This window comes from Acidovorax sp. SUPP3334 (assembly GCF_030159055.1).
Lineage (GTDB): Bacteria > Pseudomonadota > Gammaproteobacteria > Burkholderiales > Burkholderiaceae_C > Paracidovorax.
Genome location: NZ_BQXQ01000023.1, coordinates 1 through 56,691 on the forward strand (window position 1 = coordinate 1; position 56,691 = coordinate 56,691).

Annotated in this window: 54 protein-coding genes and 1 pseudogene (1 of these 55 only partly in view); 23 read left to right on the forward strand and 32 right to left on the reverse strand. The window is 62.1% G+C overall.

Annotated features, from left to right (window positions below; all coding sequences use genetic code 11):
• Positions 1–191 precede the first annotated feature (191 nt).
• Positions 192–2,078, forward strand: coding sequence for an ATP-binding cassette domain-containing protein (locus AVHM3334_RS14095; RefSeq protein ID WP_284413249.1), 1,887 nt, complete (start codon positions 192–194; stop codon positions 2,076–2,078).
• A 21-nt stretch (positions 2,079–2,099) separates the two neighbouring features.
• Here AVHM3334_RS14095 and AVHM3334_RS14100 read toward each other — a convergent pair whose 3' ends face one another.
• The 7 genes from AVHM3334_RS14100 to AVHM3334_RS14130 form a co-directional block, all read right to left on the reverse strand.
• Positions 2,100–3,212 carry a protein-glutamate methylesterase/protein-glutamine glutaminase gene (locus AVHM3334_RS14100; RefSeq protein WP_284413251.1) on the reverse strand — a complete coding sequence of 371 codons (1,113 nt, stop codon included), beginning with the start codon at positions 3,210–3,212 and terminating at the stop codon, positions 2,100–2,102.
• A gap of 23 nt (positions 3,213–3,235) precedes the next feature.
• Complete coding sequence (cheD, locus tag AVHM3334_RS14105) at positions 3,236–3,997, reverse strand: chemoreceptor glutamine deamidase CheD (RefSeq protein ID WP_284413253.1); 762 nt, start codon at positions 3,995–3,997, stop codon at positions 3,236–3,238.
• Positions 3,998–4,024: 27 nt separating this feature from the next.
• Positions 4,025–4,915, reverse strand: coding sequence for a CheR family methyltransferase (locus AVHM3334_RS14110; protein ID WP_284413255.1), 891 nt, complete (start codon positions 4,913–4,915; stop codon positions 4,025–4,027).
• 99 nt (positions 4,916–5,014) lie between these two features.
• Complete coding sequence (locus AVHM3334_RS14115) at positions 5,015–5,506, reverse strand: chemotaxis protein CheW (protein ID WP_284413256.1); 492 nt, start codon at positions 5,504–5,506, stop codon at positions 5,015–5,017.
• Between the two features lie 32 nt (positions 5,507–5,538).
• On the reverse strand, positions 5,539–7,698 hold the full coding sequence (locus AVHM3334_RS14120) for a chemotaxis protein CheW (protein ID WP_284413258.1): 2,160 nt from the start codon (positions 7,696–7,698) through the stop codon (positions 5,539–5,541).
• Between the two features lie 40 nt (positions 7,699–7,738).
• On the reverse strand, positions 7,739–8,101 hold the full coding sequence (locus tag AVHM3334_RS14125) for a response regulator (protein WP_092745705.1): 363 nt from the start codon (positions 8,099–8,101) through the stop codon (positions 7,739–7,741).
• Between the two features lie 52 nt (positions 8,102–8,153).
• On the reverse strand, positions 8,154–8,600 hold the full coding sequence (locus AVHM3334_RS14130; protein WP_272565370.1) for a hypothetical protein: 447 nt from the start codon (positions 8,598–8,600) through the stop codon (positions 8,154–8,156).
• A 159-nt stretch (positions 8,601–8,759) separates the two neighbouring features.
• Between AVHM3334_RS14130 and AVHM3334_RS14135 the strand changes: the two genes are divergently transcribed.
• On the forward strand, positions 8,760–9,881 hold the full coding sequence (locus tag AVHM3334_RS14135; protein ID WP_502869913.1) for a hybrid sensor histidine kinase/response regulator: 1,122 nt from the start codon (positions 8,760–8,762) through the stop codon (positions 9,879–9,881).
• Positions 9,881–10,510, forward strand: a complete 630-nt coding sequence (locus tag AVHM3334_RS14140; protein ID WP_284413371.1) for a response regulator — start codon at positions 9,881–9,883, stop codon at positions 10,508–10,510. The genes AVHM3334_RS14135 and AVHM3334_RS14140 overlap by 1 nt, the downstream gene beginning before the upstream one ends.
• A gap of 17 nt (positions 10,511–10,527) precedes the next feature.
• Here AVHM3334_RS14140 and fliR read toward each other — a convergent pair whose 3' ends face one another.
• From fliR to fliF, 13 genes are all read right to left on the reverse strand, one after another.
• Complete coding sequence (gene fliR / locus AVHM3334_RS14145; RefSeq protein ID WP_284413373.1) at positions 10,528–11,298, reverse strand: flagellar biosynthetic protein FliR; 771 nt, start codon at positions 11,296–11,298, stop codon at positions 10,528–10,530.
• A complete protein-coding gene (gene fliQ, locus AVHM3334_RS14150; RefSeq protein WP_092745701.1) occupies positions 11,295–11,564 on the reverse strand; it encodes a flagellar biosynthesis protein FliQ in 270 nt (89 codons plus the stop codon). Before fliQ ends, fliR begins: the two co-directional genes overlap by 4 nt.
• A 9-nt stretch (positions 11,565–11,573) precedes the next feature.
• Positions 11,574–12,335, reverse strand: a complete 762-nt coding sequence (gene fliP, locus AVHM3334_RS14155) for a flagellar type III secretion system pore protein FliP (protein ID WP_284413259.1) — start codon at positions 12,333–12,335, stop codon at positions 11,574–11,576.
• Complete coding sequence (locus AVHM3334_RS14160; RefSeq protein WP_284413261.1) at positions 12,328–12,687, reverse strand: FliO/MopB family protein; 360 nt, start codon at positions 12,685–12,687, stop codon at positions 12,328–12,330. The genes fliP and AVHM3334_RS14160 overlap by 8 nt, the downstream gene beginning before the upstream one ends.
• Before the next feature lie 13 nt (positions 12,688–12,700).
• The gene (fliN, locus tag AVHM3334_RS14165; protein WP_284413263.1) at positions 12,701–13,141 is read right to left on the reverse strand and encodes a flagellar motor switch protein FliN; all 441 of its coding nucleotides are present in this window, start codon (positions 13,139–13,141) and stop codon (positions 12,701–12,703) included.
• Positions 13,131–14,135 (reverse strand): flagellar motor switch protein FliM, encoded by a 1,005-nt coding sequence (gene fliM / locus AVHM3334_RS14170; protein ID WP_092745698.1) that lies wholly within the window; start codon positions 14,133–14,135, stop codon positions 13,131–13,133. The genes fliN and fliM overlap by 11 nt, the downstream gene beginning before the upstream one ends.
• A gap of 18 nt (positions 14,136–14,153) precedes the next feature.
• A complete protein-coding gene (locus tag AVHM3334_RS14175) occupies positions 14,154–14,735 on the reverse strand; it encodes a flagellar basal body-associated FliL family protein (protein ID WP_284413265.1) in 582 nt (193 codons plus the stop codon).
• Positions 14,736–14,981: 246 nt separating this feature from the next.
• A complete protein-coding gene (locus AVHM3334_RS14180) occupies positions 14,982–16,358 on the reverse strand; it encodes a flagellar hook-length control protein FliK (protein WP_284413375.1) in 1,377 nt (458 codons plus the stop codon).
• 2 nt (positions 16,359–16,360) lie between these two features.
• Positions 16,361–16,834, reverse strand: a complete 474-nt coding sequence (gene fliJ / locus AVHM3334_RS14185) for a flagellar export protein FliJ (RefSeq protein WP_284413266.1) — start codon at positions 16,832–16,834, stop codon at positions 16,361–16,363.
• A gap of 22 nt (positions 16,835–16,856) precedes the next feature.
• Positions 16,857–18,215 (reverse strand): flagellar protein export ATPase FliI, encoded by a 1,359-nt coding sequence (gene fliI / locus AVHM3334_RS14190; RefSeq protein WP_284413377.1) that lies wholly within the window; start codon positions 18,213–18,215, stop codon positions 16,857–16,859.
• A gap of 127 nt (positions 18,216–18,342) precedes the next feature.
• Positions 18,343–19,071 (reverse strand): FliH/SctL family protein, encoded by a 729-nt coding sequence (locus tag AVHM3334_RS14195; protein ID WP_284413267.1) that lies wholly within the window; start codon positions 19,069–19,071, stop codon positions 18,343–18,345.
• A complete protein-coding gene (fliG, locus tag AVHM3334_RS14200; RefSeq protein WP_284413268.1) occupies positions 19,055–20,050 on the reverse strand; it encodes a flagellar motor switch protein FliG in 996 nt (331 codons plus the stop codon). The genes AVHM3334_RS14195 and fliG overlap by 17 nt, the downstream gene beginning before the upstream one ends.
• Before the next feature lie 50 nt (positions 20,051–20,100).
• Complete coding sequence (gene fliF / locus AVHM3334_RS14205; RefSeq protein ID WP_284413269.1) at positions 20,101–21,789, reverse strand: flagellar basal-body MS-ring/collar protein FliF; 1,689 nt, start codon at positions 21,787–21,789, stop codon at positions 20,101–20,103.
• Positions 21,790–21,960: 171 nt separating this feature from the next.
• Here fliF and fliE point away from each other — a divergent pair, with 171 nt between their 5' ends.
• Complete coding sequence (gene fliE, locus AVHM3334_RS14210) at positions 21,961–22,269, forward strand: flagellar hook-basal body complex protein FliE (RefSeq protein ID WP_284413270.1); 309 nt, start codon at positions 21,961–21,963, stop codon at positions 22,267–22,269.
• Positions 22,270–22,606: 337 nt separating this feature from the next.
• Here fliE and AVHM3334_RS14215 read toward each other — a convergent pair whose 3' ends face one another.
• From AVHM3334_RS14215 to AVHM3334_RS14230, 4 genes are all read right to left on the reverse strand, one after another.
• Positions 22,607–22,906: a flagellar protein FliT gene (locus tag AVHM3334_RS14215; RefSeq protein ID WP_092745692.1), complete on the reverse strand. Its 300-nt coding sequence runs from the start codon at positions 22,904–22,906 to the stop codon at positions 22,607–22,609.
• A 2-nt stretch (positions 22,907–22,908) separates the two neighbouring features.
• On the reverse strand, positions 22,909–23,334 hold the full coding sequence (gene fliS / locus AVHM3334_RS14220; RefSeq protein ID WP_284413272.1) for a flagellar export chaperone FliS: 426 nt from the start codon (positions 23,332–23,334) through the stop codon (positions 22,909–22,911).
• Between the two features lie 157 nt (positions 23,335–23,491).
• Positions 23,492–24,916 (reverse strand): flagellar filament capping protein FliD, encoded by a 1,425-nt coding sequence (fliD, locus tag AVHM3334_RS14225; RefSeq protein WP_284413274.1) that lies wholly within the window; start codon positions 24,914–24,916, stop codon positions 23,492–23,494.
• 161 nt (positions 24,917–25,077) lie between these two features.
• On the reverse strand, positions 25,078–26,304 hold the full coding sequence (locus tag AVHM3334_RS14230) for a flagellin (RefSeq protein WP_284413276.1): 1,227 nt from the start codon (positions 26,302–26,304) through the stop codon (positions 25,078–25,080).
• 387 nt (positions 26,305–26,691) lie between these two features.
• On the opposite strand from AVHM3334_RS14230, the gene AVHM3334_RS14235 reads away from it, so the two are divergent.
• The 12 genes from AVHM3334_RS14235 (at position 26,692) to AVHM3334_RS14290 (ending at position 37,456) form a co-directional block, all read left to right on the forward strand.
• Positions 26,692–27,921, forward strand: coding sequence for a flagellin (locus AVHM3334_RS14235; protein WP_284413278.1), 1,230 nt, complete (start codon positions 26,692–26,694; stop codon positions 27,919–27,921).
• A gap of 100 nt (positions 27,922–28,021) precedes the next feature.
• Entirely contained in the window at positions 28,022–28,252 is a 231-nt protein-coding gene (locus tag AVHM3334_RS14240) for an acyl carrier protein (protein ID WP_284413280.1), read from the forward strand.
• A 4-nt stretch (positions 28,253–28,256) separates the two neighbouring features.
• Entirely contained in the window at positions 28,257–29,294 is a 1,038-nt protein-coding gene (locus AVHM3334_RS14245) for a ketoacyl-ACP synthase III (RefSeq protein WP_284413282.1), read from the forward strand.
• Positions 29,291–30,049, forward strand: a complete 759-nt coding sequence (locus AVHM3334_RS14250) for an SDR family NAD(P)-dependent oxidoreductase (RefSeq protein WP_284413284.1) — start codon at positions 29,291–29,293, stop codon at positions 30,047–30,049. The genes AVHM3334_RS14245 and AVHM3334_RS14250 overlap by 4 nt, the downstream gene beginning before the upstream one ends.
• Positions 30,046–30,816: an SDR family NAD(P)-dependent oxidoreductase gene (locus tag AVHM3334_RS14255; protein WP_284413286.1), complete on the forward strand. Its 771-nt coding sequence runs from the start codon at positions 30,046–30,048 to the stop codon at positions 30,814–30,816. The genes AVHM3334_RS14250 and AVHM3334_RS14255 overlap by 4 nt, the downstream gene beginning before the upstream one ends.
• Positions 30,813–31,466, forward strand: coding sequence for a NeuD/PglB/VioB family sugar acetyltransferase (locus AVHM3334_RS14260; RefSeq protein WP_284413288.1), 654 nt, complete (start codon positions 30,813–30,815; stop codon positions 31,464–31,466). The genes AVHM3334_RS14255 and AVHM3334_RS14260 overlap by 4 nt, the downstream gene beginning before the upstream one ends.
• Positions 31,467–31,470: 4 nt before the next feature.
• Positions 31,471–32,604 (forward strand): aromatic ring-hydroxylating oxygenase subunit alpha, encoded by a 1,134-nt coding sequence (locus AVHM3334_RS14265; protein WP_284413289.1) that lies wholly within the window; start codon positions 31,471–31,473, stop codon positions 32,602–32,604.
• Positions 32,601–33,260 (forward strand): LbetaH domain-containing protein, encoded by a 660-nt coding sequence (locus AVHM3334_RS14270; protein ID WP_284413291.1) that lies wholly within the window; start codon positions 32,601–32,603, stop codon positions 33,258–33,260. The genes AVHM3334_RS14265 and AVHM3334_RS14270 overlap by 4 nt, the downstream gene beginning before the upstream one ends.
• Positions 33,261–33,264: 4 nt before the next feature.
• Positions 33,265–34,416 carry an aromatic ring-hydroxylating oxygenase subunit alpha gene (locus AVHM3334_RS14275; RefSeq protein ID WP_284413293.1) on the forward strand — a complete coding sequence of 384 codons (1,152 nt, stop codon included), beginning with the start codon at positions 33,265–33,267 and terminating at the stop codon, positions 34,414–34,416.
• A complete protein-coding gene (locus AVHM3334_RS14280) occupies positions 34,406–35,038 on the forward strand; it encodes a DapH/DapD/GlmU-related protein (RefSeq protein ID WP_284413295.1) in 633 nt (210 codons plus the stop codon). The genes AVHM3334_RS14275 and AVHM3334_RS14280 overlap by 11 nt, the downstream gene beginning before the upstream one ends.
• 22 nt (positions 35,039–35,060) lie before the next feature.
• Entirely contained in the window at positions 35,061–36,236 is a 1,176-nt protein-coding gene (locus AVHM3334_RS14285) for an FkbM family methyltransferase (RefSeq protein WP_284413297.1), read from the forward strand.
• Positions 36,233–37,456, forward strand: a complete 1,224-nt coding sequence (locus AVHM3334_RS14290) for an FkbM family methyltransferase (protein WP_284413299.1) — start codon at positions 36,233–36,235, stop codon at positions 37,454–37,456. Before AVHM3334_RS14285 ends, AVHM3334_RS14290 begins: the two co-directional genes overlap by 4 nt.
• Before the next feature lie 99 nt (positions 37,457–37,555).
• Here the strand turns inward: AVHM3334_RS14290 and AVHM3334_RS14295 are convergent.
• From AVHM3334_RS14295 to AVHM3334_RS14305, 3 genes and pseudogenes are all read right to left on the reverse strand, one after another.
• Positions 37,556–38,136: pseudogene (locus AVHM3334_RS14295) on the reverse strand (helix-turn-helix domain-containing protein).
• Between the two features lie 78 nt (positions 38,137–38,214).
• On the reverse strand, positions 38,215–39,306 hold the full coding sequence (locus tag AVHM3334_RS14300; RefSeq protein ID WP_284413301.1) for a TraB/GumN family protein: 1,092 nt from the start codon (positions 39,304–39,306) through the stop codon (positions 38,215–38,217).
• The gene (locus tag AVHM3334_RS14305) at positions 39,303–40,310 is read right to left on the reverse strand and encodes a fumarylacetoacetate hydrolase family protein (RefSeq protein WP_284413303.1); all 1,008 of its coding nucleotides are present in this window, start codon (positions 40,308–40,310) and stop codon (positions 39,303–39,305) included. Before AVHM3334_RS14305 ends, AVHM3334_RS14300 begins: the two co-directional genes overlap by 4 nt.
• 105 nt (positions 40,311–40,415) lie before the next feature.
• Here AVHM3334_RS14305 and AVHM3334_RS14310 point away from each other — a divergent pair, with 105 nt between their 5' ends.
• The 3 genes from AVHM3334_RS14310 (at position 40,416) to AVHM3334_RS14320 (ending at position 43,091) form a co-directional block, all read left to right on the forward strand.
• Positions 40,416–41,198 carry an IclR family transcriptional regulator gene (locus tag AVHM3334_RS14310; RefSeq protein WP_284413379.1) on the forward strand — a complete coding sequence of 261 codons (783 nt, stop codon included), beginning with the start codon at positions 40,416–40,418 and terminating at the stop codon, positions 41,196–41,198.
• 96 nt (positions 41,199–41,294) lie between these two features.
• Entirely contained in the window at positions 41,295–42,557 is a 1,263-nt protein-coding gene (locus AVHM3334_RS14315; RefSeq protein WP_284413305.1) for a DUF3108 domain-containing protein, read from the forward strand.
• A gap of 246 nt (positions 42,558–42,803) precedes the next feature.
• Positions 42,804–43,091 carry a BTH_I0359 family protein gene (locus AVHM3334_RS14320; protein WP_284413307.1) on the forward strand — a complete coding sequence of 96 codons (288 nt, stop codon included), beginning with the start codon at positions 42,804–42,806 and terminating at the stop codon, positions 43,089–43,091.
• 77 nt (positions 43,092–43,168) lie between these two features.
• On the opposite strand, the gene AVHM3334_RS14325 is transcribed toward AVHM3334_RS14320, so the two are convergent.
• From AVHM3334_RS14325 to AVHM3334_RS14340, 4 genes are all read right to left on the reverse strand, one after another.
• Positions 43,169–44,746, reverse strand: a complete 1,578-nt coding sequence (locus tag AVHM3334_RS14325; RefSeq protein WP_284413309.1) for an RNA/DNA-binding domain-containing protein — start codon at positions 44,744–44,746, stop codon at positions 43,169–43,171.
• 43 nt (positions 44,747–44,789) lie between these two features.
• A complete protein-coding gene (locus tag AVHM3334_RS14330) occupies positions 44,790–45,848 on the reverse strand; it encodes an AbrB family transcriptional regulator (RefSeq protein ID WP_284413311.1) in 1,059 nt (352 codons plus the stop codon).
• Between the two features lie 158 nt (positions 45,849–46,006).
• Positions 46,007–47,494 (reverse strand): TIGR01777 family oxidoreductase, encoded by a 1,488-nt coding sequence (locus AVHM3334_RS14335; protein WP_284413313.1) that lies wholly within the window; start codon positions 47,492–47,494, stop codon positions 46,007–46,009.
• Positions 47,495–47,499: 5 nt separating this feature from the next.
• Positions 47,500–48,165, reverse strand: a complete 666-nt coding sequence (locus tag AVHM3334_RS14340) for a DUF4166 domain-containing protein (RefSeq protein WP_284413315.1) — start codon at positions 48,163–48,165, stop codon at positions 47,500–47,502.
• A 124-nt stretch (positions 48,166–48,289) separates the two neighbouring features.
• Between AVHM3334_RS14340 and AVHM3334_RS14345 the strand changes: the two genes are divergently transcribed.
• Both AVHM3334_RS14345 and AVHM3334_RS14350 read left to right on the forward strand, forming a co-directional pair.
• Positions 48,290–50,089, forward strand: a complete 1,800-nt coding sequence (locus AVHM3334_RS14345; protein WP_284413317.1) for a sensor histidine kinase — start codon at positions 48,290–48,292, stop codon at positions 50,087–50,089.
• A complete protein-coding gene (locus AVHM3334_RS14350) occupies positions 50,086–51,462 on the forward strand; it encodes a sigma-54-dependent transcriptional regulator (RefSeq protein ID WP_284413319.1) in 1,377 nt (458 codons plus the stop codon). The genes AVHM3334_RS14345 and AVHM3334_RS14350 overlap by 4 nt, the downstream gene beginning before the upstream one ends.
• A gap of 39 nt (positions 51,463–51,501) precedes the next feature.
• On the opposite strand, the gene AVHM3334_RS14355 is transcribed toward AVHM3334_RS14350, so the two are convergent.
• Complete coding sequence (locus AVHM3334_RS14355; protein ID WP_284413321.1) at positions 51,502–55,086, reverse strand: ribonucleotide reductase barrel domain-containing protein; 3,585 nt, start codon at positions 55,084–55,086, stop codon at positions 51,502–51,504.
• A gap of 281 nt (positions 55,087–55,367) precedes the next feature.
• On the opposite strand from AVHM3334_RS14355, the gene AVHM3334_RS14360 reads away from it, so the two are divergent.
• Together AVHM3334_RS14360 and AVHM3334_RS14365 are read left to right on the forward strand one after the other, a co-directional pair.
• A complete protein-coding gene (locus AVHM3334_RS14360) occupies positions 55,368–56,060 on the forward strand; it encodes a nitroreductase family protein (protein ID WP_284413323.1) in 693 nt (230 codons plus the stop codon).
• Between the two features lie 491 nt (positions 56,061–56,551).
• Positions 56,552–56,691 carry the beginning of a phospholipase D-like domain-containing protein gene (locus AVHM3334_RS14365; RefSeq protein WP_284413325.1) on the forward strand. The gene runs 1,462 nt beyond the window's last position, so the window shows 140 of its 1,602 coding nt (coding positions 1–140); its start codon is at positions 56,552–56,554; its stop codon lies off the right edge, out of view.

Sequence of the window (56,691 nt, forward strand, 5' to 3'; positions counted from 1 at the left end):
TTTACCCGGCCACAACTCAAAACCAACCTTTCTTGTCAGCCTCTCCAAGCAACTCTCGCCGCCCTTCGACCCTGCCAAGCCCGCTAGTATAGCCCACAAAACTCATCCTCGTAGGAGGATGACCACAAAAATTGTCCATCGTCCCCTTAGGCCCCGCGGAAAGGCATTCGTTGAGGCTGGATAATTGAACTATGGCACTTATCACTTTACTTGACGCCCAACTAGCCTTCGGCCACGTTGCGCTACTAGATCATGCTGCATTCTCGTTAGAGGCCGGCGAACGTGTTGGACTGATAGGACGCAACGGCGCAGGGAAGTCATCGCTACTGAAGATCCTGGGTGGCCTCGCGAGACCAGATGACGGAAACATGCAGCTTCAACAAGGTCTTCGCGTAGCGTTTGTAGCCCAAGAGCCAACTCTTGAAATGAGTGCTTCAGTGTTCGCCGCAGTTTCAGAAGGACTCCAAGAAGCCGCGCGATTGAGAGAGCGGTATCTTTCTGGTGAGCCGGGTATGGATCTGGATGCGCTGCAATCGCAGATTGAGATGTACGACGCATGGAACTGGGAGCAGAGGGTTGAAGAGACCCTTCAGCGTCTTCGACTGGACTCCAATTCTTTAGTAAGTACGCTATCTGGGGGCACTAAGAAAAGGGTCGCGCTGGCTCAGGCTTTAGTTGCCAAGCCAGACGTGCTGCTACTTGACGAGCCGACAAACCATCTTGATCTGGATTCAATTCAGTGGCTCGAAGATCTGTTGCTCGATTTCAAGGGCAGTGTTATCACTATCACACACGATCGCTCATTTCTAGACAAAGTAGCCACTCGCATCGTCGAACTTGATCGAGGACACCTTCGTTCGTACTCAGGAAATTTCGCACGATACGCTATTCAAAAGAGTGAGCAACTTGCTCAAGAGGCATTTATCTCAGCAAAAGCTGACAAGCTACTTGCTCAAGAAGAGGTGTGGATTCGAAAAGGGGTGGAAGCCCGCAGAACCCGTAGTCAGAGTCGTATTGGGCGCCTTGAAGTCTTACGTGCTGATCGTAATGCTCGAAGGGAAATATTGGGCAGCGTCAAAATGGACCTCGCATCAGGCGCACAAAACGGCTACCAAGGAAAGATCGTTGCTGAACTGTCAGGCGTCAAAAAGGCTTTTGGCGATAAAGCTATTGTCAAAGGGTTTTCTGGAACCATTCTGCGCGGTGACAAGGTCGGATTGATCGGCCCTAACGGTGCTGGAAAGACTACTCTCCTTAAACTCATCCTGGGGGACTTAGCGCCTGATGAGGGATCTGTCAGAAGAGGTGGAAATTTACAGGTCGCATACTTCGATCAGATGCGTCACTCCATTGATCTCGACGCCACCCTTGAGGACTTCATCAGCCCAGGTAGCGAATGGATCGAAATCGGTAGTCAGCGCAAACACGTCAAAAGCTATTTGGGTGACTTTCTCTTCTCTCCAGCACGCGCCCATTCTCCAGTACGCTCGCTCTCGGGAGGAGAGCGCAATCGACTGCTGTTAGCACGCCTTTTTGCGCGCCCTGCCAACGTGCTAGTGCTTGACGAGCCCACCAACGACCTCGATATCGATACTTTAGACCTGCTCGAAGAATTGCTTCAGGGGTACGACGGCACAGTTTTTTTGGTAAGCCACGACCGGACGTTCTTAGACAATGTTGTGACTAGCACCATTGCGTACGAGGGAGATGGACATTGGAGAGAATACGAAGGAGGCGTGCAAGATTGGCTCACTCAATCGCGTCGCAGCCGAGCAATCAATGCCGGGGTCCCAGCCGCGATGAAAGCGCCTACTGAACCAAACGGAGCGGAACCATTGAGCAAGCCTGAGCAATCAGCGAAGAAAAAGCTGAGCTACAAGGAACAACGAGAGTTGGAGCAACTTCCATTGCAAATCGCTGCGCTTGAAGCAGAACAACAAACTATCCAAGCGGAACTTGCAGATAGCTCTATATATACAAGCGACAGTTCTCGAGCTGCATCACTGCATGCTCGCGAAAGTGAGATCGAAAACCAGTTGATGGCCTCCCTAGAGCGCTGGACTGTCTTGGGTGCTTGATAGTGCCGGAGGGGAAGATGCTCAGATCCGATGGTGCAATCGGTCTGTCGCTCCCCGCAGCCGTGTGATCAATGCTGGGGCAATTTGCGTTAAAGGCAATACCTCATCCGCTGCGCCATGTGCAATAGCTTCACGGGGCATGCCAAAAACAATGCAACTGGCCTCATCCTGTACATAGTTATAGCTACCAGCGTTCTTCATTTCACGCATGGCTGCAGCTCCATCATTCCCCATGCCCGTCAGCATGATGCCGAAAACATTGCGCCCTGCCACCGCAGCAGCAGACTTGAACAAAACCTCTACAGATGGTTTATGCCGATTGACAGGAGGTCCGTCGTCGACAACGGCGACATAGTTCGCTCCGCTGCGGGCAATGTGAAATTGTTTTCCGCCAGGCGCGATGTAGGCATGACCCGGCAAAATACGTTCGCCGCTGGATGCTTCCTTTACAGTGATCTGGCACAGGCCATTGAGCCTTGCTGCAAAACTCGTAGTAAAGCCAGGGGGCATGTGTTGAGTGATCACAATCGCAGGGGAATCCGCAGGCATTTGCACCAATACCTCTCGGATAGCTTCGGTGCCCCCAGTGGATGCGCCAATACAAATCAACTTCTCTGTGGACAGTCGGCCCAGCAACGTCGTTGCATGAAGAGGAGCATGTGAGCCGTCCTGTGCCGCGATGTGTGGAGAGTGAGCACGGGCCGAATCCTGGACAGGAGCCCGCCTTACCTGCGCAACAGCAGCCACACGAATCTTCTCGACGATCTGCGCGGCCAGTTCATTCAATCCGCTGGATAAACCCACCCTGGGCTTTGCGACAAAGTCCACCGCCCCAAGTTCGAGCGCCTTCATCGTCACTTCGGCGCCCCGCTCCGTCAACGTGGAAATCATGACGACAGGCATTGGGCGCAGCCTCATGAGACGGCCCAGAAAATCAATGCCGTCCATGCGCGGCATCTCAACGTCCAACGTAATGACATCAGGGTTCATTTCCCGAATCATTTCTCGTGCAATCAGGGGGTCATTGGCTGTTCCGATGCACTCCATATCGCGTTGACGATTGATGATCTCAGCCAAGAGGCTACGCACCAGCGCCGAATCATCCACCACGATCACTCGGATCTTCCTGCTCATTCCCTCATGTCCTTGTTCATTTATCAAAAGAGGTCAACTGATCCACCCGCCGTGGCCTTCGCTACCGTCGCGGCATTGCCCCGGACTTCCTGCTCCACCAGCGTCTCAGGATGCGCATGCGCTAGGCGCTTGACCATGGCTTTACCCGTAACGGGAAAGAAGACGACTTTGCGCGGATAAATGTCGAGGACATCCTCCGAGACAATTGGTATGCGTTCTGTTTGCAGATAGTTCAGCACGAAGCTGGTGTTGCGCTCTCCAACATTCATCGTCGTGAAGTTATGCATCACTTGGGCGCCACCAAAAATTTTGGCCTGCATGCTCTCTCGCCGAGCGCCCAACTTCAGCATTTCATTGATCAGCAATTCCATCGCATAGGAGCCGTAGCGACCAGACACATCGGAGGAATCTCCGTCCGGAAGCATGAAATGGTTCATGCCGCCGATTCTGCTACGGCTGTCCCACAGACAAGCTGCGATGCACGAACCAAGAACGGTCATGATGACCAGATTTTCATCCGATACAAAATACTCCCCTGGAAGTACCTTGACTGCGTTGTGCTGAAAATGATGATCAAAAAAGAAAAATGAAGCCTCTCCCGGGCGCCGGGACTGTGACTTGAGTTCTACCAGACTGGACTGTTTTGCTACGGCAGCAGGCGTTCCAGTATAGATATCAGCACTCAGCGGAGCGATCCGAGGTGCACGCCTACGCTCAACAGCCCCCCCAAGGACAGATGGCGGGATGCCGGAGGAAGAAGGAACGCCAGGTCGGGTATTGGTCATGGAAGCTTCTTACAAATGACTGTCCGGTCAGCGGCGCTCGTACACGGTCTTGCCGCGCAGAGTAAAAAGATCACGCGACTCACTGAAGTTTTCGGCATGCCCCACAAATAGCATGCCCCCAGGCTTCAGCACTCGATGGATACGTTCCAGCACTTTGCGCTGAGTGGGCGCGTCGAAGTAAATCATGACATTGCGGCAAAACACGGCATCGAAGGGTTCCCGAAAAGGCCAATCGTCGCGGATCAGATTCACGCTCAAAAAGTCTATGCTGCGGCGCAGTTCTGGCTTGGCGCGCGCAAAGCCAGCATTGGATGCTTTTCCACGCAAGAAAAATCGCTGCAGGCGCTCAGCGCTCAAACCCTTCACACTATCGAGCCGATAGACGCCTTCTGCCGCTGTAGCCAGTACACGTGAGTCGATATCACTGGCCGTCAGCTTGAATGAGCTAGGGCTGCTCAACGACTCCATCGCTGTCATCACGATGGAATACGGTTCTTCTCCTGTTGAAGCAGCATTACACCAAACACTCCATGGGCCAGCCGGCCGAGTACGCAGGAGATTGGCAAAAATCTCGAAGTGGTGCTGTTCTCTGAAAAAAGCGGTGAGATTGGTCGTGAGGGCATTCACGAACTCTTGCCATTCGGGACCGTCGTGGGTTTCCAGCCAACTGAGATATTCATGAAAGCTCGTGTGCCCTGTATCGCGCAAACGACGAGACAAGCGGCTGTAGACCATGGCATGTTTACCGTCGTGCAAGCTGATACCTGCCCTCTGATAGATCAACGCCTGAACACGGGAGAAATCTGCGTTCGTCCAAACAAATTCTCGTCCCTGCGCTAGAGGCCCCGAAGTTGCGGTAGTGCTTGGGGATTCCACCACGCCTCGCGCAGAAGAAGAATGACTGGAGGTCTGGCGCATGTTGCTTTTCACTTCACAAGTTCGGTGGTTCACATGCCAGTTTTTTACGCAACAGGCTATTCAAGCCTTCTCAGGTTGCGGAATTACAGCCTGTCGAATTCAGTCGTGGGGCGACACCAACCCCATATCCATACTGGCCATCAACTTTTCAATATCCAACAGGATCAGCATGCGCTCACCTACCGAGCCAAGACCAAGGATGCAGTTGCTGTCGATCGTGCTTTCAACATCAGGAGCCACACGAATCTGGTCGGACGCCAACTCCATCACATCACTCACAGAGTCCACCACGATTCCAACGACCCGATTACGCAAGTTCAGAATGATGACGACCGTGAAACTGTTGTATTCCGCCTTGGAACAACTGAATTTCAGTCGCATATCGACGATGGGAACAATGGTTCCGCGGAGATTCGTCACGCCCTTGATGAAATCTGGGGCGTTGGCGATTCGCGTCGGAGGTTCATAACCGCGAATCTCCTGCACTTTCAGGATATCGATTCCATATTCCTCCTGATCGAGCCGGAAGGTTAAATACTCCCGCGCGCCAGAGACAGTCGCTTCATTGGTTTTTTCCATCACTCCAGCCATGTGGGCTCTCCTTAAATCAATGGGTCGCGGGCTTAGTGACGAGCGCGTCGCACCAAGGCACCTGTATCCAGGATCAGCGCCACAGTGCCATCGCCAAGAATGGTAGCGCCCGACACATTGGGAACTTTGCGATAGTTGGTCTCCAGATTCTTGACCACTACTTGGTGCTGACCAAGTAATTCATCGACCAACAGAGCGACTCGACTACCGTCCGCTTCGACCACCACCATGATGTTGCTGGACTTGTTCTGATCCAGGCGAGGAACTTGGAAGGTTTTCTCTAGCGCAATGACCGGCATGTATTCATCCCGAACCTTGACGAGCTGGGAACCTTGCGCAACGGTATTGACGTCGTCTGGATTGACTTGGAAGGATTCGACGACTGAAGAAAGAGGAAGAATGTAGACCTCTTCGCCCACACCAACCGACATGCCGTCCATGATGGCAAGCGTCAGAGGCAGTCGCACGGAAACCCGCATTCCATACCCCTCAGCGGAGTCGACCTCTACGGACCCGTTGAGCGCGGCGATATTCCGTTTCACCACATCCATCCCGACACCCCGCCCCGACACGTCGGTGACTTCGTCGGCGGTAGAGAAACCGGGCGCAAAGATCAGCCCCCAAACATCTGCGTCACTCATCTGGTCAGACACATCCAAACCACGTTCCCTGGCCTTGCGCAGGATCTTTTCGCGAGATAAGCCTCGTCCGTCATCGCGCACCTCGATCACGATCGACCCACCTTGGTGGGACGCCGAAAGCGTAATCGTTCCGTGCTCGGACTTGCCCGCAGCAAGGCGATCCGCCGGCATTTCAATGCCATGGTCACAACTGTTGCGAACCAAGTGCGTCAGAGGGTCGGTGATTTTCTCGACCAGACTCTTGTCCAATTCAGTGGCCTCGCCCAGCGTGACCATTTCTACCTTCTTGCCCAACTTGTTAGCCAAATCCCTGAGCATCCGTGGGAAGCGGCTGAACACGATCGACATGGGAATCATGCGGATCGACATCACCGATTCCTGCAGATCACGGGTGTTGCGATCGAGATCGGCCAGCCCTGCTAACAGTTGCTGATACGCCCCTGCATCGAGACCACGGCTGTTTTGTGCAAGCATGGCCTGGGTGATTACCAATTCGCCGACCAGATTGATCAATTGATCCACCTTGTTCACGGCCACGCGAATGGTGGTGGATTCCATCTGAGCCTGACTGACGGCTTTTGGCTCTGCAGCACGAGTCGCATTGGCAGGCTTGGCAGATGGCACATCCACCACATTTCCAACAGGCACTGCGGCTGGCTCGCCAGGCATTCCTGGAGAGCCATTGAAAAATCCGTAAGGCGCTTCAGCGGCAGCCTCTGAGCCTACTTCCTGCAGCAAAGCGGCCTCAGGATCGGACTCTGCCATCGCCTCTGCGCCCTCTCCATCGATCCTGACTTGGTCTTTGGACACGTGAAAGGCAAACAGATCCAACAGATCGTCGTTGGTCGAAGTCGTTTGCACGGCAAACCGCCGAAAGCCCGGTTCAGCGGAGGGAACATCGCGGATCGAACCAAGCCCTGGAATATCGCGGAACAGTTCCTTGATGGCATCGGCCTGCTCCAAGCGTTCCAGCGGACCAATACGGATTTCCAGCGACCGCGCACTTCCCGGTGCGGTTGCGGAAGTAGGAATCGAAGGCGGAGTTGCAACAGGAGCTGGCGCAACCACAGGCGCGGGTGCAGGGGGTGGTGGAGGCGCGGTGACTGCCACGGATTCGGCTGGAACCTTGCCCGCAGCCAATTCGCTGATGCGGTGGACCAGTTCTGAAGTAGATACGGCCTCTCCCTGCCCTCCAGCCTGATGGCGAGCCAGCAAACTGCGCGACGCGTCGGCAGATTCCAAAAGCACATCCACCATCTGTGGAATAGGCTGAAGTTCATGCCGGCGCAAGCGATCCAGCAATGACTCCATCTGATGGGTCAACTCCGCTACATCGGAGAATCCGAACGTTGCAGCGCCCCCCTTGATAGAGTGAGCGCAACGGAATATTCCGTTCAACTCTTCATCATTGGCCGCGCTGAGATCCAGATCCAGAAGCATGTGCTCCATTTGATCCAAATTTTCGCCCGCCTCCTCGAAAAAGATCTGATAGAACTGACTGAGATCGAAGTCCGCGCCGCCGCCCGCGCCTTCTTGGTAGGTATCCGCCATGTAGGGGCTCCAGTACTTGAGTTATCTGCGCGCGATTGCGTCAACGAATCACTTTTTGAATGACTTCAATCAGGCGGTTCGGGTCGAAAGGTTTGACCAGCCAGCCGGTAGCGCCAGCAGAGCGCCCAGCCTGCTTCATCTGATCGCTCGACTCCGTGGTGAGAATCAGGATCGGAATGGTCTTGAACCGGGGGTGTTCACGCAGCTTGCGAGTCAAGCCGATTCCATCGAGCCTCGGCATGTTCTGATCAGCCAGCACCAGATGGATGTCATGGGTCTCGGCTTTCTCGAGCGCATCCTGCCCATCTACCGCCTCCACTACATGATATCCCGCCCCAGTCAGGGTGAAGGACACCATCTTTCGCATGGACGGTGAATCATCAACGGCGAGAATCGATTGCATGTAGGGCTCCACTCACTTGAATATATAAGGTAACCGGTTACGGGGCGCTTGCTCAGAACAGGTCAATAGATCCTGCGTCCATTTCGCTCTGCGTGACAGGATTGGGACGGTCGGGTGCCATCTCGGCAAAGGGCGCAGCTTCTTCGCCCTCTTCAGTGCCCATGGCTTCGGAGGCCAACCGGAAGGCGCAGCCCTGGAGCACCTTGGTGGTGTGCCAGATCAATTGGGAAGCCATGTCCTGAAATTGCAATTCGGTCACCGCGCTGCGCAAAGCGGTTCGCAACGCAGCCAGTTCAGCGGAATCGCCGACGACATCATCGGTCAGTGCGCCATTCGCTTCGCCGAAACGCGCCAGCAGATTGTCGGTCGCGTGGCTGAGCAGCCCTTCCAGGCGGTGCAGATCATGCATGACAACCAACAAGGAATCCTGCAATTCCGCGGCCACCATGACTGGCACCTGAACCCCTGGGCCGCCAGGGCTAGTTAGCGTAGATTGCATCGTTTCTCCAAAGCTGCAAGCGGCTGCAAGGCACACCAAATCCAATCCAAGACCTGGCGACGAAGTCACCAGCAACACGTCCATGCAAACCATTCTCACGGCTTTCGTCGGTGACCGCCGCACGGGACAAACACCCTTGTTTGTTCCAATATGTATCCTATGATAGCGTTCCCTATGACATCAGGAGTAACGGATCGACCCTTGCGCATCCTGCATCTAGAAGATTCTGTAGCGGATCATGAGTTGGCCTGTATTACGTTGCGCCGCGCCAACGTGGTGTATGAAATTCACCACGTAGACACACTGGATACGTTCATACGGCAGCTGGATACCGCGCCTTTCGATTTGATCCTGGCGGACTACCGCTTGCCAGGTTTCACCGCTCTTGACGCCTGGAGCGTTGTTGCGGAACGAGAGCGCCCCCCCCCTTTTGTTCTGCTGTCCGGCGCCATCGGAGAAGCCGCGGCTGTGGATGCCATGCGGCTGGGCATCGCGGACTACCTTCTGAAGGACGACATGGCGAGGTTGCCCCATGTCATTGATCGCGCCATCGAAGTCCATGAAGCCAGGCGAGCCCGTGAGCAGGCAATCACTGAATTGGCCGCGTCCGAGCGACGACTGGCTGAACTCACGGAACATCTGCAGAGCTCGATTGAACAGGAACGCGCTGCGATTGCCCGTGAGATCCATGACGACATCGGCGGCGCATTGAGTGCCGTCCGCTTCGACGTCGGTTGGATCAGCCGGCATGCGAAAGATGACGGTACCCAGGCCCACGCTGCAGCGGCCACCGAGATGCTGCAGCATGCCATCGAAGCCAGCCAAAGAATCATGATGAATCTGCGGCCTCCGATCCTGGACCAAGGCTTGGTGGCCGCAGTGCAGTGGTTGGCGGAAAGTTTCGAGCGACGAACGGGAATTCCTACCCGGGTGCACACCAACAAAGACACCATCCATGTGGACGCAGCCATTCAACTCGTGGCTTACCGCACAGCGCAAGAAGCGCTGACCAATGTCTTCAAATACGCCGATGCACGGCAGGTGGGTGTAGATTTGTCGGATAGCGAGGGCGTGCTGACGCTGGAAGTGACGGACGATGGCCGAGGAATGGAGCCCGCGATGCGGGAAAAACCGAAATCCTTCGGGCTTAAAGGCCTGCAAGAGCGAGCACGCACCGTGGGAGGGTGGCTCGATATCAGCAGCCATTCGGGTCGCGGAACGGCCGTCATACTGTCCGTGCCGCTGACACCCCAGAATATTCCAGAGGAGGAGGCGCCATGATGATCCAGGTCGTACTTTGCGATGACCATGCAGTCCTGCGGCGGGGCATTCGCGACACGCTGTCCGAGGCACCGGACATCCAGGTCACGGGTGAAGCCGGGGGGTATTCTGAACTGAGGGATGTCTTGCGAACCGCCCCTTGCGACGTGCTGCTGCTGGACTTGAACATGCCGGGCCGCAGTGGCCTGGAGGTGCTTGCCAGCCTCCGGGAGACGGACTCCACCGTCAAGGTTCTCGTTGTCTCGATGTATCCCGAGGACCAGTACGCCCTGCGCTGCCTGCGTGCCGGCGCCCAAGGTTACGCCAACAAGGCGGGAGATCCTGTGGAACTGATCGAAGCAGTTCGCACCGTGATGAAAGGGCGCAAATACCTGACTCCCGAGGTGGCGCAGATGCTTGCCGACAGCTTGGCGCAACCCAGCCCCGAGTTACCGCACGAAGCCCTTTCGGAAAGGGAGTTGCAAACGTTGGTGAAAATCGCTTCGGGTAGGCGCCTGTCCGATATTGCGGAAGAACTCATGCTCAGCCCCAAGACAGTCAGTGTGTACCGCTCCCGCGTGCTGGAAAAACTCAAGCTCTCGAACAATGCAGAGTTGACGGTGTATGCCATCCGCAATCAGCTCGTCTGAATTGCACCGCCCCTTCCCTACCGCTGCGAAGCAAAGAGGTCGATGGATTGCTGCATCAATGCCATGACGGGTTGCTCCAGCATGGGCAATGTTGCCGCAATCCCTAACAGGCCGACGGTCAGGGTGACCGGAAAACCCACGGCATAGATATTCATCTGGGGCGCAACGCGCGAAATGATGCCCATCGCCATGTTCACAAACAGTAAAAGGGCGATCATGGGCAAAGCAATCCACAAGGCACTCGAGAAAAGCGACGCCCCCAGATCGTGCAAACGCAACTGGCCCAGCGCCTGCATGAAATGGCCATTCACAGGAAAGCTGTCGAAACTTTTCACCACGGCCATCAACACCATCAGGTGCCCATTGATGACCACGAACAACAGCATGGCCATATGCCCGAAAAAGCGGGCAACGGCACTCACCTGCGTATTGCTGGAAGGATCGAAGAAAGACGCAAAGTTCAGCCCCATCTGAAGACCGATCACTTCGCCGGCAAGCTCGACGGCCGTGAACACCAGCCGCACCGCAAACCCGATGGCCGCACCCACCGCCAGTTGCTGCGCCACCGCCCCCAGCGCCTCGCGGCCATTGACGTTGATGACCGGCTGATCGGGCAACGCTGCCTGCGCGCACACCGAAATCAGGAATGCCAGCCCGATCTTGGCGCGCATCGGTATCACACGCATCGAAAAAACGGGCACCACCATGAACATGGCCAGGATGCGCAAGAAAGGCCACAAGATCGGTGACAGCCATGCCACCAGTTGCGCCTCTGAAAACGTGATCACGACACGACCGAAGGAATGGATTCGATCGTTCTGCGAATGAAATCCACCAGCGAGGTGATCATCCATGGGCCGGCGATGGCAAACACCACCATGGCCGCGATCAACTTGGGCACGAAAGCCAGGGTCGCCTCATTGATCTGGGTGACGGCCTGAAAAATGCTGACCAGCAGCCCCACCACCATCACCGCCCCCAATACCGGCATCGAAATCATGAGCAGCAGGGTCAGGGCATCGCGCCCCATTGTCAGAACCATCTGCGAGGTCATGCGCACTCCTCAGGTTGCAAAACTGGCGGCCAGAGAACCGATCAGCAGATTCCAGCCATCGGCCAGCACGAACAGCATCAGCTTGAAGGGCAGGGCGACCAACACGGGGGACAACATCATCATGCCCAGCGACATCAGAATGCTGGACACCACCATGTCGATGACCAAAAAGGGAATGAAGATCATGAACCCGATCTGGAATGCGGATTTGAGTTCGCTGGTCACGAAGGCAGGCACCAGCACCCGCAGAGGCGCGGTCTCTGCCGTGGCTCCCGGCTGCAGTTTGGCCAAGCGTGCGAACAGGGCGAAGTCGGACTGCCGTGTCTGCTTCAGCATGAACCCGCGCATGGGCGCCTCCGCTTTTTCCAGGGCCTGCTCGAACGTGATGGTGTTGGCGGTATAGGGAACATAGGCGTCCTGGTATACGCGGTCGAAGGTTGGCCCCATGACGAAGAAGGTGAGAAAGAGCGACAGTCCCACGATCACCTGGTTCGGCGGCGCCGACTGGGTTCCAATGGCTTGGCGCAGCAGTGACAGCACGATCACGATGCGAGTGAACCCCGTCATCATGAGCAGCACAGCCGGCAGAAACGACAGCGCCGTAAAAAACAAAAGCGTCTGGATGGGCACCGAGTAGCTGGCGCCCGCGTTGCCCGTGCCGACAAGCACGGGCAAAGAGCCGGCCGCAGCCTGCGCAAATGCCGCCGGAGCAGCCGTCGTCGCGATGGCCGCTGCCGCCCAGGGGCTCCAGGCGCGCAGGCGATCAGACATTATTGGGTGCCTCTTGCTCCCGCAAGCGGACTGCGGCGACCTCCTGCGCGAAGGAAGCGGTGGGCACTGCACCAGGGCTGACCCTCGCGGATGCGGGATCGATCACGTGAAGGCATCGAATCTGCTGGGCCGTGACGCCCAAGACCAGCCAGGTCCGCTGGTGCTCCGGTCCCACTTCCACGGTGATCACGCGCTGCTGAGGACCGATGCCGACCGTCGATACCACCTTGGAAGCCGCTGCAGGCGTCGCTCCGAGACCTACGCCATGGCGCTGTTGCATACGCCGAATCCACCAAGGCAGCGTCGCAATGGCCGCGACGAACAGGACGACGATGACCAGCGTCTGCGTCATGTTGCCGCCCGCGCTATCCACGGCTGACCCTTCGCAAGCGTTCCGATGGCGTGACGACGTCGGTGAGGCGGATACCGAACTTGTCGTTCACCACCACCACCTCGCCCTGAGCGATCAGGTAGCCGTTGACCAGCACGTCCATGGGTTCGCCCGCCAGTGCATCCAGTTCGACCACCGAGCCCTGCGCCAGCTGAAGGATGTATTTGATCGGCACCTTGGTGCGGCCCAACTCCACGGACAGCTGAACCGGAATGTCCAGCACCATGTTGATGTCATTGACCGGAGAGTCCGAACCGGCCGAAAAAGGCCGTATCGGGTCGCCGGCCAAGGGCCCGCCCTGATCCGCAGTGCCTGGCTCATCCGTGCGCTTTTGCTCCTCCAGCGCTTCGGCCCAGCCTGCGAACGGATCGTCAGCGCCTGCATCCTTGTTGTCGTTGTCGCCTTCAGTTGACATTCTTTTCTCCCAACCAGCTCATGTCGGAATTGCGCAGGCATTCCTCGATGCGGATGGCGTATTTCGCGTTGTGTGTGCCGTATTGGCACTCGAAGATCGGTACGCCTCCGATGGAGGCGAGGATGCGTGGCTCCCGGTCGAGTTCGATGAAATCGCCGGGCTTCATGGCCAACAACTGCTCCACCGTGGCATCGGCCTTGGCCAACTCGGCCACCAGCGTCACCTCGGCAGCCTGGATTTCGCGGGTCAGCACGCGGACCCAGCGGCGATCCACCTCGATGGAGTCGCCCTGTGTTGACGAATACAGCACATCGCGAATGGGCTCCAGCGTCGCATAGGGCATGCAGATGTGGATTGCGCCAGACAGATCGCCGATTTCAAGCTGGAACGCCGTGGACACCACGATTTCGCTGGGCGTGGCGATATTGGCGAACTGGGGCTGCATCTCCGAGCGTTGGTATTCCAGGTCGAGGGGATAGATGCCGTGCCAAGCCTTTTTGTATTCGGCACAAATCACATCGACCAAGCGGTTGATGACGCGTTGCTCGGTCGGGGAAAAATCCCGACCTTCAATGCGCGTCTGGAATTTGCCTACGCCACCGTACAACGTGTCGATGATGCCGAACACCAAAGAGGGCTCGCACACGATAAGACCGCTGCCACGAAGGGGCCGAATGGCAACGATATTGAAGTTCGTCGGCACCGCCAGTTCACGCAGAAATGCGCTGTAGCGCTGCACAGACACCGTACCCACCGAGATTTCCGGACTTCTGCGAATGAAATTGAACAGGCCGATGCGGAAGTTGCGTGCAAACCGCTCGTTGACGATTTCCATCGTCGGCATGCGGCCGCGCACGATGCGCTCTTGGCTGGAAATGTCGTAATTGCGAACCGCGCCGGTCTCGGCGACTTCCTCGACCGACTTCTGGCTCTCGCCTGTGACACCCTCCAAAAGGGCATCAACCTCTTCCTGCGACAGAAATGAATCACTCATGGCAGTCTCCCGTCGCCGTCACTGGATGATGAAGCTGGAGAAAAGGACTTGCCGCACGGGATTCGTGTCGGCAGCCGGCTTGGCGCGTGGCGCATCTTCTTCGTCCTCGGCCTCTTGGCTGGCCGGGCGCTTATGAGGCTTTGGCACCGTGAACCCCAGGGGTTTAGAGACTTCACGCCGGATGTCGGCCGCCAGCTTTTCTTTGCCCTCGCGGCCGAGCAACTCCTCGGAGGTGCGCTGTGACACCAGCATCAGCACCGCACTTCGAATGCTGGGCAGATACAGCTTGACCTGCTCCGCCGTTTTCGCGTCGGCCAGTTCCAGCGTGATGCCGATCTGCGCGAACCGCTCGCCACCCGTATCCGCCAGATTGACGACCATGTTGTCGATCGGCAAGAAAGTGGGGGCCACCTTCGGCGCAGCCGGGGCATGGGGCTTGGCTTCAGCCCCTTCTTCGTCGTCGGCAGCGTGCCGGCTGCTCATGACGAACCAGGCAGCCGCCCCGCCAGCAATGACCAGCAAGGCAACGACCACACCGATGATGAGCATCTTCTTGCTCTTGGCCTTGGGCGGCGCTGCGGCGGCAGGATTGGCAGACACGTTGGGGTTCCTTGCGCAACAAATTCAGGAAATGGCGGCACAGCGAAGGCCGCCCAGGCGGCGCACTTCGCTCTATGGCCCCATTATTGGGCGCCCTGGCTTTCGATAATAGCCAGAATAAAAGCCCAAAACCATGGCTTTCAGCCACGTAGGGCAGGCGCTACCTATGAACCGGCGCCAGAACCATTGTCACGATGTTGTAACGCGTGCCGCTCTACCCGCCGAGAACGCCCATAGCCTGCCGATTCAGGCGAAAACGTCCAGCGCTCGGGTGGAGGCTGCCGTACTTTTCAAGGCCACGCTGCTTCCATTGACGCCTGAGGCCGCCTGGACCTGCGCATGGCGGGCAGGACCGTCGCGATCCGGCGCCGATCGGCGGCCGTCGCCCGCTGAACCACTGGCCCCATCGCTACCCGATTGGCCGACCGTCACGCCCGACAACTCAAGCCCTTCGCCACGCAGCAGATCACGCAACTGAGCCGCACTGGAGTCCAGCCATTCACGCGTATGGGCCTGGTCGCTGCGGAATGTGACATGTGCCTCATTGCCGGACAGCGAAACCATGACCTCTACCGGCTGACCATCGCGGTCGATGGTGAGTTCAGCGCTCTGCGTGTTCTGATGCACCCAGTACGCCACCTGTTCTGCGATCTGATCCTCGGCCCCCACTTGCGAAGGATCGGCCAACACGCCGCTGCCGTCGGTAGCGATCGGTGCATCGCCCATCGAAAAGCCCATACCGCCCTCCGCTCCTGATGCACCGCCGTATGACTGCTGATTGCCGGATGCCTGCTCGCCGCCCCGTTCCGAGCGAAACGCCACGGCCTCTGCCAAAGCCCCTGCGACCGGAGGAGGAGACAAGGCATCGCTCGTTCCGCGAGCAAAGGCCGCAGCACCTGCAGCACCGCCTCCATCCCGCCGATCGGATGCGATGGCAGCAACGGCTGACGCCAACACGCCGGGCACTTCCGCAGCCGACGTCTTTTTGTCCTCCTTGCCCAGTGCATTGCGCAAGGCTGACGCCCCAATAGCACCACCGGCGGCATCCGGACCAGCGGCCGAGCCGGCAACGGCTGCCGAGAATTTTGCCTGCAGCCCTTTATAAGGGACTGCTCCGGGCGTGGTGGGGGCAGGCGCATCGGCGAGATCTGAAGCGCGGTCCATCCATGCCGTCTGCCCCACCAGGCTACCGGAATCCATCAAGCTGCTGATCGCCGTGTTCCACGGGGTGCCGGCACTGACTGAAGAAGTCGCAGACAGCGACTGCCCGACACCCACCTGGGAAACCATGCCCTGAGCGGAGAGAGCGGCTTGCCCCTGGACAGGCAACTGCCCGGGCAAGGCACCCTGCAATGCAGCAAGCGTGGCGGCGTCGGCTGGCAGGGCAGCGACATCGGCTGTCATGGACAAGGGAGGCAGACCAGCGCCGGCATCGCTAGCGAGGGTTCCGGGGACGCCATCCGTGATTTGCGTTGCATCCATGGCGGCCAGCAGCAGGGAAAATCCGCCCTGCCCTGCCGCCTGCTGCGAACCGTCCTGCGCTGCGGCTCCCGTTTTTCCTGCAGCGCGGGCACCGCGCGTTTCGTGCGCAGCGTGCGAACTGTTGATGCGTGTTGGTTCCATGTTCACCACTCCTGCGGCCCCTGATGGCCTTGGGTTGCGTTTTCCTTGCCGAACTGCAGCGCTGCGCGCTCGTCGGTTTGCTTCTGATCGCGGCGCGCCTGGAGCCTGTCCATCTCGATCCGCCGCTTTTCGACCACTTTCTTCAATGCCGCCAGCCGCAACTCGGCTTCCAGCACGGCCCGGGTGGCGTGCTCGACGCGCCCGGCCTGATCGCCCACCACCCCGGTCTGCAGGCCGATGGCGTGCGCGAGCCGGTCCATGAACTGATAGTGGTGGTACATGACCTCGGGCTTCACCGTGGTGTCGGCCTGCGCACCCCAACGCCCCTGCGTTTCCAGGGAATAGCCTTCCAGTTGCTGGAGCTGCGCCTGCGATGCCTGGCGCGCCCGCTGCACGTCCTGAAGCACCTGCCGCGCTTCGTCACGCTTGCGCTCGGCCATCTCGACCGCCACCAGGAAGGCATTCAAGGAAGACATGAAAGGATTACCCCCCGGCCCATCAATGGTTGACCACCGAGGCCATGAACCCCAGGCTTTCACCCATAGGGGCCGCTTCGAACATGTTCTGCTGCAGGAAGTCGGCCATGGCCGGCTGCAGACGGATCGCCTCGTCCAGCGCAGGGTCGGAGCCGCTCATATAGGCACCGACCTGGATCAGGTCACGGCTTTTCTGGTAACGCGAATACACCGCGCGAAACCGCCGCGCCAACTCGAAATGCTCGCGTGAAACCACGTTGTGCATCACACGCGAGGCGGATTGCTCGATGTCGATGGCCGGGAAATGGCCCGTTTCCGCCAAAGCGCGGGACAGCACGATGTGTCCGTCCAGAATGGCGCGCGCAGCGTCGGCGATCGGGTCCTGCTGGTCGTCGCCTTCGGACAGCACGGTGTAGAAGGCAGTGATCGAGCCGACTCCGTGCAATCCATTGCCGCTGCGCTCCACCAGGGCCGGCAGTTTGGCAAAGCAGCTGGGTGGGTAGCCCTTCGTGGCAGGGGGCTCCCCGATGGCCAGCGCGATTTCTCGCTGCGCCATGGCGTAGCGGGTCAACGAATCCATGAGCAGCAGCACGTGCTTGCCTTTGTCGCGAAAGTGCTCTGCGATGGCCGTGGCGTAAGCCGCACCCTGCATGCGCAAAAGCGGTGGCGCATCGGCCGGCGCAGCCACCACCACGGCGCGGCCCCGGTCCTCTTCGCCAAGGATGTCTTCCACGAATTCCTTGACCTCGCGGCCACGCTCGCCGATCAGCCCGACGACGATCACATCGGCCTGCGTATAGCGCGCCATCATGCCCAGCAACACGCTCTTGCCGACGCCAGAACCAGCGAACAGCCCCAGGCGCTGGCCGCGCCCGACAGTGAGCAGCGCATTGATGGCGCGCACGCCCGTGTCCAGGGTTTCCCGGACGGGATCGCGGTCCATGGCATTGATCTGACGCCGGTCCATGGGCTCGGAGGTCACATTGAGTACGGCACCGCCATGGTCCAGGGGCACGCCCTGCGAATCCACCACCCGCCCGAGCAGCCCGTCGCCCATGGGCAAACGCAGAACGCCGGCCGTCGGCGATGGCCGGCGGCTTTCGCCCAATCGGGGCTGCGGCACGTAAGCAGCCGCAGGAACGACGCTCGCCCCGCTCGACAGTCCATGGATATCGCCGGCCGGCATCAGGAAAGCGCGATCGGCCGAGAAACCGACCACTTCCGCGAGGACGGGCTCATGCCCGGGCATCTTCACCATGCACTGCGAGCCGACCGGCACGCGAATGCCTGCAGCCTCCAACACCAGCCCGGTCAACCGGGTGAGCGTTCCACGGGTCTCCAGCGGCGCGCCCTGCGCCACTCGGGCCCGTGCGTCCGCCATGAACTGGCTCCAGGCGCTGTCTGCGGGAAGCCGCGAGCCGGCATCGCCGTCGTCGTTCATGCTTGCTTGCGTGCCCATTTCCATGTCCATGTCCATGTCCACGGGCATGTCAACGGGGGATGAAGACTCAGCCATGGTCTTTTTCCTTGCCCGCATCCCAAGGCGACGCCAGGCCCAGCGATGCAATGGCCCGCTCCCAACGGCGGCCCAGCGAACCGTCGATCACCGTGCCGGCCGACTCGACGAAGCAGTCGCCTTCGTTCACCGCCGCGTCGGGGATCCACTGCACCTTGGCACCGGCATGCGCTTCGCTCAAAGGCTGTTCCAAAACGCTGAAATCCGCTGGATTCATGCGCACCGTGGCCGGGCGGCCTTCGGTTACCAGCATGCCCAGGGCTTCACGCACCACCGGCAGCAGGGTGAGGGGCTGGCCCGCCAACTCCTGCCGGATGACCTGGCGGGCGATGTCGCACGCCAGCTGAAGGACTTCCTGCGCCACGTGTTGCTGCATGCCGGCCAGGCTGGCATCGGCCGCCTGCACGGCCTGCTCCAGCCGCTGAGCCACTTCGCGGCCTTGCCCTGCGATGTAGTCATCCATGCGCTGCTGCCACTCGAGCCCCGCCTTTTCCTCGCCATGGGCCTGCCCCTGCGCGAATCCTTCAGCGCGCGCAGCCTCCAAAGCCGCCAGATGGGTCGGCTCGTCGAAAACCACCGGCAGCGGCTCCGGATCGGGCTCTGCGACCGGGGGCAGCAGGTCGGAGCCGTCCACGGCGCCGAACTGCCACTGCGTCACGTCCCCGACCTCTTCGCTCGGGATGAAGCGGCTGTAACTGCGGGGGTTATACGAATGCGTCATCACCGCCGCCTCCGATCACGATCTGCCCTTCGTCGGACAGGCGTCGTACCGTCTTGAGAATTTCCTTCTGCTGGGCTTCCACTTCGGAAAGCCGCATCGGGCCGCGCGACTCCAGGTCCTCGCGCATGGATTCGGCAGCGCGGGACGACATATTGGCCAGAAACTTCTCGCGCAGTTCGGGCACCGCGCCCTTGAGCGCCACGATGAGGGTTTCGGACGCCACTTCCTTGAGCACCGTCTGGATCGCACGATCGTCGAGCTTGAGCACGTCGTCGAAGACGAACATCTTGTCCATGATCTTCTGGGCCAGGTCAGGGTCGTACCCGCGAATCGACTCCAGCACCACGCTGTCCATGTTGGAGCCCAGCAGGTTGATGATTTCGGCCGCTGCCTTGACGCCCCCCAGCGAACTCTTGCGGATCTTGTCGCCGCCGGCGAGCACTTTGAAGAGCACCTCGTTGAGATCCTTGAGTGCCGTGGGCTGAATGCCTTCCAGGGTGGCCACGCGCAGCAGCACTTCGCTGCGCTGGCGATCGGTGAGTTGCATCAGCACAGCGGCGGCCTGTTCGGAATCCAGGTGCACCAGGATGGCAGCGACGATCTGCGGGTGCTCGTTGCGCAGCAATTCGGCCACCGACAGCGGGTCCATCCACTTCAGGCTTTCGATGCCCGACACATCGCCGCCCTGCAAGATGCGGTCGATCAGCAGTGCGGCCTTGTCGTCGCCCAGCGCACGGCGCAGCACCGAGCGCACATAGTTGCTGGTGTCGGACACCAGCAGGCTTTGCGCGGCGGCATCGCCGGAGAAGCGGTTGATGACCGAATCCACTTTCTCGCGCGAGACGGAGCGCATGCGGGCGATGGTTTCGCCCAGTTTCTGCACTTCCTTCGGCGACAAATGCTTGAAGACCTCGGCGGCTTCCTCTTCGCCGAGAGACATCAGCAAAATCGCGGCATCGTTCAGGCCTTGGTCATCCATGGAGAGCTCGTGGTTTCATGCGTCGGTCGGAAATCATCGCATGCGCCGCGTCACGATTCGCCGTTAACCCACGTCTTGAGAATGTTCGCCACCGCCATCGGGTTTTCCTTGGCCAGCACACGGGCTTCTTCAAGCCGCAGCTGCTCAGGCGTCTGAACCGCGTCCTCGGGCTTGGTCGGTGCGGCCAGCGCGGGGCGCTGCGGCTCTTCGGCCTCGATGGCATCCAGCTGGCCACCCTGCGCGGCCACCGGAATGGCGCGTGGCTTGCCCATGCCCTTGATGGCGGGGCGCACCAGTCCGAGCAGCACCATGGCAGCGAACAGAGACATGCCCACCGGCCAGCCCAGGCTCTTGGCCAGCTCGATCATTTCAGGCTGCTTCCACAGCGGCAGGTCCACCGTGGGGGTGACGTCCACCAGGAACGGCGTGTTCATCAGGTTGACCGAGTCGCCCCGGTCCTTGTTGAAGCCAATGGTTTCGCGCACCAGTGCCGTCATCTGCTCCAGTTGCTCGGCCGACAGCGCCTTGTTGGTCGGCGCCTTGCCGGCGGCCTCCGCCACGGCTTGGTAATTGACGACCACCGCCGCGCTCACCCGCTTCAGGGCTCCGCTGCCGCCGCGCGTCACGCGGACCGTCTTGTCCACTTCGTAATTGGTGATGGACTCGCGTTTGGTGCCCGTTCCCTGGGCGCCCTGCTGGCCATTCGCAGCAGTGGGGGCCGGGTTGGCGCCATTGATGGGGGCAGTCGAAGGCTGGGGCGGCTGGTTGCTCGTCGCACCCGGCACGCCGCTGGGCGGCTGATTGCCCTGGGCGCCGCCGCTTTCCACGACCTGCTGGCTGCGCACTGCGCTGGCGTCGGGCGTCTGGTTGGGGCGGTGCTGCTCGGACGTGGATTCGGTCTGGCTGAAATCGACCTCGGCCGTCACCTGGGCCTTGACGTTGTTCTTGCCCACCACCGGCTCGAGGATGTCCAGAATGCGGCGGGTGTATTGCTGCTCGATCTGCTGCACGTAGCTCAGCTGCTGAGCATCGACGCCCGAGCCGGCCGCCGTGTCGGACGATTGCGACAGCAGCTTGCCCGTGTCGTCCAGCACGCTCACGGCCGAGGGAGAGAGCTCAGGCACGCTGGACGCCACCAGGTGCACGATGCCGGCCAGTTGCGTGCGATCCAGGAAGCGGCCAGGAAACAGGCTCAGCAGCACCGAAGCCGAAGGCTTTTGCTGTTCCCGGAAAAACCCGTTCTGATTGGGCAATGCCAGATGCACGCGTGCGCTTTGCACGGACGACAAGGCCTGAATGGAACGGGTGAGTTCGCCTTCCAGGCCGCGCTGGAAATTCAGCCGCTCCTGGAACTGGGTGACGCCGAACCGGTTCGTCTCCATCAATTCGAATCCCGTCACGGAGCCTTTGGGCAAACCTTGCGTTGCCAGACGCAGCCGCACGTCATGCACGCGGTCGGCAGGAATCAGGATGGCGCCGCCGCCCTCGGCGTACTTGTAGGGAACGTTCATCGTCGAGAGCTGGGCAACGATGGCGCCGCCATCCTTGTCGCTCAAGTTGGCGAACAGCACCCGGTAGTCCGGCTGGCGGCTGAATACGGCCGCAGCGATCACCGCGGCGATGAGCAGCACCATGCCGGCACCCAGCCGCATCCGCTGGCCCCGTTCGAGCGCGGAAAACCGCTGCATCCACGAAGGGTTGGCGGGAGTGATGACAGGGATTTCAGCAACTGCGGACATGGTGCTTTCCAAAAGAACCGACCCGGCAGAGGGTTGGCGTGGGGCGATTATTGGACGAGCCCGCCGCCCGCATCGCCGAGATAAAGCCGTCGTTTCACCATCTATTCGCCAGGATGAACCGGCGCGGCGCCCCTAGGATTGCACCATCCCGCCATACCTTCGGACACAGCCATGGACCTCCGCATATCAAGCTCTACCACGCCACTTGCAGGCGCTGGCCTGGCGCGCCGTGCCACGGCGCCGCAAGACTCGCAGGAAGTCGGCTTCTCCTCCGCGCTCAAGGGCGCACTGCAGTCGGTCAGCGCGTCGCAGAACAAGGCGGCAGACTTGCAAAAGGAAGTGCAGATGGAAAACCCGGCCGTGAGCCTGGAGGAAACCATGGTGGCGATCCAGAAGGCCCAGATCGGCTTTCAGGCCACGCTGCATGTGCGCAACCGCATGGTCCAGGCCTACACCGACATCATGAACATGCAGGTGTGACGCCCGATCCCGAGGCACGCTGAAAGCGCAACCCTACCATTGCTATTATTTTTATAGCGCTATGCCGTGGATTTTATTGCGCTAGAGGCCAATTTGGCTGATATGACTTTCAGCTTGGCCTATTGATCCCGCCTCCACAGCCAGCCTTGCGCTGGTGCGGCATCGGCGGGATTTTTCATCTTCGCCTGACCCGACTGGACCAGCACCACGGCTGCTCCATAAAACAACACTGCGCAGGTTCCGGCTGGAGACCGTGCCGACGGCGGCCGGCACCCCGCGCGGGAAGCGACCATCGCAATCGCATGGCCAAACCCGGAGGCACGGCCATGCGACCCTGTCAGTGCATCATCTGCGGCTGCCGCTCCAGCAGATGCTCGAACTGCGACAGCCAGGGTTCCGCCAGGCAGCGGATCTGGGCATCGTTGCTCAGAATGCGCTGCATGATCCGCGTCTTTTCCCGACGGTGTTCAGGCAGCAGGTCGTGCTCCTGGGCCTTGAAGCGCAGTTGCTCGATCAGCACGGCACAGGCGCCTTCATAGCGCACCACCCCGTCCCAATCCTTGAGCTTGGCAGCCTCCAGCATCTTGGCGCTGCTGTCTTCGATGGCTTTGTAGTAATCGATGAGCATTTCAGACATTCTTAGTTTCCTCCGCCCTGGCCGGCCGTACGGCCACCAGAACCGATCTCGCCCCAACCCTGCGCCACCGGCGTGATCAGGTTGACGACTTCTTCCACCAGCGTCACGTCGTTGCGCAAGTTGGCCATGGTGAGCCGCCCAACGCAGTAGTCGTAAAGCGCCCGCAGATTGGCGGCCAATTCCCCGCCTTGCATGGGATTGAGACCACCTTTCAAGCCCTCCTCGATGATTCGCACGGCTTTTCCTAACTGCCGGCCTTTTTCTTCCACATCACCACGGTGCATGGAACCACGGGCAGCGTTGAGTGACTGAACCAGACCATCGAACAGCATTTGAATCAATTGATGAGGCGATGCGCCATCCACACTGGATTGCACACCGACCTGCCGATAGACCGAGGCGGCGCGGGAACTGACTGGCGTGTACATCGAGAACTCCTTCATGCTACTTACAGTCAATATCGGCAAATCAGGAAGGAACTCAAGGACATTCGTTAAGAGTTTTGGCGTGTCGGCAAGGCTGTTTGCGGGGTGTTATCCAGCGCTCCGCCCAGCCGCCCCATGGCAGCAGGCCTGGGCTACCGAGTTACTTGTTCCACTGCGCAACCTGTTGCGTGATGTAGCTGTTGAGGGCCGAGAGGCTGCCCATCTGGGTGTCCAGCGCGGTGTACTGCGCCCGCATTCGCTTTTCAAGTACCGCAGCGCGGTTGTTCACCCGGTCTTGGTCGGAGCTATTGCGCTTGACCTCCAGGTCCAGGGCATCGGACTTGTTGTTGATGAGGCCGTCCAGCGACAGCAAGCCGGAAGTGAACGACTTCATACGGACCGCAGCACCGGTGCCCGTACCACCGCTGGCAGGATCGGAGGCAAACAGTTGCTTGAGCGTGTCGGGCGCTTTCAACGCGTTGTCTAGCTTGGTGTTGTCTACCGTCAGCTTGCCACCGCGCTGTATTTCCAGGCCAATATCGGACAACGTCTGCAGGGCAGCGGTGCCGCCTGCAGCAGCGCCGATAGCGGCGCGAAGCGAATTTTGCAATCCGACTGCGGTGCTGTCGCCCTGCAGCACGCCCTTGGTTTTGGTCTCGCTGTCGTACTTGGTGGAGGAACCCAGCAGGTCATTGACAGCGTTGTAGGCATCCACGAAGTCCTGGACGTTCTTCTTCATCGTGGCGGTATCGGCTTTCAACCCCATTTCTACGTCGGTGGTGGTGATTTGCGACACCGTCAACGTCACGCCGGGTATGGCCTCGGTGAACGTGTTGTTCTTGGAGGTCACGCTGATCCCATTGATCTTGGCTTGCGTGTTCTGGGCGTACTGAATGGTATTGGCCGCCAAGCCGACGCCCGGAGAATTTTGCGGATCGAAAGCCAGCTTCGACAAGCCCGGCGCCGCCGGGTCTTCCGCGACCTGCACCCGAAAGCCCGAATCTTCACCCGTGGTCTTGGAACGCAGCAAGAGCCGCTCACCCGAGGCGTCGCGCAACACGGTGGCGGTGACACCGGTATCGCCCTCGTTGATCTTTGCAGCGATGTTGGTGATCGTGTCGGTCGCGCTGACCGAAACATTGATCGGCTTGCCAGACCCTACGCCGAAGGCCGGCGGATTCGCCGTGGAATCCCAGGTGCCGAGCTGGATGGTCATGGTGCCAGCGCCAACGACGGAATCCTTGGATACCGCTGTCGAAGCATTCGATTGCGCGCGGGCCAGTTGTTGCACGCTGACACCGAAGGACGAAGCACTGGCGATGCCCGACACGGTGGCCGTGACGGCAGCGCTGTTGGATGAGCTGACCGCCAAACCATTCCAGGCGCTGTCTCGGGTCAGCTTGGCCGCAGCGTCCGACAATGTCGAAAGCAGCGATTTCACCTGGGAAAACGTGGAAATTTTGGTCTGAATGGTGTCCGCTTTGGCCTGCAATTGGACAAGGGGCTGCTTTTCCAGCGCTACCGTCTTGGTGACGATCGTCTCCACATCGAGCCCGCTGCCAATGCCTATCGAGGTAATACCCATTTTCGGTCTCCCAGGCAGCCGGGGCCGCCATAACAATCAATACACGATTGTGGCGAAAATCGCTTCGATCTAAAAGCAGGAAAAGCGGCGACAGGAGTGGCCCTGTCGCCGCTTAAAAGGGCCCGGACCGCTCCGATCCCCCTTATAAGCCACCGATCCGATCAACCACGCAGCAGGGACAGAACACCCTGGGGCAGCTGATTGGCCTGCGCCACCATCGCGGTACCAGCCTGTTGCAGGATCTGAGTGCGCGAGAGGTTGGCCGTTTCCTTGGCGAAGTCTGCGTCCACGATACGGCCACGCGATGCCGACAGATTTTCAGCCTGGATGTCGATGTTGCCGACCGAATTTTCGAACCGGCTTTGCAGGGCGCCGAGGTCGGCACGGGCCGAGTTCACCTGATCGATCGCGCTGTCGATCTTCTTCAGGGCGACCCACGCATCCTTCTGTGTTCCCACGGTAACCGTATCGATACCCTTCTTGTCGGTCCCGGTGGCGGCCGCGAGCGTGGGGGCTGCAAAACCCGTGTTCGCCACAGAAAAGCCCGTTGTGCCGCCGAAGGTAATGGTTTCTGGCACTGGAGGCGTCGCACTGTTCAGCTTGGAAGACGCGAACTCCAGATCGTACGTGCCGTCGTCTTTCTTGGTAAGGAAAGCGGTCACACCGGTATCGGCGGACTTGTTATTGATCGCAGACACCACTTGACCCAGGCGTTCCACACCAGAACCAGCGGCCTTGATTTCGCCCAGATCGATGGCAGACGCGGAGCCCACCTGGATCGTCAGGCCGCCTGCAGCGATCTTGGTGCTGAAGCCCGTCACCGTTGTGTCGGAAGCGTTCAGGGCCGTTACGCTGCCGGTGGAATAGTCGATATTCGACAGGCCGGTCGCCGAAGAATTCGTCAATGCGCCCACCGTGATGTTTTCACCAGAGTTGGCACCCACCTGGAACAGTGCACCCGCGAAGCTGCCGTCCAGGATCTTCTGGCCGTTGAAGCTGGTTTGCTTGGCAACGCGGTCGATTTCATTCGTGAGTTGCTTCACTTCAGACTGCAAGGCGTCGCGGTCTTTCGTGCTGTTGGTGGCATTGCTGGCCTGCACCGACAGTTCGCGCATCCGCTGCAGCATGTCGCCGACCTTGCCCAAAGCGCCTTCCGCCGTCTGGGCCAGCGAGATGCCGTCGTTGGCATTGCGGGCCGCCACGGCCAGACCCTTGATCTGGGTGTTCATGCGCTCGGCGATCGAGGATCCGGCTGCATCGTCCTTGGCGCTGGTGATGCGCAAGCCCGAGGACAGGCGAGCCATCGAGGTGGTGAGAGAGTTCTGCGACATCCCCAGATTGCGCTGAGCAGTCAGGGAAGCGACATTGGTGTTGATGGTAGAGGCCATTGAAATGCTCCTTGGTAACTTAAATTCCGGCTAGACCGCCGATCACAACGCTGACCCCCATGGCCAGCTGCCAAGACCGGGGCGGCAGTCACGTGAACCCATCCATCGCTTGCCGGTCAACAAATTCGCTTGAACCTGTTGGTTAGGTTATCGGGCAGCCCCTGCAGAACTTGAGCCTCCACGTGCAAAAAAATGCGCCCTCCCTCTGAGCGGAGTCTTCGCCGTAGCCATACAAGGGCGGAGATGGCCGGTTTTCTGCCCTTTTTTCCCAACGCCGGGAAATGGCCATCTAGAGAGAATTCTCCTAACGCTAGGGTTGCCCGCTGACGGAGAGGTGTCCTTGGCCACGGCAGCTGTGCCTTGTCCCTTTTGCGAAGGAGTTCCGTAATGGCCTCAACGATCAACACCAACATCGCCTCCCTCAACGCCCAGCGCAACCTGGGCATGTCGGCTGCATCCTTGACGACCACCATGCAGCGGCTGTCTTCCGGCCTGCGCGTCAACAGCGCCAAGGACGATGCTGCCGGCCTGGCCATCGCCGAGCGCATGAACACCCAGGTCAAGGGATTGGCCGTGGCATCCCGCAATGCCAACGACGGTATTTCGCTGGCCCAGACGGCAGAAGGCGCCCTCGGCAAGGTCGGCGACATGCTGCAGCGGATGCGCGAATTGGCCGTCCAGGCCAGCAATGCCACCAACAGCAAAGCCGACCGGGCTGCACTGCAGTCCGAAGTCAAGCAACTCACCGACGAAATCGACCGCGTCTCCAAGCAAACCAGCTTCAACGGCCAGAAGATTCTGGACGGCAGCTTTGCTGGCGCCTTGTTTCAGGTCGGCGCCAACTCCGGCGACAACGTCACGCTGGGCGCTTTGGCAGACACCCGCGCTTCGGGCCTGTCCAGCATCATGTACTCGAGCACCAGCACGGCGATCGCCATCGATGCATCGGATGCATCGATTTCCGCTTTCGGCAGCGCCATCCCCGCCGGTGGCCTGACGATTCAAATCGGTACGGCATCCGCGATCGACCTGGGAAGCATCAAAGCGGCCGGCTCCGGCATCGAGCGCCTTGGCCAAGTGATTTCGGCGATCAACAACAAAACCGCAGACACGGGCGTCACCGCATTCCTGACCAAAAACGACGATGGCAGCTACGGACTGGAGTTTGCCTCCTCGAAACTGACGAATGCCGTCCCCCCCGTGCCAGAGACCGTTGCGTTCGGCGGAACCACCGGGTTCACCGTGGCCGATACGGGTTTTACCCCTCCCACATTGGCCAACGCTACAGGCACCGGGCAAAAAGGCATCGACAGCGTCAACGTCGGAACGCAGAGCGAGGCCTGGGTCGCCCTCAAAAAGATCGACAGCGCGATCGACCAGGTCAATTCGGCCCGTGCAGACCTGGGCGCCTTGCAAAGCCGTTTCGAAAACGCCATTGCCAACATCGACATCCAGGGTGAAAACATGGCGGCAGCCCGTGGCCGCATCGTGGATGCCGACTTTGCCAAGGAAACGGCCAACCTGTCTCGCACGCAGATCCTGCAGCAAGCTGGGACCGCGATGGTGGCCCAGGCCAATCAGCTGCCCCAGCAGGTACTGAAGCTTCTGCAGGGCTGATCGGAGTCGCTGAAATTCGCGGCTACACTGCCGCGCAGCCCTTTCAAACCTTGCCCGGCGGCATCCGCCGCCCGGGCTCTTTCTTTGCCCTGGAGCCGCTATGTCCACCCCCACCATCGAGCAATTCATCGAAAACTTCCTGGTCGCGGTCGACTTCCAGGACCCCGTGGAGGTCACGCCAGAAACGCCGCTTCTCAGCCTTCCGGAGTGGGACTCGCTTGCCGCTCTCGGCGTGATCGTGATGTTCGACGTGGATTACGGCAAAACAATCGTAGGGGACGATCTGAAGAACTGCGCCACAATCACCGATCTGTACAAACTCTTGGGTTAGCACCATGGGGCTGTCCACGTTAAGCAATGTTCGGTTCGCAGGCATGGCCAGCTGCGTTCCCAAGCGCATCCTGCACAACATCGATGATGCAGCCCCAAAAATTCGTTCGGAGCGAGAGCGCCTGGTGCGCAACATCGGCATCCAGCAGCGCCGCATCTGCCAGGAATGGCAAACTTTTTCGGACCTCGCCTTCGACGCGACTGGCGTACTGCTCGATTCTCTGAACTGGCAGCGCGAAGAAATCGACGCATTGATCGTCGTGACTCAATCGCCTGACTATCTGATCCCGGCCACTGCCATCATCCTGCAAGATCGCCTGAAGCTTTCGCAGGCGACCATCGCATTCGATGTGAACCTGGGCTGTTCCGGCTATCCGTTCGGCCTGCATATCCTGGGAAGCATGATTGCCTCCGGCGCGGTCAAGAAAGGGCTGGTGCTGGTGGGTGATCGCTGCGCCACCTTGAACGACCCCTTGTTTTCCGACGCCGGCACGGCAACCGCCCTTGAGTTCGACCCAAGTGCACCACCAATGCACTTTGATCTCAACAGCGACGGCAGTGGCTATAAGGCCATCATGTTGCCGGTGGGTGGCCATCGCGAGCCCTTCGGTCCCCAGCACAGCATTCCGAAGCGTGACGATGATGGCACGCTGCATTGGCCTGCAGAATTGATTCTCGACGGCCCCGCAGTGCTGAGTTTTTCGACGCAGCAGGTGCCGCCTTCCGTACGACGTGCGATGGAATACGCGAAGGTCACCTCGGAAGATGTCGACTTCTTCATCTTCCACCAAGCCAACCGGATGATCAACGAAACCATCCGCAAGAAGCTGGCACTTCCGGCTGAGAAGGTGCCCTCCACCTTGGCGGATTTTGGCAACACCAGCGGCGCGTCGCTGCCGGTGACCATGACGGCCCGCATTGCTGAGACGTTGGCTTATGGCAGCCACAAGCTCTTGCTGGGCGGCTTTGGAATCGGCCTGTCCTGGGGGACATGCATTCTTGACATCGAAAACGCGGTATTTCCACCGCTTTTGATCTCGTGATTAACGCGCCCACGGCCTATTTCAGTCTGCATGGCCGCCGGATTCTGGTGACGGGGGCTTCTTCCGGAATTGGTGCAGCGGTGGCCAAGCTCTGCTCAGAACTCGGCGCTGAGTTGTGCCTGAGCGGGCGGGATACTGAACGACTGGAGATGACTCACGCCGGTTTGGCAGGCTCGGGGCACACCGTGGTCGCGGGCGACATTACCGACCTGGCCACTCTCGATGCGCTGGTGCAGTCGGCCCCGCATTTCGATGGTCTGGTCTCGTGCGCCGGCGTAGCCACACTGGTACCGATGCGCATGGCCAGTGAAAAATATCTGCAGCAAATGCTGGCGGTCAACTATCTGGCGCCGATCGGGCTCGCCCAGCGTTTGCTGCACAAGCGCAAATTGCGCGAAGGAGCTTCGTTGGTTTTCATCAGCGCCCTGTCGGCTCGGGCTGCGCCACAGGCCGCTGGTGCTTACGCGGCCTCAAAGGCAGCGCTTGAAGCGGCATCCCGTACTTTGGGGCTTGAGCACGCGAAGCAACGCATCCGCGCCAACTGCATTGCCCCCGGTTACGTCGATACCCCCATGCTCCATCGCCTGGGAAGCACCACCGACATGAGCGAAAAAATTGCGCTAACCCCCCTCGGCACAGTGACCCCAGATGATGTAGCCCCCGCCGCGGCTTGGCTGCTCTCTCCTGCCAGCCGCTGGATCACGCGAACCACATTGACCCTTGATGGTGGCATCTCCCTGCCGATCCGGCTATGAATACTGTCGTCACCCTTGACGCTGCACTCTCTGCAGCCAAGCGCATCTTCGGCTTGGAAGGGAAAACAGTGCTGGTGACTGGCGCCTCCAAAGGCATTGGTCAGGAAGTCGCCAAGCAGTGCGCGGCCGCCGGCGCCCAAATGGTAATTGCCGGGCGAGATGCTGAGCGCCTTGAAGAAACGCTTGCCAGCTTGGAAGGCACTGGTCACCGGGCATTGGTTGCCGATCTCACGGATGTGGCTGCTCGCAAGCAGTTTGCCGCGGACTGTGGCCTGCTTGATGGCGTCGTCCATAGCGCCGGCATCCGCGGCCTTGCCCCCATGAAAATGGTGAGCGATGCTTTTTTAACCCAGGTCATGGAGACGAATTACGTCGCACCGATGATGCTGACGCGGCACCTGCTGGCCAAAGGACAGATTCGTGCCGGAGGGTCACTGGTATTTCTCTCTTCCATTGCCGCGCTGACAGGCACCGTCGGCGTCGGCCCTTATGCGGGCTCCAAGGCTGCGCTGGTGGGTACGCTGCGCCCATTGGCGTTGGAGCTGGCCAAACGGGGAATTCGGGCCAATGCTCTTTGCCCAGGCTTGGTTGAAACCACGCTGATCACCGAGGACAAAGATTGGTTCGAGGAAAGTCGCAAACGCTACCCGCTGGGAATCGGTCTGCCTGCCGATGTGGCTCAAGCTTGCTTGTATTTCCTGAGTGGAGCCAGCACCAAGGTCACTGGTGCCGTTTTCAGCATGGATGGGGGTGTGGAGTTTGTATGACCACGGAAAAAAAAACCGTCCCCAACCGGGTACTGATCGTTGGCGCAGGCGGCTTTGCCCGTGCAACCGCCAGCTTGGCGCGCTCCGACCTGGCCTTCGGCACGGCTTGGGACGTAAAAGGGTTTCTAGATAATCGAACGGGCCTTCACAATCCTAGTGACCTGCCTATCGTTGGCGACCCTCTGACGTACCAAGTGCAAGAGGGAGACATCTTCGTTTGCGCATTGGGCGGCCCGGCCGCCAAACGGCAGTACAGCGCCAACCTGCGAAAGCAGGGCGCCAATTTCATCATTCTGCGGCCCGACCTGACAACGGGTGAACGGGTACAGCTTTCACCAGGTGGACTTTTCGAGCGCAAGGTATCGTTAGGCCCCGACGTTCAGGTCGGTGAACTCGTTACTATTTTGTCCACCACCATCGTTGGTTACGACGTGACGATCGGCGACTACTGCCAGATTGCCAGCTTCGTCTTCATCGGCGGTGGTGCACGGATCGGAAACGATGTCGTGATCCATCCCCATGCCACCATCCTTCCAGGCATCACCATCGGTGATGGGGCCATCGTCGGTGCAGGCAGCGTCGTCATCCGCGATGTTGCGCCAGGGACTACCGTGATGGGCAATCCGGCCAAACCGTTTTCCTTTCGTTAGCGCCATGCTGTCGCGGCTCTCTCCAGCGCACTACCTGGATCAGGATATCTTCGCGCGCGAGCAGACCCACGTCTTTCGCAAGCTCTGGCTGTTCGCAGCCTTCCGCACGGCGCTGGCAGAACCCGACGCATTCGCCACCCGCGAACTGGGAGGCCTGCCGGTGCTGCTGCAGAACTGCGGTGGCGAGATCCGGGCCTTCGAAAACCTATGCCCGCATCGCCAGATGCCCTTGCAAAAGGACGCATTCGGCCAAGCGCGCATGGCCTGCCCCTACCACGGATGGGTCTTTGATCCCGAGGGCAAGGTTAAGACGATTCCGCATGAACAGCGCCTTTACGCCTATTCCCCAGCAGAGCGTAAAGACCTCTGCTTGAAGCGATACGCTGTGCGGGAAGTCGGCAACCTGGTTTTTGTGAACCTTGATTCCGAACCGCTCCCCTTTGACGAGCAGTTCAACCCTGAATTACAGCGGGCACTGGCGGACATCACCAGCCACTTCGGTGCGCAGGCAGTGCATGCCGATCTGCCGGCACGCTACAACTGGAAGCTCAACTATGAGAACGTGCTCGATTACAACCACGTTCCGTATATTCATCCAAAGACCTTTCAGCCGCTGTTGCGAGAAGGCATTTCTGATACCCGCCAGGACGTGAGCCCAGCCAGTGATCCCCTGGCGTCAGGCGGCGCCCATCCATCGACCAGCAGCTTGGCAGCACAAAGTTTTTGGACTCGATCGCCCATTCGCATCGATTCGTGGCCCTGGCATGGCGCAGTGCGACGCTATGGCGACGGTGACTTCTACTACAACTTTTTCCTGTACCCGAACGTCAACTTCATTTCGCTTGGAGGTTTGACCTTCTTGCTGCAGCAGTTCCACCCCTTGGCCCCTGATAGCACAGAGGTCCGTTTTACCTTGTGCGCAGCCAAGGAAACACGCCGGCTACCCGCCCTGCCTGCAATCCTGTGGGGCCATCTCAAAAGCGAAGTGGCGGTATTGCATGAGGATCTGGGTCATCTTGAGGCGCTGCAATCGCATCTGCATGCCGGCGCACCGCGTGCGAAGCATGGTATTTACGAAGCCAGGCTGACAGCGGTGGCTGATACCTATTTGCGGCTGATGGAAGGCAACGCTTCATGAACTTCGGCGAAAGTTTCTGCCTGATCGGCGTGGGCGACGTGCTCCAGACGATTGCCAGCGACCCAGCAGGTTATGGACTGCCGCAGGGCTGGCAATTGCGCGCGGCCAGCAGCGTGGCGGCGCTGTCAGCTTCGGCGAGCGAATTGCTCGAGGGGTTGGATCCTGCAGCCACGACGCTCTTTGTGGCGGTGGACCACAATGCACTTAACCACGCCCGGCTTGAACTCTATGGAGCAGCACGTCTGCGCGGATTGCGCATGGCCACATTGGTACATGCAAGGGCCATCGTTGCACCGGACGCCCGAGTGGCTGACAACGTTTGGATTGGTGCAGGTACGCTGATCGGCAGAGCGGCGAGTATCTCCAGCGACGTGCTGATTCATCCTGGTACACGCATCGATGCCGGTGCCAAGATCGGGATGCACAGTTGGATAGGGCCGGGCGCATCAGTTGGGACAGACACCGAGATCGGAGCGCACAGCGTGATCGGAGCAGACCAGCGTTTGCGAGCGGGTCTGCACATCGGCCGCCACTGCGTGATAGATGGGACGGATACGCCATCCGAACACTTGGCGTCTGGCAGTTTCATTGCCCCGCACTTTGCGCGCCCGGCACGGATGATTGGTGCCGGGTACAGTTTCGAAAAAAGGCGCTAACAGCATGCGCTCGACCATTCCTGCAGAAGCCTATATCGACGAAACCTGGTTCGCACGGGAGCAGCAATTGCTCATGCGCCCGCTTTGGCAATTCGTGGCGCCGCGCATGCTGCTTGCAAAACACAATGCCTTCGTTACCCGAAACATCTGCGGCATTGAGGTTGTAGTGCAGAATTTCCAGGGGGAATTGAAGGCGTTCGAAAACATATGCCTTCACCGGCAAAACCCGTTGCAGCAGCAGCCCCAGGGTATCCGGCCTCTCGTGTGCAGCTACCACGGCTGGGGTTACGACTCGGAGGGGCGGGTGGAAAACATTCCTTTTCAAGACACAGCATATCGGCTGCCGTCTCAAGAACGGGAATGTCTGAAGCTGCGGCGCTTTCCATTGGAGTGCATTGGCAACTTAGTGTTTGTGAACGTTGCTCCCAACTCCCTGAAACTGGATGAGCAGTTTTCAATGGAGGCGTTGTCATCTCTGCGTTCAGCTTCAGAGCATTTTGATAGCGAAGTGTTAATCGCCATCCTTCCCACAAAACTGAACTGGAAGCTAGCTTACGAAAATCTTCGCGATAGCCTCCATCCACGTTACCTGCATCAGCAGAGCGTATATCAGCAAGTGAAATTCCAGGTACAAATGGATGAGGAAGCAGTGAAATCTGCCAAGCACTATCACGCTAACGGCAGCGCAGAGCATGAAATGCATCTCGTCCATCTCCGCGAATTCAGCAATGGGGGACTTAACGAACCGCTTGTTCAGATGCCGCGCTACGCCTGGCATGACAATGTTGAGCGCTACGGCTCAGACGACTGGTATCTCAACTGGCTAGTCTTCCCGAATCTGCACATTGCCTCTGGATCAGGTGGCTATTCCTTCATCATTGAGCATCATCAGCCGGTTTCTGCAGCACGCACCGACTTGATTATTTATTACATTACTGCCAGAAAGACGCGCCGCTATCCAACCTCTGCAGCAGTCCTGCTTGCCCATTTGGAAGGTGCAGAAAAGGTGCTACGAGAAGATATATCGGTCATGGAGAGGGTTCAGGCAGCTCTTAAACCCGGTGCCCCAAGAGCCACCCTGGGCGATTTCGAGTTCGGAAATATGGCCGTAGAACGCTGGTACATGGATGTGATGGAGGGACGGCATGCCTTCTAAGTTTGTGATCGGTAGCGCGGCATTGCTAAAAGCGGCGTTGGCCAGTTGGTCAGAGATCGCACCAAACGAGACTTTGTATCCCATCGATGTGGGACAAGACCGAGACTATCGGTTTGACTTGACCGTCATTTCGAATGCTTCTCCGAGCGACGCCACGGCTTTCGTAATTTGGGGATCCCAATTTTTGAATTTCCGCCGTCTTGAATTAATGGGAGAACTCAAAAGCCGCGGTTTTCGCATGCCCCCTCTAATTTGCCGAGGCGCATTGATTGCACCTACATCAACCATTGGGGAAAACTGCGTCATCGGCGCAGGGACGATAATTGGTGCAGGCTGCCGAGTGGGTTTCAATAGCGTGATCGGTGCAGGTTGTGTCTTAGGAGCAGAGGCTCAGATCGCTTCTTCCACTTGGATTGGAGACGGTGTAATGATTGGTATGCAATCGCGTGTCGGAGCTAACGCCACATTGGGGGCTGGCGTGATCCTAAGCGATGGTGTTTCGATTGGAAAACAGTCGATTCTTGATTTACCCGGCAGACATTCAGAGTCCTTACCGGAAAAAACTTTTATTCTCTCCACGTTCCCATCCGCTGTTTCAATTACGGACAGTGGCCGCCCCTGACTACTTTCTTAGAAAGTCCGCCATGCATCAAGCGCTCTCGGAATCGCTCAGGCAGCAATTACTCGCCGTTGCCGCATCGGCAGAAGAACCCGCCATTGCTGACTTGGAGACACGGCCGATTTTCATCTTGTCACCTCTTTCGCTTCTTGGTTCTATCCATGGTTCTCAAATCGCAAAGGCTACCACCGGCTTGGTAGCAGTCGTTGACGACATATCCAGCGAAGCATTCATTCACGGCGTTTCACGCTGGAGCAGCATGGACTTTCTGCGGTACGCACCGCAGTACGCCAATGCGGTAGCTATCGACTTTTCAGAAAGCCCCGCTGACAGATCCCAAATGGCAGAGCTATGTCGACGTGCAGGCATTCAACGGGAGGACTGCGTGGTTGCACAAGCCCAGTTGGGTATGGTTTCCGTCTATGAGACAGTAACCGATTATCGCAAGAAGACTTTAGATCGTCTCGATGATTTTTTGCGCTTGGCCGAACGGTTTGCTGATCATCATAGTCGTGCCACGTTATATGCCAATCTTCTTTTTCGCCTGACTTACGATCGCTCCCATATGCTTGAGACTTGGGCGAATCCTATTGAAGAGTATTTTTCCAGTTACGCAACGCCTTCCACCTTTCGGCTTGGCAGCAAGGAGCATTACTGCGATTGCGGTGCTTTTCAAGGTCCAATTGTGTCGAAGTTTTTAGGGGCAACTGGTTATCGCTACGCCACTATTACGGCATATGAGCCTGACAGAGCGAATTTCGAAGCCCTCGAACGCATCTCAGTGTTGCCGCTCACTAATTTCCGCCCTGTGAATAAAGCAGTCTCCAGTCGAAAACAAATGCTGCGTTTTATGGAAACGGGTACCGTTTCGAGTTATATCTCAGCAACCGGCACAGCCACGGTTCAAACAGTTAAGTTAGACGAGGAACTTGAAAAGCTTACTTTCTTAAAAATGGACGTTGAAGGTTTTGAATCCAAAACGCTCCAAGGGGCCGCGCGACTATTGACGACCCAGCGTCCGAGGATTGCAGCTTGCGTATATCATTATGCGCATGATCTCTTAGACGTAGTCAATCAAATCGATAAAAGTGTGGAAGATTATAATTTACGACTGCGCCAACACAACGGCAGCTACTACTACGATTTAGTTCTTTACGCATCTCCGGTAGACGGCGTTGAAGCGCCCGCGTGGGCTGCATGACTATAATTAATGACGAACTTGTCAGGCGGCTAAATCTTGGCACTGCCAATGCTCAAGACTTATTAATAAGAGCGCTTGATCAATATCGAAAGAATCCTCTTTTTTGCATTCCGGACCAAGCTTTGGAAATTTTTGCAAGAAATGGCAAGAGCACCCGCTTCATGCTTTTGGGCACCAAGGACTTTGCCGCAGTGTTCATCTCCATCATTGCAGGCAGAGGTCAGGTGTTGCATGTGGTGGACGACTTTCAGGTAGCCAGCGGTAAGCCATTTCATGGAGTCTCGCTCACCACAAGCTCACGCTTCGTGGAAATGGCAAGGCAAGACGAAGACATAATTGCCATTAATTGCTGCCGCTTCGATTACTCAAGGCGTTTCTTCGAGAATCTGTGCCGGCAGCACGATATCGCTGTGCTGAATCATGAGCAAGCAGTTCGGATGATCGGTCTGAACGACGTGGTGGATCATCGGCTCACCGATTGGGCACCAGTGATTTCAGAGCGTTTCGAAGCATTCCAAGCACTGCAGCATAGGTTCGCCGATTCATACTCCTCAGAAACACTCGCCGGCATCTTGACCTTCCATCTCACATGCAATCCTGAGTACCACTTGAATATTTCTCGTCCGTACTCGAGCCTTTATTTCAGGTCAGGACTTTTTAGCCTGACGGAGAGAGAAAAGCTGGTCGATTGTGGCGCCTCGATTGGCGAATCAACTACCGCCTTGATTGGCGTCACAGGAGGCCGCTTCTCACATTCCTGGATGATTGAGCCCGACAGGTACAACGTTGAAACTCTTCAAAAACTGAAACGTGCGCATGCAGGAAGTGCCACTGAAGGCAAGTTATCCCTGCATCCAGTCGCGTTGGGATCAACGGAATCGGAAGCACCTTTTCACCACCAGGGAGGACATAGTGGTTCTATTGCCATGCATGACCTAAGTGCTTCTTTGGAAAAGGTACTTATCCGCCCAATCGATAACATCATCGATGACGTCCCCACCTTCATCAAAATGGATATAGAAGGATTTGAGCTTTCTGCGTTGCAGGGCGGCGTCAGAGCGATCCAGGCAGGCAGGCCTAAGTTAGCGATCTCGGCATATCACAGGGCAACCGATCTTCTGGAGATTCCGGCATACATCGACGGAATTGCGCCCGGCTATCGGTTGGGCTTGCGCCATCACACGGAAGACCGCTGGGATAGCTGCCTTTACTTTTATTGAGCCCAGATATCGTTTTTTGCGCTCATCACTTTCAGGAGAACCATGGCCATCGTCCGAGGAGGACTATCCCGCATCCTCATGAAATATGCCGATCTCGACCTAGTGTCCCGTCCCGCTGATAAGTGAGCAAAGTCGATGCAGCTTTTCGAGCATCGAATCCGCGGTGGCGGTCCACCTGAAGGGTTGGCAGTTGGCGTTGTAGGCGGTGACGAAGTGGTCGATGCGTTGGACGAGTTGCTTGACGCTGGTGAATGATCCCCGGCGAATGGCCTTGTCCGTGAGTAGCGTGCGACGCTGGACTTGGAGATGCCCGTCTCGGCGGCCACCGTACGCACGCTCCAGTGCGTGGAGCCATCGGCCGGCTTGGTGTGCAGCGTCGTATTGATCAGCCTTGCCACGCGCTCGTCGTCGATGGTGTGCGGCTTGCCGGGGCGAACGTCGTCGTACAGCCCAGGGATGCGTCGCTCGATGAACCGAGCGCGCCACTTGCCGACCGTGGCATTGGTCAGCTTCAGTCTCTCAGCAATGGCGTTGTTGGGCTCACCATCGGCACTGCTCAGAACGATGCGAGCCCGATTGCTCAGCGCAGCAGGCAGCGAGCGGCTGCGGGCAAAGGATTGAAGCTGCGATCGCTCCTCGTCAGAGAGCGCCAACTCGACCTTCGGTCTGCCCATTCTCATCGCGGTATCTCCGGTTCCAACATACCTCAATGGCATGCACGATTAATGCCAGAAAATAACGGGACGGGACACTAGATATCATTGCGCTGGAGCCTCTTTTTGCTTCAGGTCATTGGCGGGCGAGCGGGGCGCCGCGCCTTCCGGCGCCGCTGGGGCGAACGCGACACGCTGCACCCGAAAACCCTGCTTTTCCATCAGGGCCGGCAGTCCCTGCGGGCCGACCATGTGCAGCGCGCCCACGGCGGCGAACACGGTGTGTCCGGCGGCGTGCTCCGCCGCGATGCCGCGCGCCATGCCGGGGTTGCGGGCGTCCACCATCTGCCGGTATTCGGCCTGCTCGGCGTCGCTGGCCAGGCACTCGCACCATTGCGGATAGGTCTGCAGCACATTCAGGCGCCCATTGGCCCAGGCCCGGGTGAGGGTGGTGATGGAGCGCTGCGCCTGCCCGCCTTCGAGCTGATCGAGCGCGGCGCCCACGGCGGCTGCGGTGCGGGCCGGGTCGTCGGAGGTCAGCAGCCGGATCTGCTGCTCGGGGGTTTCCAGCGCCACGACGGGCTTGCCCCCGGCCTTGGCCATGCCGGCGATGACGGCGTCGATGCCATAGGCCAGGTCCACGCCCGAACGGCGTGCCGACTGCCCCACGAGCGTCACGGCCTGCAGTTCGGGCCGCAGGTGCGCGACCGCCGGGGCCAGGCAGGCGGCATCCACCTGCGCGGCGAGGCGGGCGGCCAAGGCCGGCGGCAGTGCCGGTGCGCCAGGCGGCGCCACCATGGCCGCCTGCAGGGCCTGCATGACTTTCGGGTCGAGAAGATCGAGCTCCAGCGCCACGCGGTCGGCAGCCATCACGGCCTCGCGCACCGTGGGGCCGGGGAACATCCAGCCGCGCTCGGCGGCATGCACGGTGCCGTAGAGCCAGCTGGTGCGCCCGCCTTTTTCGATGCGCCACAGCAGGCCGCGGTCGCGCGCATTGCGCATCGCCTGAGGCAGCTCGGCAGGATCGAACGGTGCCGCTTGCGGCGGGCAGGCACGGGTGGCCGAGGCTTCAGGCGCTGAAGCGGAAGGCGCAGGCGGCGCGGCAGGAATCTGCGCCAATTCCTGCGCCGCCACTGCCAGCGGCCATGCAAGCCATGCCGCCAGCGCGAGCCGGACCAGCCCCGCGCGGGTCGTCATTGCGGCGCCGCGATGTTCTGGTCGATGGCGCCGAACAGGCTCTGGCCGGCCTTGTTCTTCATCTCGATGCGAATGGTGTCGCCGAACTTCATGAACTCGGTGGAGGGCTTGCCGTCCTGGATGGTTTCGATGCAGCGCTTTTCGGCGATGCAGCTATAGCCCTTGGGCCAATCGGTGCGGCCGTTTTGCTCCACGCCGCGGTTGCTGACCGTGCCGCTGCCGATGATGGAGCCCGCGCGCACATTGCGCGTCTTGGCCACGTGGGCGATGAGCTGGCCGAAGTGGAAGGTCATCTCGGGGCCGGCATCGCACATGCCGACCTTGCGGCCGTTCCAGGTCGATTGCAGCGTGAGGTGCAGGCGGCCCTGGTCCCAGGCGTCGCCCAGTTCGTCGAGCGTGATGGCGACCGGGCTGAACGCCGTGGCGGGCTTGGACTGAAAGAACCCGAATCCCTTGGCCAGCTCGGCCGGGATGAGGTTGCGCAGCGAGACATCGTTGGCCAGCATGACCAGGCGGATGCCGTCCAGCGCCTGCTCGGGCGTGGTGCCCATCTTCACGTCACCAGTAACGACGGCGATCTCGGCCTCGAAATCGATGCCCATGGCTTCGCTGGGCACGACCACGTCGTCGCGCGGGCCGATGAAGTCGTCGCTGCCGCCCTGGTACATGAGCGGGTCGGTGTAGAAACTGTCGGGCACCTCGGAGTTGCGCGCTTTTCGCACCAGTTCGACGTGGTTGATGTAGGCGGAGCCGTCCGCCCACTGGTAGGCGCGTGGCAGCGGGGCCATGCACTGGGCAGGATCGAACGGAAAAGCGTGGGGGGCGCGGCCGGCGTTCAACTGGTCGTACAGGTCCTGCAACTGGGGCGAGAGGAAGCCCCAGTCGTCCAGCACCTGCTGCAGGCGGCTCGCGATGCCGGTCGCATAATGGGCCGTGCCCAGGTCGCGGGAGACGACGACCAGTTGGCCGTCGCGGGAACCATCTTTATAGGTGGCGAGTTTCATGGGACACAGACCTTGTCTTCGATGCACCCGCAGCAAAAAGCCCGGGACAAATTACGAATGGTTAAATTGATTTAACTAAACAAAACTCTGGAAATTCTAGTGCAGATGGACAAGGAACGGGCAGGCATACAGTCGGTGGAAGTCGGCTTCGCCCTGCTGGAGGGGCTGACCCGCTCGCGCGGGCCGCTGATGCTCAAGGACCTCGCGGCCACGGCCGGCATGAGCGCCGCCAAGGCGCACCGCTACCTCGTGAGCTTCCAGCGCCTGGGACTGGTGGCGCAAGACCCGGGCACCGCGCGCTACGACCTGGGGCCGGCCGCCCTCAAGCTGGGCCTGGCCTCGCTCGCGCGGCTCGATGCGATGCGCCTGGCGCGCGAACGCATGCCCGCGCTCATGGACACCATCGGCCACACCCTGGCCCTGGCCGTGTGGGGCAACCGGGGCCCGACCATCGTGCACTGGGAAGAATCGCCCCAGGCCGTGACCGCCAACCTGCGCCTGGGTGACGTGATGCCGCTGCTGGCCTCCGCCACGGGACGCTGCTTTTGCGCCCATTTGCCGCGAGAAGCCACGGCCGCGCTGCTGAAGGAAGAGCTGGCGCACGCCGCCAAGCTAGGCCGCACCGATCTGCCCGCCAATGCGGCGGCGGTCGATGCCCTGCTGCACGAAGTGCGCGAGCGCGGCTCGGCCCGCGTGGTGGACACGCTGCTGCCGGGCATCGTCGCGTTCTGCGCCCCGGTGTTCGACGCCGACGGCCACCTGGCCCTGGGCATCACCACGCTGGGCTCGATCGCCACCTTCGATCCCGCCTGGGGCGGCGCCATCGACGCGCCGCTGCGCGCGGCCGCGCAGGCGCTGTCGAGCGACCTGGGCCACGGCTGCGCATGAAAGATCCTGCACTGCGCACGCGCCGGCCCCGCACAGCGGGACTGCCGGCCTGCCTGCCTCAGCCCGGCCTTGCTGCCTGGGACTGATGAAAACGCCATGCCGCGCCGCGTTCTCGCCCTGCTGACGCTCATCGTGCTCGCCGTGCACGCCTGGGTGCTGCAAGGCCTGCCCCTGGGCGGGGGCCAGGAGCGCGGTGCGCCGGTGCGCATGGCGTTCCACACCCGCACGCTCCCGCCGACGCCGACGCCGGCGCCCGCACCCGAAACCCCGGCAGAAGCCACAGCAGCCCCGGCACCGCCTGCAGCACCCGCCAAGCCTCGCCCCCGGCCTGCCCCCCCGCGCAAGCCGGCCGCGCCGAAGGCCCCTGCGCCGCAGCCATCGCCCGAACCGCCGCAAGCAGCCGAGGCCCCGAAGGCCGCCACCGAAGCGACAGCCGCCGACACGCCGCCGACCACGCCCACCACCGTGGCATCGGCCAACATGCCAGTGCCGGAGGGCGCGGACACCGAAGCGCCTGAAAGCACCGCCGCGGCCGCTGCGCCGCTGGCGACAGCCTCTTCTTCCGTCTCTTCTGCCGCTTCCGCTCCCCAGCCAGCGCCTGCGGCCCCGCTCGCCGTAGCCGCCTCGGCGCCGGCCGACCCCGCACAGGACAGCAGCGCCGGCGTGGACATTCGCCCGCCGGGTGCCGGCAGCAACACCGCCAGCACCACGCCGCCGCCCGCCCGCCTGCCCGATCCGGTGCGCCTGGAGTTCGAGGTGAATGGCCAGGCCAAGAAGTTCAACTACCGCGCCAGCGCCGAACTGCTGTGGCGCCACGATGGCTCGCGCTACGAAGCCCGGCAGGAGATCAAGGCCTTCCTGATCGGCGCGCGCTCGCAGACCAGCACCGGCCAGGTGACCGCCAGCGGCCTGCAGCCGGAACGCTTCGGCGACAAGGCCCGCAGCGAACAGGCGGCGCACTTCAACTTCGGGCAGGGGCGCGTCACCTTCAGCGCGAACACGCCCCAGGCGGCCATCGGCGCCGGCGCGCAAGACCGGCTCAGCGTGTTCATCCAATTGGGTGCCCTGCTCGCCGCAGCGCCGGAGCGCTACCCCGACGGCACCCAGATCACCCTGACCACGGTGGGCGCGCGCTATGCCGACCGCTGGACCTTCACCGTGGAAGGCACCGAAATGCTGGACCTGCCGCGCGGCGCCACCCCGGCGCTCAAGCTGCAGCGCCTGCCGCGCAAGGAATACGACCAGAAGGCCGAGCTGTGGCTCGCGCCCTCCCTGGGCTTTCTGCCCGCGCGCATCCGCATCACCCAGTCCAACGGCGACTTCGCCGATCTGCGCCTGAGCGCCCACTCGCCGCCCTGAGCGCCGTGCCGCCTGCCGGTTGGTCACCAACCGGCAGGCGGCGCAGGGCGCGAAAGCCTGTGCGGTTTCGCCCACACGTGCGTGGGACAGGGCGGTCACTTCGCACGCCGGGCCGCCGGAGGCGGGGTTTCATGAAATACTGTTCCCATGCATCTGGCGGGTTTTCACCGACCATCCGATGCGCCAGGGCTTGAACTTCCCGACCTGGGTGGCCATCTGACAGAAACGAACCGACAGAGGAACACCATGCACATGCTCTATGACTCCGAAACCTTCGTTGTGGTCCACATGCAGCCGGATGCCGGCCCAAACGGCGCCCCCAAAGGTTGGCCCACCCCGCCCCAGCTCTCGCGCCACGGCTTCGAAATCGTGGACAAGCGCTCCGGCAAGGAGGTGTACCTGGACGGCTCCTGGGCCGAAATGTTCCAGCAGCAGATCCTGGCCTGGCAGCGTGACACCCCCACGCAAGAAGAAGTGGAAGACACGCTCGATGGCTATGTGGGCTTGGCGCAGAACCCGGTGGTGGTGCACTGACGCGAAACGAAGCGCGGGGCCGGGCGCCTGGATGATCGATCAACCATCGCCGCCATCAGCCTTTCAGCCCATCTGGTTCACTCGGATTCATCCACGCCGCCAGCCCCATGCGCCTGCAGCCATCCGGCGCCTGCCGCCGTCAGCCGGTAGCGCTGGCTCCTGCTGGTCGGCTTGTCCGGCATGGTCATTTCCACCAAGCCCGTCGCCAGAGCGGGCAACAGGTAGGCCTTGCGAAAATGCTCTGCGTGTTTCAGGCCCACGGCGTCCATCAAAGACGCACGGGGCATCTCCCCTTGTAAAACCTCGAGCACGCGAACGACTTCCGCGGTGACCTCCGCGGTGTCTTCCGCGGTGTCTTCCGCGGTGACTTCCGCGGTGATCGGTCGGGCCAGCGGATGTGCCGGCAATCGCACCACGAACGACAGCCGCTCGTCGTCGGTCTCGAATACCGGTTCCGGCGACCCGTTCGCACGCATCGCCTTGAGAATTTTCGGGATACCCGTGGCGCGGCCTTCCGTGAGCCGAAGCTCCTTGAGGAACTCACCGATGCGCCGGTTGCGGTAGCGTCGGCTGACGGCACGGCCTGAGCGCAAATCCTCCAGGCGTACCGACCGATCCGGCCCTGGATAACTCAGCACCACCAGTTCGTCCGGACCAATGCGAACCTCCACAGGATCGTGGCTCTCGTAAGTGCGGTGGTACACCGCATTCACCAACGCCTCCTCCACCGCAGCAAACGGGAAATTCCAGGCCCGGGTGGCCTCGGCACGTCCGGGATGCTTGGTCACCGTTTCATGCAGGTAGTTGCGCTGCAGGTAATCGAGCGCCTCGCGGACCATGCGCGACAACGGACCCTTGAAAGACTTCTCGACGATGACATCCCCTCCAGCGCCTTGGGGAAACGCCACCACATCCACCTGTGCACCAGGGAAGAAATGCGTGGGCTCGTCGTTGAAGAACAACAGACCCACGTTCTTGGGCCAGGGCGATTCGGCAGGTCCGCCCACCACATTCATCTGCCGCCCGAGCGCTTCGACCGACAGGTCGGCTGCATCGGCGGCCAATACACTGCCTACTTCTTGCAGGAATGCCTGCATCAACGGCCTGGACAGCGAAGCCACCGTGGTTGCCTGATGAAACCGGTCGTCCCAAGGCACCTTGGCCGTCAGGCTCAGCAGTTCCTGCTCCGCCTCGCCTTTGGCCTGCACGGTACTGCTGTAGCGGCGGATGTAGGAGTGCCAAACCTTGTGCCTGGCCGTGACGGCTTCGGGCACTTTGTACGGCCGGTTCTGTCCGCCTGGCGCCCACAGCACCACCAGATTGCGGCCTTGCACGACCTCCAGGCTCAGCATGGGAAAGTACGGCGGCTGCATCAACTGGCATGCAGCCAGCAACTCCCGCTGTATCTTGTCGAGTTGATTCGCCGCAAGCCCCTTGGGTGGAAAGATGGGCTGGCCGTTGGCATCGCAGTCCTGCCCGATCACCACATAGCCACCGCCCAGGTTTTCAAAATCGTTGGCAAAGGCGCACAGCGTGCGAAGGATGGCGTCGGGATTCCAGCCTTCCTTGTATTCGATGCGTTCGCCCTCCACGGTCCGCTGGTGCAGCAGATCGAGCAGGTTGATGGGCAGCTTGGATTGCGTGGGCTGGAGCATGGTGCGGGCAATCTAGCATGGGCGCCCCGAGGGCTGGCGGCCTTCACCCGGCCGATGCATCCCTCGGATAAACCCACCGGTACATCGGCGCCACCAGCAGCAGCACGGCGATCAGCCGGCACACCTGGAAGGCCGTCACCACCGGCACGCCCAGTTGCAGCACCTTGGCGGTGATCGACATCTCGGCGATGCCGCCGGGGGCGGACGACAGCACCATCGTCACCCAGTGCAGGCCGGTGGCCCGCGACAACCCCACCGCGAACAGCGCGCACACGGCGAGCAGCACCAGCGTGCCCATGGCCACCGAACCGAGCCAGCGCGGCGCGGTGTGCAAGAAGCCGGGGCGAAACCGCACCCCCAGGCTGACCCCGATCACCAGCTGCGCGGCGTTGAGCAGCACCTGCGGCACGGCCGACAGCGTGATGCCGGCCATGGCCAGCCCCATCGAGACCAGCAGCGCGCCCATGAACCAGGGGTTGGCGCGGCCCAGCCGGTCCATCGCCAGCGCGCCCAGGCCGGTGAGCGCGGCGAACAGCGCCAGGCCCTGCGCGTCCACCGCGCGCACGGCGGGCGGCAGCAGGTCCAGGCCGTGCAGGCCGCTGAACTGCAGCGCGAACGGAATGATCACCGTCACGATCACCAGCCGCAGGCTGTGGCTGGCGGCCACGAGGTCGGTGCGGGCGTGTTCGCGCTCGGCCAGCAGGGTCATCTCCGAGGCCGCACCGATGGCGCCGGAGAAATAGCTGGTCGCGCGCAGCACCGGCGCCGGCACGTCCGGCAGATGCGGCGCATGCACGCGGTACAGCCAGCCGCCGAACAGCGCCCACACCACACCCAGGGCGATCGCCCACCACAGCCCCGTCACCAGCGCGGTGACCTGCGGCGTGAAATACAGGCCCAGTGCCGCGCCCAGGGTCCACTGCCCGGCATTGCGCAGCCGCCGCGAACTGTCGGTGGGCGCGCCCGCGATGGACAGCAGCGCGGTGGCGACCAGCGGGCCGATCATCCAGGGCAGCGGCGTGCGAAGGGCCAGGCACACCACCGCGGCAGCGAGGGCCAGGGCCAGGGTGAGAAGGATGCGGGCGGGGGGGAAAGAGAGCATCGACGGGCGCGGAGCGGCGAAAATCCAGGGGAGGGGAAAGTATCGCCCGCACAGCACCAGCCCTCTTCCCGCCCCAGGATTGCAATGAAAAAGGCTGTGCGCCCTAGTATTTATTGCCCTTAATGCTATTTAATTAATAGCAAACCATTACGCCGGGGTCAGGAGGGCCGGGCTTCGGGGCGAAGCGGCTCGCCGGGGCCTCCAACCCCTGACCCGGCCAATGCGCCCAGTGCCCCTGCCAGCGAGGCGTGCGTGAACACATACCCCTCGGCCAGCGCCTGCCGGGGCACCGCATGCTGCCCGCACAGCAGCAGCTCGGACATCTCGCCCAGCGCCGCGCGCACGGGCCACGCCGGCATCCGCAGCCAGACGGGCCGGCCGAACGAAGCCGCCATCGTCCGCACGAACTGCGCCTGCGAGGGCACGTCCGGCGCCACGGCATTCACCGGGCCGCTGATGCCGGGGTGGGCCAGCGCATGGCAGACCAGGCCCACCGCGTCGTCCCGGTGAATCCACGGCACGCGCTGGCGCCCGCTGCCGAGCACGGCGCCGAACCCCATGCGTGCCGCCCAGGCCAGCGGCGGGTAGGCCCCGCCCTGCGGCCCCAGCACCACGCCCATGCGCAGGCAGACCACCCGCACACCCAAGGCGTGCGCCTCGCCCGCTGCGCGCTCCACCTGGGCGCACAGGTCCGACTGAAAGCGCCCGGGTTGCGGCGCGGCCTGCTCGTCCAACGGGGTGTCCGCCAGGGGCACGCCGTAGAAGCCCACGGCCGACGCGCCGACCAGCACGGCGGGCCGGCGGTCCAGCCGCTGCATCAAGCCCATCAACTGCCGGGCCGTGCCGATGCGGCTGGCGACCAGTTCACGGCGCCGCGCGCGGCTCCAGGGCAGGCCCAGGATCGGGCTGCCGGCCAGGTGGACGACGGCGTCGATGCGCGTCTCGGCCGGGATGTCCTCCAGCCGGTCCAGCGCCCACACCTGGGGGCCGAAGGTCGCACGGGCCTGCAGCGGATCGCGCGTCCAGACGATCACGCGCCGCCCTTCGCCTCGCAGCCGGCGCACCAGCGCCGTGCCGATGAAGCCGGTGGCGCCCGTCACCAGCACCGCAGGCCCGTGGGCGGCAACGGGCAGGGGTTCAGCGGATTGCACGTCGGCCCGAAGCCGCACGACGGCGAGCGCATTGCGCAGGCTCCAGATCAGCACCACGGCGGCCGCCACCGTGAACAGCCAGGACCATGCCCCGTGCCCCACCCGCACCACCCCGGTCGGCAGGGCCGCGTGCGCCGCGAACAGGGGCGCGATCACGCCGACCAGCACGCCGTAGCTCACGGCGAGCAGCGTGTGCAGCACGCGCTCGACGGGCGGCAGGCGGCGGCTGCGGTCTTCCTCCAGAAAGTCGGCCGCGGTGATCACGATCTCCACCGCCAGCAGGGCCGTCGGCAGCAGCACCCACCAGCCCTGCCACTGCACCCAGGCGAATCCCAGAAAGAGAAAGCCGTAGATGGCCTCGCGCGCCGCGTGCAGCAGCAGCTCGTGGCGGGCCGAGGTGCGACTGGGCAGGCGGGCGGACCACTCGTGGTGCCAGAGGTTGTCGAACGCCCCCATCAGGGCCTGCACCGTCAGAACGATGAAAACGATGTCCATGAAAGTCACTCCTCGGGATCGGTGAACACACCGGTTTGAAAAAACGTGCAGCCCCACAGCGGGTGCGCCATGTCGAGCGTGAAACGGAAGGCGCCCGGCCCTTCGTCGCGGTGCTCGACCCGGCACCGGCCCGGCGTGAGCCAGCCGGGGATGGGCAGGCAGAACGCGCCCAGCGCCAGGAAGTAGCAGCGGCTGTAGAACACCAGCGCGCCGTCTTCGACCACCACGTCGAGCGCCATGGAGAGCCCGCCGCGCGTGCGCTCTTGCAGGCCGCCGTCGGGGCCGCGCAGCTTGGTCGAGCACACGACGGCCGCGCCGCGCCGCCCGGGCAGGCGCAGGTGGCGCTCCCACACCACGCCGCCGCGCGCGTCGCAAGACACCCGCACTTCGGCGGGAACGCCGGTCTCTTCGGCATCCAGCAGCGGACCGCCCAGCAGGCGCGAAGCCCAGGCGAAGCACCAGCCGATGCGCGACCGCCGCACGTCCAGCGCGCCGCCGTAGCACGCGGGTGCATGGCCTGCCGCGAAGCGGCGGCGAATGGCCGGCGACAGCCGTTGCCATTGCGCCGCGCCCAGCAGTGCGGCCAGATCAAGGGGCGCCGGCACCTCGGCAGGGGCACGGTCATCGGCATCGGCATCGCGGGGCAGAAGGAGGGGTGTGGCGGTCTTCATGCCTTCTGTATTGCAGGGCACGTGCCAGCGAACAGACCGTTGATTTCAAACGGTTTTTTATTCCACCTGTCAACACGGTAGACAGTTGCGGCGGGCGCACTGTGCACCCGGTTTACAGTGCCGCATGGCCATTCACATCGCGCTCGCCCTGGCATTCGTTCAGACCCTGGCCCTGTCCGCCGTGCTGTGGCTGTGGGCGCAGCACGTGGCGGGCGCCAAGCTGCTGATCGTGTTCCTGCTGGGCGTGGGGCTGTGGATCGTGGGCAACGAACTGCCCAACTGGGCCGGCATCGGCACCGCGCCCTTCGCCATGGCGCTGCTGGCCACGGTGCCGATCACGTCCGCGGCGTTCCTGCACTTTTGCGCCATCTTCACGGGCCAGCGGCTGCCGCCGTGGGCCCTGCGGCTGGCCTATGGCGCGGCGTGTTGCGCGACCGCGCTGTCGTGGTGGGTGCCGCCGGGCGGGTTCGAGCACTTTCCGCCCTTCACCGGCGTGCAATGGGTGGTGGTGCCCAATGCGGCCGGGTGGACGACCAGCCTGGTCTGGGCCACCTGTGCGGGCGCCGGCCTGCTGGTGCTGGCCAAGGCGTTCTGGCAGACGCGCGTGGCCACCGAGCGCCGGCAGATCGCGGCGGTGGCGCTCTCGTGCGGCTGGGGGTTGATGTGCATCTCGGGCTACGCGTTCGCGGCCCTGCGCATTCCGCAGTACCCGTGGCAGGTGCTGGCCTTTCCCGCCTACCCCCTGATCCTGGTCTACGGCATCTTGCGCTACCGGGTCTTCATGGCCAACGCCTGGGCGCGGCGGGCCCTGGCCTGGGCGATCGTGCTGTTCCTGGGTCTGCTGGCCGTGCCGCTGACCTTGCTGCTGCCGGTCGAATCGCGCTGGCTCACCTCCGCCGTGGTGGCCGCTGCCTGCCTGGCCTGGAGCGGGCCGGTGCGCCGGCTGGCCGAGCGCCTGGTCTATCCCGGTGGCACCCCCACGGCGCAGGACCTGGGCACCTGGCGCGGCGCCCTCGCCGCCGCCCAGTCCATGGACGAACTCTCGTCCATCGCCGCTGCGCTGCTGTCCGAGCGCATGGGCGTGGCCGTGCGGGTGGTCGCCGGCGCCGCGCTCGCCGCCGACCCGAACACCCCCACGGTGCATTGCCGCAAGGACGGCGACCACTGGCAGGCCCATCTGCACGGCTTCGAGCAGGCGCCACCGGGGCAGCGGCACCTGGCGGAGCTGTTCGGCACCGTGCTCGCGCAGGCGGCCGGCCAGGTCGAAAACGCCGCGGCCGCAGAGCAGCGCGAGCGCGAGCGGCAGCTGCAGGCCCGCCTGGCCGAACTGGGCTCGCTCGCGGCCACGGTGGCGCACGACCTGCGCAACCCGCTGAACGTGATCGCCATGGCCACGGCCTTTTCGCCGGCCGAGGTCCGCCAGGACGTGCAGGAGCAGATCGCGCGCATCTCTCGCCTGGCGGAAGACCTGCTGGACTACGCCAAGCCCTGGCAGATCGAGCCGCGCGCCATCGACCTGTCGGAGCATGTGCGCCAGGCCGTCCGGCACAGCCCCGGCGTGGAACTGGGGCCGGGGCTGGAAGGGCCCTGCCCCGTGCATGCCGACCCCGCGCGGCTGCGCCAAGTGCTGGCCAACCTCATCACCAACGCCCAGGCGGCGGCGGGCCCAAGGCGCGTGCAGGTGGATGCCGAGCAGGCCGAGGACGGCCTGCGCCTGCACGTGTGCGACGACGGCCCGGGCATTCCCGCCGAGCTGCGCGAGCGGCTGTTCCAACCGTTCGCCTCGCGCAGCCCGGGCGGCACCGGGCTGGGCCTGGCCATCGTCGCCCGCATCATGGCGGCGCACGGCGGCACGGCCGCACTGACCGAGCGCCCGCCCTGGCGCACCTGCTTCACCCTGACCTTTCCTCCCCACCGACCATGACCGCTTCTCCCTCCCTGGGCCACATCCTGCTGGTGGACGACGAGCCCGCATACCAACGGCTGGCCAGCACCTTCCTGCGCGAGCTGGGCCACCGCGTCACCGTGGCCGGCAGCGGCGAAGAGGCGGCCTGGGCCTTCGGGCAGGACCGCGCGCACGTGGTGCTGCTCGATCTGGCCATGCCGCCCAGCATGGACCCCGAAGCGGGGCTGGAGCTGATCGGGCAGTTCGCGGGCTCGGTCGTGGTGGTGCTGAGCGGCCATGGAGACCGCGAACTCGCGCTGCGCGCCGCCGAGAAGGGCGCGTGGGACTTTCTCACCAAGCCCATCGATCCGGACATGCTGCGCTTCGTCGTCTCGCGCGCCATGCACAAGTCCCGCCTGGACGAAGAACTGCGGGAGCTGCGCGCGCGCGAGGGCAGCGAAGACCTGGGCATCGTCGGCCAGTCGGTGGCCGCGCAGCAGCTGCGTGCGATGGTGCGGCGCGTGGCCGGCACCTCGGTGAGCGTGATGGTGCTCGGCCCCACCGGCACGGGCAAGGAACTGGTGGCCCGCGCCCTGCACCAGTGCAGCGCGCGCCGTCAGGGCCCGTTCGCGATCATCCACTGCGGCGCACTGTCCAGCGAGCTGCTGGAGAGCGAGCTGTTCGGCCACCTGAAAGGCAGCTTCACCGGCGCCCACCGCGACCAGCCGGGCCTGGTGGAAACCGCGCACGGCGGCACGCTGTTCCTGGACGAAGTGGGCGAGATGCCGCCCGCCATGCAGGTCAAGCTGCTGCGCTTTCTGCAGGAAGGCACCTTCCTGCCCGTGGGCGGGCGCGAGATGAAGAAGGCCGACGTGCGCGTGGTGTCGGCCACGCACCGCGACCTGGAGGGGATGATCCAGGACGGCAGTTTTCGCGAAGACCTCTACTACCGGCTCAAGGGCGTGGTGATGCGCATCCCGCCGCTTTCCGAGCGCGGCACGGACGTGCCGCTGCTGGCCGCGCACTTCCTGCGCCGCGTCGCGCCGCAGGCCCTGTTCGCGCCCGACGCGCAGGCCTGGCTCGCCACGCAAACCTGGCCGGGCAACGTGCGCCAGTTGCGGGCCCTGGTGGAGTCGGCCGGCGCGCTGATCGCCCCGGGCAACCCGCGCATCGACGTCGATCTTCTGCGGTTCGCCAGCGGCGACCTGTCGCACTTGCCGGACGCGGGTCCGCCCGATGCGGCCCCTGCAGCACCGGCCGGCGCGCTGGACGCGGCCATCTTCGAGCTGGAAACGCGCATGGTCCGCGAGGCCATGGAAGCCACCCAGGGCAACCAGTCGGAAACCGCGCGCCGCCTGGGCATCTCCCGCGCGGGGCTGATCAAGAAGCTCAGCCGGCTGGGCCTGCGGTAGCGCGCCGCCGCCCCTTGGAACACCCGGCCCGTCGGCCCTTCACCCGCAGGTGCCCAGGTGGCCGCACTGCGTGCAGTAGTCGCAGCCATCCTTGCGGATCACGGCGTGCGCGCCGCACTCGGGGCATTTCTTGCCGGCCATGGCCGGGGGCATGCCCATGGGCGCCTCGGGCTCGTCCAGCGGCAATACCTGCTGCACCGGGTCGGGCTCGCGGCTGGCCAGAATGTTCTGGATGGCGTAGGCCATGGCGGCCACCTCGGAGTCGTGCCACAGCGGCACGCGCGTGCCGTCCTCGCGCTGGCGCGTGCCCAGTCGCACGGGGCCGCGGTCCCACGCCACCTTGCGCATGTCGCTCAACGCGCGCTCCAGAAAGCCGCCGCGCGCGGCCAGCGAGAGCATGCGCATGCTGGAGGTGATCCACTGCTGCGATTCGCCGCTCTGCCCCACGGGCATGAAGAACTCGATGGCGCGGTCCACCGTGCCGGTGCCGCTGGCATTGGGCACCGGCAAAAACGACACCACCAGGTAGAGCGTCTTGTGCCCCTCCTGCGTCCAGTACTCCACCTTCTCGGCCACGGCCGACAAGGCGCCCTTGGGCCGGCTTTCGATCACGGTGCGCATCGGGTCGATGGGCGTGGGCGCAGCGTCCGGCGCGGCAGCCGGGGCCGATGACGATGCCTGCGCCTGAGGCACCTCGGGCGCATGCGTTTCCAGCACGGCGCCCAGAATCGTGTTAGGCCGGTAGGTGGCCAGCCCCTTGAGGCGCGCACGCCAGGCGGCGAGGTACAGGCCCTTGAAGTCTTCGTACGGGTAGTCGGCCGGCACGTTCACCGTCTTGGAAATCGCCGTATCGACGAAGGGCTGCACCGCTTCCATCATGGCGATGTGGTCCTCCGCGGGCATGGACAGCGCGCTGACGAAGTACTCGGGCAGCGCGTTCACGTCGCCACCCAGCTCACGGTACAGCCGCCAGGCGTGGTCTTCCACGGCGTATTCGCTCATGCGGCCGTCGCCCTCGCGCTTTCGGCGCTTGTAGGTCCAGGAGAACGGCGGCTCGATGCCGTTGGAGGCGTTGTCGGCAAACGCCAGGCTCACCGTGCCCGTCGGCGCGATCGACAGCAGATGGCTGTTGCGAATGCCGTGCTCGCGGATCTGCGCCTGCAGGCCCTGCGGCAGCCGGCTGGCGAAGGTGCCGGGCGCCAGGTAGCCGGTGGCGTCGAACTTCGGGAACGCCCCTTTCTCGCGCGCCAGCGCCACCGACGCGGCATAGGCCGCATCGCGCAGGCGCTCGGCGATCTGCGCGGCCATGGCGCGGCCCGCGTCGCGGTCGTACCGCAGGCACAGCATGGCCAGCGTGTTGCCCATGCTGGTGAAGCCCACGCCGATGCGCCGCTTGGCGGCCGATTCGGCCCGCTGCGCTTCGAGCGGCCAGAAGGTCACGTCCAGCACGTTGTCGAGCGCGCGCACCTGCGTCGTCACGCTCTGCTCGAACGCCTCGAAATCGAAGGCCGGCGCGCCCGCCAGCCCGAATGGATTGCGCACGAAGCGCGTGAGGATGATGGGGCCCAGGTCGCAGCAGCCGTAGGGCGGCAGCGGCTGCTCGCCGCATTGCCCCGTGACCAATCCATTGAAGATGACGGTATTGCAATCTGCCTGGGTGGTGTCGAACACGGCCTCTTCACCAGCAGGCGCGATCTGAGCGACTCGGCTGGTAAACCGCTGCGTCTTGCGCAACACCTTGTCGACCACCCATTCGCGGTACCGGGCTGTTTTGTAGTCCAGCAAGAACCCGATTTCCCGCATGAACTGCTCACGGGACTCGCCGTCGATGATCAGTTCGTACTGCTGCTTGCAGGCGTACTCACCCTGTCCGCCCTTGCCATCCGGCATGGCTTTGGTTTGGGCTTCCCTACGCAATCGCAAGCGGCTGAAAACACCAAAATTGGCCAGCAGCACCTGCACGTCTTTGAGCAGTGGCGAATGGCTGGAACTCAAGCGAACAGAGCAGCTTTCCCTGGCGCTAGAAACATTGACCGTGCCGTCTGTTTGAAAAAGCGCACGCAGATAGGCTTTGACACAAGCCTCGCTGCCTTGCCAGATCACCTCGGGAACTCTTAATTTGGTAGCGCGCGTAAAGCCGCACGCCGCCAGGGCGCGTGCCAGCAGCACGGAGCGGATGAATACGTAGTTGCGCTGAGCCACTGCCACCGGTGCGCACAGATAGCGCCTGGGCGTCTGTGCCAAGCCAGCAATCATGTGATTGACCGTGTTCGCTACCTGCTCTGCGAGTTCGCGCTCCTGGTTCCATAAATTGACGCAAACGACTTCCTGCCCCCTCCCCCGATGAGTGAAATGCCCATCACCCGTGATCAGTCCAAGCAGGACCCCCAATTCATGGCTGCCTTGCTGGCCGAACTGGCCTTTTCCAGACTGCACGAGCAACTGGTCACCCACCTTGAGTTCCGACAGTTTGACCTTGCCGCCCGACGTGTAGAAATCGTGCCACGCAGTGGCTTTGATCTCATAGCCATCGTCGGTAGTCACCTTGAATACCTCTGCTCGGCGAGCCGTCATGAACGCCGCCTTGGAAGGACGGACCTCAACTCCTCGCGCTTCGTGCCCAAGCGCCCGCCGATCCACAGTGGCCTCCAGCGGCACTCCGCTTTCGTAAAGATCACCGATCCGCACCAATCCATGTTGCGTGGCCAGCCGGGTGTCGGCTGTCACGCACGGGTTTGTGGCGGCGATGTCTTCGCAATAGTGCAGGTTGTTGTCGCGGTTGATCGCATCGAGGAACAGGATGCCCGGCTCGGCGAAGTCGTAGGCCGACCGCATGATCGTGTCCCACAGGCCGCGGGCCTGCACCGTGCGATAGACCCACTGGCCGTCGGTGCGCTGCACCGCGCCCTGCGCCAGCAGCGCGGTGCCGGGGCGGGCCGAGTGCACCAGGTCCCACGGGCGGCCATCGACCACGGCCTGCACGAAGGCGTCGGGCACGCCGACCGATACGTTGAAGTTGTTCCAACGCCCCGGCGTGCGCTTGGCGGTGATGAATTCGAGCACGTCGGGGTGGTCGATGCGCAGCACGCCCATCTGGGCGCCGCGCCGCGCGCCCGCGCTCTCCACCGTGGAGCACGACTGGTCGAACACGTTGATGTAGCTGCACGGCCCCGAGGCCAGCGATGCCGTGCCCTTGACCTGCGCGCCCTTGGGCCGGATGCGCGAGAAGTCGTAGCCCACGCCGCCGCCGCGCCGCATGGTCTCGGCGGCCTCGCGCAGGGCCTCGTAGATACCGGGATAGCCACCGTCGTCCACGCCCTGGATGCAGTCGCCCACCGGCTGCACGAAGCAGTTGATGAGCGTGGCCTGGATGTGGGTGCCGGCGGCGCTCATGATGCGGCCCGCGCCGATCGCCCCGGCGCGCAGGTTGGCGAGAAAGCGCGCCTCGTGCGCAGCGCGGTCGGCTTCGGGCTCCACCGAGGCGAGGGCGCGGGCCACGCGGCGGTAGAGGTCTTCCACGTCCGTCTCGCCGGGCTTGAGGTACTTTTCGCGCAGCACGTCGAGGCTGATGGGCTGCACGGGGGTGGCGTCGGACGCCTGGGGGGTGAAGGGGTCGCGTTGCATGTCGCTGGCGCTTTCCAAAAACACTGCCAAACCGCTGTTTTACTCCTGTGCGCGGCCCGGCGGGTTGCCCGATGTCAACGCGAATGGCGAGGGTTTGCCCCGGAGGCTGCAGGGCCCCGGAAGGCACGGCGATCACGGCCGATGTTGCGTTTTGTTTCCCGGATCGAAACGCTGCGATTCCCCGGCAGGGGGTTATTCCACCCGGCCCGAGGCCCCATATAGTCCAAGAGACGCGCTCCGTGCGTGCGCGACCGTCCCACCGCACTTTCCAAGGAAACCCCATGTCCCCCACCGCCGAACTGGCCGCCGAACTCGAAACCATCACTTCCCGCACCGATGCCGCCCCGCTGATCGAACGCCTGCAATGGCGCTATGCCGCCAAGAAGATGGACCCCGCGCGCGCCGTCCCGGCCGAGAAGGTCGAGCGCATTCTCGAAGCGGCGCGGCTGGCGCCCACCTCCAGCGGGCTGCAGCCGTTCGAGATCGTCATGGTGACGAACCCCGAAGTGCGCCAGCGCATCCAGGCCATCGCCTGGAACCAGGCCCAGATCACGGACGGCTCGCACCTGCTGGTGTTCGCCGCGTGGGACGACTACACGGCCGAGCGCATCAACGCCATGTTCGACTACACCAACGCGGTGCGCGGCTTCAAAAACGAAGGCTGGGAGAACTACCGCAACATGCTGCTGAACACCTATCCGCAGCGCGGCGCCGAGGTCAACTTCCAGCATGCGGCCCGCCAGGCCTACATCGCACTGTCCGCCGCGCTGATGGCCGCGGCGTACGAAGCGGTGGACAGCACGCCGATGGAAGGGTTCGACCCCGACGCGCTCGACGGCATTCTGGACCTGCGCGCCCGCGGACTGCGCAGCGTGGCGATCCTGCCGCTGGGCTACCGCCAGGCCGAGCAGGACTGGCTGGCCCCGCTGGCCAAGGTGCGCCGCCCGCGCGAGCAGTTCGTGACCGAGGTGTGACGCCAGCGGGCCGGCGGGCGCCACCGAACGAAAGAACGCGCGACGCCTCGCGGCCGCGCTGGGCTTCTTCGGCGCGGCCGCCTTCTCGCAGGCCACGCGCGCCAAAAGCCAAGCGTTCCGGGTTTCGCATTCGCCTGGGCCGCCATGGTTTCGGATGCATCCAGCGTTTCCACGCCAGCGGGTTGCAGGATCGCTCCGTTTAAGGGAGTGAAAAGAAAATGCTGTCATCGGACGTGGGGCGAAGCAAGCCCCTCCAACCGGGCCGTGCGGAGCAAGTGCCGCAAGCCCCGCAAAACCCATCGGGCACCCATCCGTCCTCTCAATGGGAAACCAACGAGGGATTGCCGGCGCTCCACAGGGCTGCAGCGGGCTCTCCTGCCGGCAAAACCGCACAGCTTTCCGCCACGCCTTCGCGCCCACCGCCGCGACCGCAACCGCAGCCGCGTGGCACCCCGGCAATGCAGGAGCCGCGTCGTTCCTCCGCGCCACGCGTGACCGACGCGTCCGTTCGCCACGCCGAAGGGGTGGCAGGCCCGCTCTCGCCGCCGCATGCCGACCGCAGGGCCGCGGACGCCAGCGGAGCGGCGCCGACGCAGGCCCGGCCGCTGGGCCAATTCACGGATGGCCTGCA

Coding starts and splice junctions, on each gene's coding strand:
- AVHM3334_RS14095 (WP_284413249.1), top strand. CDS start 192: ATGGCACTTATCACTTTACTTGACGCCCAACTAGCCTTCGGCCACGTT.
- AVHM3334_RS14100 (WP_284413251.1), bottom strand. CDS start 3,212: ATGAGCAGGAAGATCCGAGTGATCGTGGTGGATGATTCGGCGCTGGTG.
- cheD (WP_284413253.1), bottom strand. CDS start 3,997: ATGACCAATACCCGACCTGGCGTTCCTTCTTCCTCCGGCATCCCGCCA.
- AVHM3334_RS14110 (WP_284413255.1), bottom strand. CDS start 4,915: ATGCGCCAGACCTCCAGTCATTCTTCTTCTGCGCGAGGCGTGGTGGAA.
- AVHM3334_RS14115 (WP_284413256.1), bottom strand. CDS start 5,506: ATGGCTGGAGTGATGGAAAAAACCAATGAAGCGACTGTCTCTGGCGCG.
- AVHM3334_RS14120 (WP_284413258.1), bottom strand. CDS start 7,698: ATGGCGGATACCTACCAAGAAGGCGCGGGCGGCGGCGCGGACTTCGAT.
- AVHM3334_RS14125 (WP_092745705.1), bottom strand. CDS start 8,101: ATGCAATCGATTCTCGCCGTTGATGATTCACCGTCCATGCGAAAGATG.
- AVHM3334_RS14130 (WP_272565370.1), bottom strand. CDS start 8,600: ATGCAATCTACGCTAACTAGCCCTGGCGGCCCAGGGGTTCAGGTGCCA.
- AVHM3334_RS14135 (WP_502869913.1), top strand. CDS start 8,760: ATGATAGCGTTCCCTATGACATCAGGAGTAACGGATCGACCCTTGCGC.
- AVHM3334_RS14140 (WP_284413371.1), top strand. CDS start 9,881: ATGATCCAGGTCGTACTTTGCGATGACCATGCAGTCCTGCGGCGGGGC.
- fliQ (WP_092745701.1), bottom strand. CDS start 11,564: ATGACCTCGCAGATGGTTCTGACAATGGGGCGCGATGCCCTGACCCTG.
- fliP (WP_284413259.1), bottom strand. CDS start 12,335: ATGTCTGATCGCCTGCGCGCCTGGAGCCCCTGGGCGGCAGCGGCCATC.
- AVHM3334_RS14160 (WP_284413261.1), bottom strand. CDS start 12,687: ATGACGCAGACGCTGGTCATCGTCGTCCTGTTCGTCGCGGCCATTGCG.
- fliN (WP_284413263.1), bottom strand. CDS start 13,141: ATGTCAACTGAAGGCGACAACGACAACAAGGATGCAGGCGCTGACGAT.
- fliM (WP_092745698.1), bottom strand. CDS start 14,135: ATGAGTGATTCATTTCTGTCGCAGGAAGAGGTTGATGCCCTTTTGGAG.
- AVHM3334_RS14180 (WP_284413375.1), bottom strand. CDS start 16,358: ATGGAACCAACACGCATCAACAGTTCGCACGCTGCGCACGAAACGCGC.
- fliJ (WP_284413266.1), bottom strand. CDS start 16,834: ATGTCTTCCTTGAATGCCTTCCTGGTGGCGGTCGAGATGGCCGAGCGC.
- fliI (WP_284413377.1), bottom strand. CDS start 18,215: ATGGCGGACGCACGGGCCCGAGTGGCGCAGGGCGCGCCGCTGGAGACC.
- AVHM3334_RS14195 (WP_284413267.1), bottom strand. CDS start 19,071: ATGACGCATTCGTATAACCCCCGCAGTTACAGCCGCTTCATCCCGAGC.
- fliG (WP_284413268.1), bottom strand. CDS start 20,050: ATGGATGACCAAGGCCTGAACGATGCCGCGATTTTGCTGATGTCTCTC.
- fliF (WP_284413269.1), bottom strand. CDS start 21,789: ATGTCCGCAGTTGCTGAAATCCCTGTCATCACTCCCGCCAACCCTTCG.
- fliE (WP_284413270.1), top strand. CDS start 21,961: ATGGACCTCCGCATATCAAGCTCTACCACGCCACTTGCAGGCGCTGGC.
- AVHM3334_RS14215 (WP_092745692.1), bottom strand. CDS start 22,906: ATGTCTGAAATGCTCATCGATTACTACAAAGCCATCGAAGACAGCAGC.
- fliS (WP_284413272.1), bottom strand. CDS start 23,334: ATGTACACGCCAGTCAGTTCCCGCGCCGCCTCGGTCTATCGGCAGGTC.
- fliD (WP_284413274.1), bottom strand. CDS start 24,916: ATGGGTATTACCTCGATAGGCATTGGCAGCGGGCTCGATGTGGAGACG.
- AVHM3334_RS14230 (WP_284413276.1), bottom strand. CDS start 26,304: ATGGCCTCTACCATCAACACCAATGTCGCTTCCCTGACTGCTCAGCGC.
- AVHM3334_RS14235 (WP_284413278.1), top strand. CDS start 26,692: ATGGCCTCAACGATCAACACCAACATCGCCTCCCTCAACGCCCAGCGC.
- AVHM3334_RS14240 (WP_284413280.1), top strand. CDS start 28,022: ATGTCCACCCCCACCATCGAGCAATTCATCGAAAACTTCCTGGTCGCG.
- AVHM3334_RS14245 (WP_284413282.1), top strand. CDS start 28,257: ATGGGGCTGTCCACGTTAAGCAATGTTCGGTTCGCAGGCATGGCCAGC.
- AVHM3334_RS14255 (WP_284413286.1), top strand. CDS start 30,046: ATGAATACTGTCGTCACCCTTGACGCTGCACTCTCTGCAGCCAAGCGC.
- AVHM3334_RS14260 (WP_284413288.1), top strand. CDS start 30,813: ATGACCACGGAAAAAAAAACCGTCCCCAACCGGGTACTGATCGTTGGC.
- AVHM3334_RS14265 (WP_284413289.1), top strand. CDS start 31,471: ATGCTGTCGCGGCTCTCTCCAGCGCACTACCTGGATCAGGATATCTTC.
- AVHM3334_RS14270 (WP_284413291.1), top strand. CDS start 32,601: ATGAACTTCGGCGAAAGTTTCTGCCTGATCGGCGTGGGCGACGTGCTC.
- AVHM3334_RS14275 (WP_284413293.1), top strand. CDS start 33,265: ATGCGCTCGACCATTCCTGCAGAAGCCTATATCGACGAAACCTGGTTC.
- AVHM3334_RS14280 (WP_284413295.1), top strand. CDS start 34,406: ATGCCTTCTAAGTTTGTGATCGGTAGCGCGGCATTGCTAAAAGCGGCG.
- AVHM3334_RS14285 (WP_284413297.1), top strand. CDS start 35,061: ATGCATCAAGCGCTCTCGGAATCGCTCAGGCAGCAATTACTCGCCGTT.
- AVHM3334_RS14290 (WP_284413299.1), top strand. CDS start 36,233: ATGACTATAATTAATGACGAACTTGTCAGGCGGCTAAATCTTGGCACT.
- AVHM3334_RS14300 (WP_284413301.1), bottom strand. CDS start 39,306: ATGACGACCCGCGCGGGGCTGGTCCGGCTCGCGCTGGCGGCATGGCTT.
- AVHM3334_RS14305 (WP_284413303.1), bottom strand. CDS start 40,310: ATGAAACTCGCCACCTATAAAGATGGTTCCCGCGACGGCCAACTGGTC.
- AVHM3334_RS14310 (WP_284413379.1), top strand. CDS start 40,416: ATGGACAAGGAACGGGCAGGCATACAGTCGGTGGAAGTCGGCTTCGCC.
- AVHM3334_RS14315 (WP_284413305.1), top strand. CDS start 41,295: ATGCCGCGCCGCGTTCTCGCCCTGCTGACGCTCATCGTGCTCGCCGTG.
- AVHM3334_RS14320 (WP_284413307.1), top strand. CDS start 42,804: ATGCACATGCTCTATGACTCCGAAACCTTCGTTGTGGTCCACATGCAG.
- AVHM3334_RS14325 (WP_284413309.1), bottom strand. CDS start 44,746: ATGCTCCAGCCCACGCAATCCAAGCTGCCCATCAACCTGCTCGATCTG.
- AVHM3334_RS14330 (WP_284413311.1), bottom strand. CDS start 45,848: ATGCTCTCTTTCCCCCCCGCCCGCATCCTTCTCACCCTGGCCCTGGCC.
- AVHM3334_RS14335 (WP_284413313.1), bottom strand. CDS start 47,494: ATGGACATCGTTTTCATCGTTCTGACGGTGCAGGCCCTGATGGGGGCG.
- AVHM3334_RS14340 (WP_284413315.1), bottom strand. CDS start 48,165: ATGAAGACCGCCACACCCCTCCTTCTGCCCCGCGATGCCGATGCCGAT.
- AVHM3334_RS14345 (WP_284413317.1), top strand. CDS start 48,290: ATGGCCATTCACATCGCGCTCGCCCTGGCATTCGTTCAGACCCTGGCC.
- AVHM3334_RS14350 (WP_284413319.1), top strand. CDS start 50,086: ATGACCGCTTCTCCCTCCCTGGGCCACATCCTGCTGGTGGACGACGAG.
- AVHM3334_RS14355 (WP_284413321.1), bottom strand. CDS start 55,086: ATGCAACGCGACCCCTTCACCCCCCAGGCGTCCGACGCCACCCCCGTG.
- AVHM3334_RS14360 (WP_284413323.1), top strand. CDS start 55,368: ATGTCCCCCACCGCCGAACTGGCCGCCGAACTCGAAACCATCACTTCC.